Origin of the sequence: Actinophytocola sp. NPDC049390 (assembly GCF_044466355.1) — a bacterium.
Lineage (GTDB): Bacteria > Actinomycetota > Actinomycetes > Mycobacteriales > Pseudonocardiaceae > Actinophytocola.
This window is the reverse complement of the sequence record NZ_JBITMQ010000008.1, coordinates 177521-233642: the sequence shown is the minus strand read 5'-3', so window position 1 is coordinate 233642 and position 56122 is coordinate 177521. Positions and strand designations below refer to the sequence as shown.

At 70.8% G+C, this 56122-nt stretch carries 59 protein-coding genes (1 of these 59 only partly in view); 17 read left to right on the top strand and 42 right to left on the bottom strand.

Annotated features, from left to right (window positions below):
- The 4 genes from ACIBVP_RS23615 to ACIBVP_RS23600 all read right to left on the bottom strand — a co-directional run.
- Positions 1-347, bottom strand: partial view of a PPE domain-containing protein gene (locus ACIBVP_RS23615; protein WP_396108416.1) — the 5' end (the start) only. The gene continues 886 nt to the left of window position 1, outside the view; the window shows 347 of its 1233 coding nt (coding positions 1-347); it begins with the start codon at positions 345-347; its stop codon lies off the left edge, out of view.
- Positions 347-856, bottom strand: a complete 510-nt coding sequence (locus tag ACIBVP_RS23610; protein ID WP_396108585.1) for a DUF3558 domain-containing protein — start codon at positions 854-856, stop codon at positions 347-349. The genes ACIBVP_RS23615 and ACIBVP_RS23610 overlap by 1 nt, the downstream gene beginning before the upstream one ends.
- Positions 857-882: 26 nt before the next feature.
- Entirely contained in the window at positions 883-1242 is a 360-nt protein-coding gene (locus ACIBVP_RS23605) for a PE domain-containing protein (protein ID WP_396108415.1), read from the bottom strand.
- A gap of 146 nt (positions 1243-1388) precedes the next feature.
- Positions 1389-1838, bottom strand: a complete 450-nt coding sequence (locus tag ACIBVP_RS23600) for a hypothetical protein (protein ID WP_396108414.1) — start codon at positions 1836-1838, stop codon at positions 1389-1391.
- A 306-nt stretch (positions 1839-2144) separates the two neighbouring features.
- Between ACIBVP_RS23600 and ACIBVP_RS23595 the strand changes: the two genes are divergently transcribed.
- Positions 2145-2981 carry a helix-turn-helix domain-containing protein gene (locus ACIBVP_RS23595; RefSeq protein ID WP_396108413.1) on the top strand — a complete coding sequence of 279 codons (837 nt, stop codon included), beginning with the start codon at positions 2145-2147 and terminating at the stop codon, positions 2979-2981.
- Positions 2982-3008: 27 nt separating this feature from the next.
- The gene (locus ACIBVP_RS23590; protein WP_396108412.1) at positions 3009-3188 is read left to right on the top strand and encodes a DUF397 domain-containing protein; all 180 of its coding nucleotides are present in this window, start codon (positions 3009-3011) and stop codon (positions 3186-3188) included.
- On the opposite strand, the gene ACIBVP_RS23585 is transcribed toward ACIBVP_RS23590, so the two are convergent.
- Together ACIBVP_RS23585 and ACIBVP_RS23580 are read right to left on the bottom strand one after the other, a co-directional pair.
- The gene (locus tag ACIBVP_RS23585) at positions 3145-4416 is read right to left on the bottom strand and encodes a DNA polymerase IV (RefSeq protein ID WP_396108411.1); all 1272 of its coding nucleotides are present in this window, start codon (positions 4414-4416) and stop codon (positions 3145-3147) included. The two genes, ACIBVP_RS23590 and ACIBVP_RS23585, sit on opposite strands and share 44 nt — an antisense overlap.
- Positions 4417-4503: 87 nt before the next feature.
- Entirely contained in the window at positions 4504-5226 is a 723-nt protein-coding gene (locus ACIBVP_RS23580; protein WP_396108410.1) for a class I SAM-dependent methyltransferase, read from the bottom strand.
- Positions 5227-5260: 34 nt separating this feature from the next.
- Between ACIBVP_RS23580 and ACIBVP_RS23575 the strand changes: the two genes are divergently transcribed.
- Positions 5261-6142, top strand: coding sequence for a ParA family protein (locus ACIBVP_RS23575; protein ID WP_396108409.1), 882 nt, complete (start codon positions 5261-5263; stop codon positions 6140-6142).
- Between the two features lie 21 nt (positions 6143-6163).
- The gene (locus ACIBVP_RS23570; RefSeq protein ID WP_396108408.1) at positions 6164-6523 is read left to right on the top strand and encodes a hypothetical protein; all 360 of its coding nucleotides are present in this window, start codon (positions 6164-6166) and stop codon (positions 6521-6523) included.
- Between the two features lie 463 nt (positions 6524-6986).
- Here ACIBVP_RS23570 and ACIBVP_RS23565 read toward each other — a convergent pair whose 3' ends face one another.
- A complete protein-coding gene (locus ACIBVP_RS23565; RefSeq protein ID WP_396108407.1) occupies positions 6987-7859 on the bottom strand; it encodes a hypothetical protein in 873 nt (290 codons plus the stop codon).
- 42 nt (positions 7860-7901) lie between these two features.
- On the opposite strand from ACIBVP_RS23565, the gene ACIBVP_RS23560 reads away from it, so the two are divergent.
- Positions 7902-8909, top strand: a complete 1008-nt coding sequence (locus ACIBVP_RS23560; RefSeq protein ID WP_396108406.1) for a quinone-dependent dihydroorotate dehydrogenase — start codon at positions 7902-7904, stop codon at positions 8907-8909.
- A gap of 131 nt (positions 8910-9040) precedes the next feature.
- Here ACIBVP_RS23560 and ACIBVP_RS23555 read toward each other — a convergent pair whose 3' ends face one another.
- The 7 genes from ACIBVP_RS23555 to rimO all read right to left on the bottom strand — a co-directional run bounded on the left by ACIBVP_RS23555 (position 9041) and on the right by rimO (position 14863).
- Positions 9041-9913, bottom strand: coding sequence for a hypothetical protein (locus tag ACIBVP_RS23555; RefSeq protein WP_396108405.1), 873 nt, complete (start codon positions 9911-9913; stop codon positions 9041-9043).
- A 39-nt stretch (positions 9914-9952) separates the two neighbouring features.
- Positions 9953-10792 (bottom strand): PspA/IM30 family protein, encoded by an 840-nt coding sequence (locus ACIBVP_RS23550; RefSeq protein WP_396108404.1) that lies wholly within the window; start codon positions 10790-10792, stop codon positions 9953-9955.
- Between the two features lie 171 nt (positions 10793-10963).
- Positions 10964-11635 carry a hypothetical protein gene (locus tag ACIBVP_RS23545; protein ID WP_396108403.1) on the bottom strand — a complete coding sequence of 224 codons (672 nt, stop codon included), beginning with the start codon at positions 11633-11635 and terminating at the stop codon, positions 10964-10966.
- A gap of 75 nt (positions 11636-11710) precedes the next feature.
- The gene (locus ACIBVP_RS23540; protein ID WP_396108402.1) at positions 11711-12160 is read right to left on the bottom strand and encodes a helix-turn-helix domain-containing protein; all 450 of its coding nucleotides are present in this window, start codon (positions 12158-12160) and stop codon (positions 11711-11713) included.
- Between the two features lie 171 nt (positions 12161-12331).
- Positions 12332-12844, bottom strand: a complete 513-nt coding sequence (locus ACIBVP_RS23535; protein WP_396108401.1) for a CinA family protein — start codon at positions 12842-12844, stop codon at positions 12332-12334.
- On the bottom strand, positions 12837-13457 hold the full coding sequence (pgsA, locus tag ACIBVP_RS23530) for a CDP-diacylglycerol--glycerol-3-phosphate 3-phosphatidyltransferase (RefSeq protein ID WP_396108400.1): 621 nt from the start codon (positions 13455-13457) through the stop codon (positions 12837-12839). Before pgsA ends, ACIBVP_RS23535 begins: the two co-directional genes overlap by 8 nt.
- On the bottom strand, positions 13454-14863 hold the full coding sequence (gene rimO, locus ACIBVP_RS23525; RefSeq protein WP_396108399.1) for a 30S ribosomal protein S12 methylthiotransferase RimO: 1410 nt from the start codon (positions 14861-14863) through the stop codon (positions 13454-13456). The genes pgsA and rimO overlap by 4 nt, the downstream gene beginning before the upstream one ends.
- Positions 14864-14924: 61 nt before the next feature.
- Between rimO and ACIBVP_RS23520 the strand changes: the two genes are divergently transcribed.
- Together ACIBVP_RS23520 and ACIBVP_RS23515 are read left to right on the top strand one after the other, a co-directional pair.
- The gene (locus ACIBVP_RS23520) at positions 14925-15461 is read left to right on the top strand and encodes an amino-acid N-acetyltransferase (RefSeq protein WP_396108398.1); all 537 of its coding nucleotides are present in this window, start codon (positions 14925-14927) and stop codon (positions 15459-15461) included.
- 109 nt (positions 15462-15570) lie between these two features.
- Positions 15571-16023, top strand: a complete 453-nt coding sequence (locus ACIBVP_RS23515) for a phospholipase (RefSeq protein ID WP_396108584.1) — start codon at positions 15571-15573, stop codon at positions 16021-16023.
- A gap of 45 nt (positions 16024-16068) precedes the next feature.
- Here ACIBVP_RS23515 and ACIBVP_RS23510 read toward each other — a convergent pair whose 3' ends face one another.
- Entirely contained in the window at positions 16069-17193 is a 1125-nt protein-coding gene (locus ACIBVP_RS23510; RefSeq protein WP_396108397.1) for a lipase family protein, read from the bottom strand.
- A gap of 138 nt (positions 17194-17331) precedes the next feature.
- On the opposite strand from ACIBVP_RS23510, the gene ACIBVP_RS23505 reads away from it, so the two are divergent.
- Complete coding sequence (locus ACIBVP_RS23505; protein WP_396108396.1) at positions 17332-18243, top strand: carcinine hydrolase/isopenicillin-N N-acyltransferase family protein; 912 nt, start codon at positions 17332-17334, stop codon at positions 18241-18243.
- Between the two features lie 4 nt (positions 18244-18247).
- Here ACIBVP_RS23505 and ACIBVP_RS23500 read toward each other — a convergent pair whose 3' ends face one another.
- The 3 genes from ACIBVP_RS23500 to ACIBVP_RS23490 all read right to left on the bottom strand — a co-directional run bounded on the left by ACIBVP_RS23500 (position 18248) and on the right by ACIBVP_RS23490 (position 22734).
- On the bottom strand, positions 18248-18736 hold the full coding sequence (locus tag ACIBVP_RS23500; protein WP_396108395.1) for an RloB family protein: 489 nt from the start codon (positions 18734-18736) through the stop codon (positions 18248-18250).
- A gap of 77 nt (positions 18737-18813) precedes the next feature.
- Positions 18814-20058, bottom strand: a complete 1245-nt coding sequence (locus ACIBVP_RS23495) for an ATP/GTP-binding protein (protein ID WP_396108393.1) — start codon at positions 20056-20058, stop codon at positions 18814-18816.
- 96 nt (positions 20059-20154) lie between these two features.
- Positions 20155-22734, bottom strand: coding sequence for a DNA translocase FtsK 4TM domain-containing protein (locus ACIBVP_RS23490; RefSeq protein ID WP_396108392.1), 2580 nt, complete (start codon positions 22732-22734; stop codon positions 20155-20157).
- 98 nt (positions 22735-22832) lie between these two features.
- Between ACIBVP_RS23490 and ACIBVP_RS23485 the strand changes: the two genes are divergently transcribed.
- Positions 22833-23702 carry a lysophospholipid acyltransferase family protein gene (locus tag ACIBVP_RS23485; RefSeq protein WP_396108390.1) on the top strand — a complete coding sequence of 290 codons (870 nt, stop codon included), beginning with the start codon at positions 22833-22835 and terminating at the stop codon, positions 23700-23702.
- A gap of 4 nt (positions 23703-23706) precedes the next feature.
- Here ACIBVP_RS23485 and ACIBVP_RS23480 read toward each other — a convergent pair whose 3' ends face one another.
- Complete coding sequence (locus ACIBVP_RS23480; RefSeq protein ID WP_396108389.1) at positions 23707-24180, bottom strand: Lrp/AsnC family transcriptional regulator; 474 nt, start codon at positions 24178-24180, stop codon at positions 23707-23709.
- A gap of 95 nt (positions 24181-24275) precedes the next feature.
- Between ACIBVP_RS23480 and ACIBVP_RS23475 the strand changes: the two genes are divergently transcribed.
- The gene (locus ACIBVP_RS23475; protein WP_396108388.1) at positions 24276-25274 is read left to right on the top strand and encodes an EamA family transporter; all 999 of its coding nucleotides are present in this window, start codon (positions 24276-24278) and stop codon (positions 25272-25274) included.
- 129 nt (positions 25275-25403) lie between these two features.
- Here ACIBVP_RS23475 and ACIBVP_RS23470 read toward each other — a convergent pair whose 3' ends face one another.
- The 7 genes from ACIBVP_RS23470 to ACIBVP_RS23440 all read right to left on the bottom strand — a co-directional run bounded on the left by ACIBVP_RS23470 (position 25404) and on the right by ACIBVP_RS23440 (position 34091).
- A complete protein-coding gene (locus ACIBVP_RS23470; RefSeq protein WP_396108387.1) occupies positions 25404-26543 on the bottom strand; it encodes an FAD-binding oxidoreductase in 1140 nt (379 codons plus the stop codon).
- Positions 26540-27685, bottom strand: a complete 1146-nt coding sequence (locus ACIBVP_RS23465) for an FAD-binding oxidoreductase (RefSeq protein WP_396108386.1) — start codon at positions 27683-27685, stop codon at positions 26540-26542. Before ACIBVP_RS23465 ends, ACIBVP_RS23470 begins: the two co-directional genes overlap by 4 nt.
- 92 nt (positions 27686-27777) lie before the next feature.
- Positions 27778-29445 (bottom strand): ribonuclease J, encoded by a 1668-nt coding sequence (locus ACIBVP_RS23460; RefSeq protein ID WP_396108583.1) that lies wholly within the window; start codon positions 29443-29445, stop codon positions 27778-27780.
- Between the two features lie 5 nt (positions 29446-29450).
- Positions 29451-30464, bottom strand: coding sequence for a 4-hydroxy-tetrahydrodipicolinate synthase (dapA, locus tag ACIBVP_RS23455; RefSeq protein ID WP_396108385.1), 1014 nt, complete (start codon positions 30462-30464; stop codon positions 29451-29453).
- A gap of 10 nt (positions 30465-30474) precedes the next feature.
- Entirely contained in the window at positions 30475-31929 is a 1455-nt protein-coding gene (locus tag ACIBVP_RS23450; protein ID WP_396108384.1) for a serine/threonine-protein kinase, read from the bottom strand.
- Positions 31930-31992: 63 nt separating this feature from the next.
- Positions 31993-32619 (bottom strand): TIGR03085 family metal-binding protein, encoded by a 627-nt coding sequence (locus tag ACIBVP_RS23445; RefSeq protein ID WP_396108383.1) that lies wholly within the window; start codon positions 32617-32619, stop codon positions 31993-31995.
- Between the two features lie 35 nt (positions 32620-32654).
- A complete protein-coding gene (locus tag ACIBVP_RS23440) occupies positions 32655-34091 on the bottom strand; it encodes a serine/threonine-protein kinase (RefSeq protein ID WP_396108382.1) in 1437 nt (478 codons plus the stop codon).
- 22 nt (positions 34092-34113) lie between these two features.
- Here ACIBVP_RS23440 and ACIBVP_RS23435 point away from each other — a divergent pair, with 22 nt between their 5' ends.
- Positions 34114-35133 (top strand): DNA polymerase IV, encoded by a 1020-nt coding sequence (locus ACIBVP_RS23435; RefSeq protein ID WP_396108381.1) that lies wholly within the window; start codon positions 34114-34116, stop codon positions 35131-35133.
- A 160-nt stretch (positions 35134-35293) separates the two neighbouring features.
- On the opposite strand, the gene ACIBVP_RS23430 is transcribed toward ACIBVP_RS23435, so the two are convergent.
- Together ACIBVP_RS23430 and thyX are read right to left on the bottom strand one after the other, a co-directional pair.
- Positions 35294-35671: an ACT domain-containing protein gene (locus tag ACIBVP_RS23430; protein ID WP_396108380.1), complete on the bottom strand. Its 378-nt coding sequence runs from the start codon at positions 35669-35671 to the stop codon at positions 35294-35296.
- Positions 35672-35676: 5 nt separating this feature from the next.
- Positions 35677-36429 carry an FAD-dependent thymidylate synthase gene (gene thyX / locus ACIBVP_RS23425; RefSeq protein ID WP_396108379.1) on the bottom strand — a complete coding sequence of 251 codons (753 nt, stop codon included), beginning with the start codon at positions 36427-36429 and terminating at the stop codon, positions 35677-35679.
- A gap of 111 nt (positions 36430-36540) precedes the next feature.
- Here thyX and ACIBVP_RS23420 point away from each other — a divergent pair, with 111 nt between their 5' ends.
- Positions 36541-37074, top strand: a complete 534-nt coding sequence (locus ACIBVP_RS23420; RefSeq protein ID WP_396108378.1) for a toxin-antitoxin system HicB family antitoxin — start codon at positions 36541-36543, stop codon at positions 37072-37074.
- Positions 37075-37081: 7 nt separating this feature from the next.
- The gene (locus ACIBVP_RS23415; protein WP_396108377.1) at positions 37082-37999 is read left to right on the top strand and encodes a DUF4097 family beta strand repeat-containing protein; all 918 of its coding nucleotides are present in this window, start codon (positions 37082-37084) and stop codon (positions 37997-37999) included.
- An 85-nt stretch (positions 38000-38084) separates the two neighbouring features.
- On the opposite strand, the gene ACIBVP_RS23410 is transcribed toward ACIBVP_RS23415, so the two are convergent.
- Genes ACIBVP_RS23410 through ACIBVP_RS23400 form a run of 3 tightly spaced genes read right to left on the bottom strand, consistent with a single transcriptional unit; the run spans position 38085 to position 41841 of the window.
- Entirely contained in the window at positions 38085-39317 is a 1233-nt protein-coding gene (locus ACIBVP_RS23410; RefSeq protein ID WP_396108582.1) for a winged helix-turn-helix domain-containing protein, read from the bottom strand.
- Positions 39314-40264, bottom strand: coding sequence for an EamA family transporter (locus tag ACIBVP_RS23405; protein WP_396108376.1), 951 nt, complete (start codon positions 40262-40264; stop codon positions 39314-39316). The genes ACIBVP_RS23410 and ACIBVP_RS23405 overlap by 4 nt, the downstream gene beginning before the upstream one ends.
- A 35-nt stretch (positions 40265-40299) precedes the next feature.
- The gene (locus tag ACIBVP_RS23400; protein ID WP_396108375.1) at positions 40300-41841 is read right to left on the bottom strand and encodes a serine/threonine-protein kinase; all 1542 of its coding nucleotides are present in this window, start codon (positions 41839-41841) and stop codon (positions 40300-40302) included.
- 81 nt (positions 41842-41922) lie between these two features.
- Between ACIBVP_RS23400 and ACIBVP_RS23395 the strand changes: the two genes are divergently transcribed.
- Together ACIBVP_RS23395 and ACIBVP_RS23390 are read left to right on the top strand one after the other, a co-directional pair.
- Positions 41923-42495: a GNAT family N-acetyltransferase gene (locus ACIBVP_RS23395; protein ID WP_396108374.1), complete on the top strand. Its 573-nt coding sequence runs from the start codon at positions 41923-41925 to the stop codon at positions 42493-42495.
- Between the two features lie 148 nt (positions 42496-42643).
- Positions 42644-43153 carry a hypothetical protein gene (locus ACIBVP_RS23390; protein ID WP_396108373.1) on the top strand — a complete coding sequence of 170 codons (510 nt, stop codon included), beginning with the start codon at positions 42644-42646 and terminating at the stop codon, positions 43151-43153.
- Between the two features lie 43 nt (positions 43154-43196).
- On the opposite strand, the gene ACIBVP_RS23385 is transcribed toward ACIBVP_RS23390, so the two are convergent.
- The 10 genes from ACIBVP_RS23385 to ACIBVP_RS23340 form a co-directional block, all read right to left on the bottom strand.
- Positions 43197-44000, bottom strand: coding sequence for a MauE/DoxX family redox-associated membrane protein (locus tag ACIBVP_RS23385; RefSeq protein ID WP_396108372.1), 804 nt, complete (start codon positions 43998-44000; stop codon positions 43197-43199).
- A gap of 14 nt (positions 44001-44014) precedes the next feature.
- Positions 44015-44617: a cell wall protein gene (locus ACIBVP_RS23380; protein WP_396108371.1), complete on the bottom strand. Its 603-nt coding sequence runs from the start codon at positions 44615-44617 to the stop codon at positions 44015-44017.
- 2 nt (positions 44618-44619) lie between these two features.
- Positions 44620-45045 carry an RlpA-like double-psi beta-barrel domain-containing protein gene (locus ACIBVP_RS23375; RefSeq protein ID WP_396108369.1) on the bottom strand — a complete coding sequence of 142 codons (426 nt, stop codon included), beginning with the start codon at positions 45043-45045 and terminating at the stop codon, positions 44620-44622.
- 386 nt (positions 45046-45431) lie between these two features.
- A complete protein-coding gene (gene dapB, locus ACIBVP_RS23370) occupies positions 45432-46178 on the bottom strand; it encodes a 4-hydroxy-tetrahydrodipicolinate reductase (protein ID WP_396108367.1) in 747 nt (248 codons plus the stop codon).
- A gap of 4 nt (positions 46179-46182) precedes the next feature.
- Positions 46183-47505: a M16 family metallopeptidase gene (locus tag ACIBVP_RS23365; RefSeq protein WP_396108366.1), complete on the bottom strand. Its 1323-nt coding sequence runs from the start codon at positions 47503-47505 to the stop codon at positions 46183-46185.
- A gap of 5 nt (positions 47506-47510) precedes the next feature.
- Positions 47511-49757, bottom strand: a complete 2247-nt coding sequence (locus tag ACIBVP_RS23360; protein ID WP_396108364.1) for a polyribonucleotide nucleotidyltransferase — start codon at positions 49755-49757, stop codon at positions 47511-47513.
- A 240-nt stretch (positions 49758-49997) separates the two neighbouring features.
- Positions 49998-50267: a 30S ribosomal protein S15 gene (gene rpsO, locus ACIBVP_RS23355; RefSeq protein ID WP_396108362.1), complete on the bottom strand. Its 270-nt coding sequence runs from the start codon at positions 50265-50267 to the stop codon at positions 49998-50000.
- A gap of 121 nt (positions 50268-50388) precedes the next feature.
- Positions 50389-50946 (bottom strand): RNA 2',3'-cyclic phosphodiesterase, encoded by a 558-nt coding sequence (thpR, locus tag ACIBVP_RS23350; RefSeq protein ID WP_396108361.1) that lies wholly within the window; start codon positions 50944-50946, stop codon positions 50389-50391.
- A 2-nt stretch (positions 50947-50948) separates the two neighbouring features.
- Positions 50949-51428, bottom strand: a complete 480-nt coding sequence (locus ACIBVP_RS23345) for an XRE family transcriptional regulator (RefSeq protein WP_396108360.1) — start codon at positions 51426-51428, stop codon at positions 50949-50951.
- A 133-nt stretch (positions 51429-51561) separates the two neighbouring features.
- Positions 51562-52515: a bifunctional riboflavin kinase/FAD synthetase gene (locus ACIBVP_RS23340; RefSeq protein ID WP_396108359.1), complete on the bottom strand. Its 954-nt coding sequence runs from the start codon at positions 52513-52515 to the stop codon at positions 51562-51564.
- Between the two features lie 160 nt (positions 52516-52675).
- Between ACIBVP_RS23340 and ACIBVP_RS23335 the strand changes: the two genes are divergently transcribed.
- Positions 52676-54169: an amidohydrolase family protein gene (locus ACIBVP_RS23335; RefSeq protein ID WP_396108358.1), complete on the top strand. Its 1494-nt coding sequence runs from the start codon at positions 52676-52678 to the stop codon at positions 54167-54169.
- Positions 54170-54285: 116 nt separating this feature from the next.
- Here the strand turns inward: ACIBVP_RS23335 and truB are convergent, their stop codons facing one another.
- Positions 54286-55191 (bottom strand): tRNA pseudouridine(55) synthase TruB, encoded by a 906-nt coding sequence (gene truB, locus ACIBVP_RS23330; RefSeq protein ID WP_396108357.1) that lies wholly within the window; start codon positions 55189-55191, stop codon positions 54286-54288.
- Between the two features lie 67 nt (positions 55192-55258).
- Here truB and ACIBVP_RS23325 point away from each other — a divergent pair, with 67 nt between their 5' ends.
- A complete protein-coding gene (locus tag ACIBVP_RS23325) occupies positions 55259-55813 on the top strand; it encodes a GNAT family N-acetyltransferase (RefSeq protein ID WP_396108356.1) in 555 nt (184 codons plus the stop codon).
- Positions 55814-56122: the final 309 nt, after the last annotated feature.

Sequence of the window (56122 nt, the reverse complement as noted above, 5' to 3'; positions counted from 1 at the left end):
ACCGGCTCCGGCATTCCGTAGGAGGTGCTGCTGAACGCGTTGCCGACATCGCGGGCACTGGCAGCACTGGAATCGGCGGCGACGGCCGCGTCGCGCGCCCACTGGGCGAGTGGCGACACCCCGGCGTTCATCGACTCAGCGGCAAGCCCCTCCCAGCTCACGCCCGCCTCGGCCAGTGCCTGTTCGACGTCGTCGACGGATTCCTCCATCAGGGCACGGAACGTGACCATCTCCGCCTCGGTCGCCGCGGCGGCGGCGATGTCGGCGTCCGTCCGCACCATGGCGTAGAGACGTTCGTGCGAGTAGGACGCCCAGTTCTCCCCATGAGACCACCCGATGAACGTCATCACTCCCCCAGCCCGCTCACGGCCGACTCCGCCAACTCATGCGCCAGCTCACAACTCTCCGAGAACGCGACCTCGGGCAGATCGGGCAGCACCGTCGTCATCAGGTACTGACCATCCGCAACGTCCACCACAACATCGCAGCGATTCTGGGGGACATCCGCAGCCACCGTGAACGCAGCGAAGCCCTCCACAGGGTCATCCTCATCAACCTCGGCGTTGTACGTCCCGTCCAGCCACACGTAGATCCCGTTGTTCGTCACGAGCGTCACCCAGTACCCGTGATCATTCCCGCTGTAGTAGCACTCCGGACTGTCGAAGTCCTTGTTTCGATCTGGCTTACCTGTTTTGTCGATGTCGAACGCAGACAGGTCTGCCTCCGGCACCAAGGCGCACGGGTCCTTGCCGGTCAGATCGACATCACGCGGGCGGCTCGGCGACGACGACTCGACCGGCCGCGGCTGCCCCACCGACGTCTGAGTACATCCAGTCGCCGCAGCGGCCAAGACCACTACACCCAGCAAACCCCGCGCGGTCCTCACTTGGGGAACCCCTGACCAAACCTGTCCGTGTTGTCCCTCTCGACCAGCCCATAGGCCAGCGCCGAGGCGTTCAAACGATCGATGGTCTCGTTCAACGCCACGATGAACCCCGCCAGCGCCTCCGCAGCCGCCTCGCCGTTCGCCGTGAACACCTCCGCGTTGCGCTCGCTACACGGATCGGTCCCTGGAGCCCGCCCGGTAAACAACGCGTTGCCCTTACCTCGGTGGTAGCTACGGAGAATGTCGAGGCGGCCTTCCAGGCGTTGCTTCAGGCGCACGATGTTGTCCGGGTCGACGACCATCCGGGCCGCTGGTGGCGGCGGTGCGGCTTCGGCTCCCTCTTCCCAGAACGGCATGGCGTTTCCTCCCCTGCTTCACACCACAGGAAAGGTTAACGCAGGGATCTTACGCTCGGTGGCGGGTCGGTCAATCTGAGTGATCAGTGAAAGAATTCACTCCAACGGGCTATTTCGTCGACTCGGCGAGCAGTGTGAGGAGCCCGTTAGCGCGCCTCGGTCATCTCCTCGGTGGCCATGGCCAGGATGGCGGCGAGTTCGAGCAGGGCCGTGCGTCGGAAACGGATCTCGATCTGTGCGTCGGGAAGGTGGAGGTACAGCTCCATCGGACCGTGGATCGGCGGGGAGTCGGCCGGGCTCTCGTGCCACCGTGGCTCGCCCGGCAGGCTGACCGGGCGCAGGCCGAGCAGGCGTTCGCCGTGCACCGCGTGACGGGCGGGCACCGCGCACGCGTTGCCCGTCGCGATCGTGTCGAGCAGCGTCCGGACGGCGTCGCGGTCGAGCCGCAGCGAGTACACCGTGACGGCAGCCGGGTGGACGACGAGGTGCGTGGGGTCGTCGGCGGGCAGGTCGAACAGCGTCGTGCACTCCCAGTGGGCGATCGTCTGGCCGACCACCGTCCAGCGCTGCGCTATTCCGGGTGGCGCGAGTGGCATGGTTTTTGCTCCTTTGTGGATGGCCGGTTCGGCGCCACGCCACGACCGCGCGCCGGTCGTCGCGTGGCGCCACCGCCCGCCGACGGGGATGCGATGGCAGCGCGCGGGTTCCGGCGGCGGCACTACACCCTGAGGCCGCCGCCGGACTGCCACCGGTCGGCGAGTGTCGAGACGTCGGCGCCTCCGGGGCGCTAGCCTCACTCGTAATCTAACTTGCGTACGCGAATTTGAATACTCACACGATTTGGTGAACGCGGTCCTGCTACCGTCCGCGACATGTCTCGAAGTGGGCCCCTACCGCCGTTCGTGCACAAGGTGATCTGCGGCTGGAGACTGCGCCACCTACGCGAGCACGCATCGCTGACCCAGAAGGAGGTCGCGGAACGCACCGGCTGGTCACAAGGACGCATCACCAATATTGAGTCGGGCAAGTCGGGTATCCCGCCGCACCGCCTGGATGTGCTGCTCGATCTCTATGGTGCGGACGAGGCCAGTCGCAAGCAGTGTCACGAGCAGGCCTTGCTGGCCGAGGGACGCGCGCCCCGCGACACGTTGCGTACCCGGTTCCAGGGCGACATGCAGCTCGTCATCGACATGGAACTGTCCGCGCAGACCCGCTGGGAACACGCCAGCATGATCATCCCCGGGCTCCTGCAGACCGAGGCGTACATGTTCAATCTGTTCCGCGCCTACCGACCCTCACTCCCCCAGAACAAGATCGAGCAGGATGTGGCCGACCGGCTCGAACGCCAGACGGTGCTGGACAACGCGGACCAACGATTCTGGTTCGTCATCGACGAGGCCGCGCTCCAGCGCATGGAGAACACCGGAGGCAGCCGCGCCGTGCTTCGTGAGCAGATCGCGTACCTCGCCAACGCGGTCGACCGGCCGAACATCGAGATCCAGGTGGTGCCGTTCCGGCACGGCTACTACCTGGGCCAGGCAGCGAACTATGTGATCTTCGGATATGACACGAATCCGCCCGTTCACCTCGTCTACCTTGAGAGCTACGACGATCGCGACACCCTCCATGACGCCATCAAGGTCGGCAAGTACCTGACGCTCTGGGACCACCAGAAAGCGGCGGCCCTCGGGCCGGAACAGACCCGGTCGTTCCTGCGCGGCATGGCGCGGTCGTCCTGACTACACCCGGACGACGGACGGACGACGATGAACGACGACAGGAACCTCTGGCGCACGTCCAGCTACAGCGAGCCCAACGGCGGAAACTGCGTCGAGGTGGCCTACACCACCGAGACGGTCGGTGTGCGTGACAGTAAGAATCCCCGTGGCGGGCAGCTTCACATCACCCCCGATCAGTGGACTCGCGTGCTGGCCTGGGTCCGCTGAGCAGCGTCGCCGGGCGGATGGCGGCGCCGCCGAACTTGGCGCGGGCCAGGTCCGCTGCCTGGTCCGCGTCGCGCCAGCCGCGTTCCGGGGCGTCCAGGAGGAGTTGCTGACCGCCGGATGTCGTCTCCTCCAGTTGTTCCATGCGTACGCCGATCAGGCGGACCGCGCCCGGTGGGGTTTGTTCGTCGAGCAGGCGGCACGCGGTGCGGTAGATCTCCTGGGTCACGTCCGTGGACACCGGGAGGGTGCGGGACCTCGTGATGGTCGTGAAGTCGCCGAAGCGGACCTTGATCGACACCGTGCGGCCGCGTAGCTCGCGGCGGCGCAGGGCGGCCGCCGTGCGTTCGGACAGGCGTAACAGTTCCTGTTTGAGGACCTCGCGGTCGGTGTGGTCGACCTCGAACGTCTCCTCCGCGCCGACCGACTTGTCCACCGACTCCGGGACCACCGCTCGGTTGTCGTGACCGTTGGCCAGTGCGTGCAGGTGTTCGGCAGCCGCGACGCCGACGGTGCGTTTCAGGCGGGCAAGCGGCATCGCGGCCACGTCCGCGACCCGGTTCAGCCCGACCGACGACAGCCGTTCCGCCGTCTTCTTGCCGACGCCCCACAGCGCGGACACCGGCAGCGGGTGCAGGAAGTCGAGGATGTCGCTGCGCGGCACCACGAGCATCCCGTCCGGTTTCGCCAGGCCGGACGCGAGCTTGGCCACGAACTTCGTCGACGACACCCCGACCGAGCACGTGATGCCCCACTCGGCCACCACGCGGGCGCGGATCCGCTCGCCGATCTCCCCCGGTGTCATCCGCAGCCGCCGCAACGCTCCGGCCACGTCCAGGAACGCCTCGTCGAGGCTCAGCGGTTCCACCAGCGGCGTGATCTCCCGGAAGATCGCCATCACGCCCGCCGACGCCTCGGTGTACAGGGCGAAGGTCGGCGGTAGGAACACCGCGTGCGGGCAGAGCCTGCGCGCGTGGGCCGTCGGCATGGCCGACCGCACCCCGTACGTCCGCGCCAGGTAGTTGGCCGAGCTGACCACCCCGCGACCGCCCGTGCCGCCCACCACGACCGGCTTGTCCGCGAGCTCAGGCCGTTCCCTGATCTCCACGGACGCGAAGAACGCGTCCATGTCCACGTGCAGGACCGGGCACCCGGAGTCGTCCGGCCACCGCCCGTCCCGTGCCTTGTAGCGATCCACCAACCCGCGTGGCAGATCCCCGCTGCGTCCCATGGGTGCAGCTAAGCAGAGGGCACCGACAAATGACGACGGTGTGGCGAGGTGAGACCGGACGAATGTCCCATCCGTTCGGGTTTGTGGTCAGGACCGGCGGGCCACCACGTGCAGGCGGGCGGCGATGTCTCGCAGCGGCGCGGTCGGCGCCAGCTTCAGCTCCAGCGCGGCCAGCGCGTCCTGCGCCGAGGAGTCCTGCCGCAGCACCGAACCCGGCACCAGCTCGCTGAACACCCCGTGCCCCTGCACCAGCTCCACGGACAGTCCCGCGTCGGTCAGCAGCGCCACCAGGCCGTCGGTGTCGAAGCGGCGCAGCAGCGACTCCTCCGGCAGCCTGCCCGCCGGGTCGTCCGCGAGCGCGGCCGCGTCGGACAGCCTGCCCGCGATCGCGCGGTGCAGCAACGCGGCCGTCCGGTTGGCGGCCAGCACCGACACCACGCCGCCCGGCGCGACCGCCGCCGCCATCGCGGCGACGGTGTGCTTCGGGTCGTCGACGACCTCGAGGAGGCCGTGCGCGAGCACGACGTCCGCCGAGCCGGCGGGCACCACCTGCCCGAGGGCGTCGCTGTCGGCCTGGACCGCGGTGAGGCGGTCGTGCACGCCCGCGTCGGCGGCGCGCCGGGACAGCGTCGCGAGCGCGTTCGGGTTCGGCTCGACGACGGTCACGACGCAGCCCTCGGCCGCGAACGGGACCGCGAGAACGCCGCTACCTCCACCGACGTCGAGGACACGCGGTGGCTCGCCGGCACGGCGCCGCCGCGCGGCGGCCAGCTCGGCGTCGAGCGCGAGGCGTACTGCATCCGGTCGCATGAAGCGAAAGGGTAGGCCCCGTAGGGTGCATAGCGTGCAAACGGTGGCGGTGCTCAGCCTCAAAGGTGGTGTCGGCAAGACGACCATCGTGCTCGGCCTTGCCTCGGCGGCCCAGCGCCGAGGCGCGCGCACGCTGGTCGTGGACCTGGACCCGCAGTGCAACGCGACCGCGACGCTCGACCCGGACGACACCGAGGCGACACTCGCCGACGTGCTCGAAACGCCGCGGCCCGCGGTGCTCCGGGACGCGATCGCGCGCAGCGGCTGGGGCGAGGAGGTCGACGTCCTCGTCGGTTCGGAGGACCTCGAGCTGCTCAACGACCAGGACCCCGACCCGAGACGTCTGGAGAAGCTGGCCAGGGCGCTCGAGGAGCTGGCACACCTGCTGTCCGACGACGAGCTGCCCTACCAGCTGATCCTGCTCGACTGTCCCCCGTCGCTCGGACGGCTGACGAAGTCGGCGCTGATCGCCGCCGACGGTGCTCTGCTGGTCACCGAGCCGACCCTGTTCGCGGTGTCCGGCGCGCAGCGCGCGTTCGAGGCGGTCGAACAGGTCGCCGAGGCGCACAACTCGGACCTGGCGTTGCTGGGCGTGGTGGTCAACCGGGTGCGCCCGCAGTCCTACGAGCACCAGTACCGGATCCAGGAGCTGCGGGAACACTTCGGGACCATGGTCATGCCGGTCGCACTGCCCGACCGGCTCGCCGTGCAGCAGGCGCAGGGGGCGTGCATGCCGATCCACGCCTGGGGCACGCCGGGGTCACGTGAGGTGGCGCTGGCGCTGAACCTGCTGCTGGCACGGGTGTTGCGCGGCGTCAACCGGGGACGGCAACGGCCGGTCATCCGGACGGACGAGGGGAACGAGGCCGACGAGAACGAGGTCGACGAGGACGAGCGCGTCGTCCAGGACGGCTAGTCACCCACGCAGATCAGCGACGTGCACCTGCTGGTGGTGGTCGACGGTACCTGCGTCGTCGTGGTCGCGGTTGTCGCCTCGGTCGTCGTGGTGGTCTTCGGGCGGTCGGGCCGCGACTCGGTGGTCGTCGTGGTGGTGGTCGTCGTCGTGGTCGTCGTGGTCGTGGTGGTGCTGCTCTCGGACTCCGCCCCCGACGGCGGCGCTTCCCGCGACGTCGTCGTGGTGGGGCCGCCCGAGCGGGAGGCGGGCGGCACCGGCTCCACCGCACCCAGTTCCGACGGGTCCCGTCCCGGCGGGTCGCCATCGCCCGACAGCGCACCGAACGCGAAGAGCGTGCAGGTGATCGCCCCCACGACGGCTCCGACGGCCAGTCGACCGTGACCGCTTTGCAGAGTGGACGCCATGTGTGTCCTTTGGGTGAGCATCCAGCGACCACTGGTAGTTGGCTGCAGAATCTACCTCACCCGAACGGGGGAGCCACAGAGGCGTCACAGCGGCGTCACGGGCAGGCGTTGTTCCCGTGTACGCCGTGAGTTGAATCGCCCTAAATGACTTTGCCGGGCCGCTCGGACGGTCGTAATGTCGGCTGTACACGAGAGAGGAGGTGGTCCAACGGTGAATTCCCATAGGACTCGTGAGGTGGCTGTCCGCTAAGGACCACCCAAACGGACATGGTTTGGCCGGCCGCGCTACACGGCATTGACACCGGTTCGCCGGTGCCGGAGACGCGCGGTGTGGTCGGCGAATACCAGGCAGTCACCCAGCCCCCGGTGCTCTCAGGGAACTAGTCCGCCCCTGGGCCTGCGCGAGCAGGAGAAGGCCCGGGGGCTGTTTTATTTCCGGTTCATTTGCCCAGGTCTTCCAGCTTGTGCTCGGCCTGCTGCACGAGCCGCCACGCCTGCCCGGCTCTGCGCTCGGCGTCCTTCACCGACCGGCTCGCCGAACCGGCGCGGCGCCGCGCCTCCTTCTCCTCCGCCTCGGCGGCGTCCAGCTCCTCGTAGATCCGCCGCACCCGCTCGGTCGCCGCGTCCGCGGCCTTCTGCGTCTCGGCGAGGATCCGTTCCTCCTCCTTGCGGTCGGCCTCGGCCTCCTTGACCGCCGCACGCGCGTCGTCCAGCTCCTGCCGTGCCGTCGCCCGCTTGCGTTCCAGCTCGGCGTCCTCGCGGGCCGTGCGCTCCTTCTTGGGGGCCTTGGGCGCACGCTTGGGCACCACGCCGGTGGCCTTGGCCGGGTCCGCGGACGGCCACGCCGCGGCGGCCGCGTCCAGGTCCTTCGCGGAGGTCAGTCGCCCCGCGATCACCACCCGCGCCACCTCGGGGTCGGCGATCGCGGTCGTGAAGATCTCCTCCAGCTCGCGGGTGACGCCTTCGGTCAGCGGCGCGCCGTTGAGCTTTCCCGCCTGCTGGACCAGCGTGTTGACGAGCTTGGTGCGGCGCTGCGACAGCGAGCGCAGGTCGGCGCCCGCGAGGTTCGCGTGCGCCTCCCGGAACGCCTCGCCAAGGTCGGCGACCTCGTCGACGTCCGCGTCCGGGTCGCGGGCGAGCTGGTTCGCGAGGTACGCGGAGGTGGTCGGCTTCGCGAGCTTCTCGATGGCGGCGGCCAGCTTGGCGTCACCGTCGGCCTTGGCCTCCTTCGCCAGCTCCTTGCGACGCGGCGTGAAGTCCTCGCGGGCGGCGCCGTACAGCTCGTCGGCGGCGGCATCCAGGTCTGCTGGCACACCCCCATCCTGCCGCCTTCGAGGCGGTGAAACGATGTCCGGGTGGTCTACCAGCGAGTTCTTCGGCCGGTGTTGTTCCGGATGGGCGGCGGCGACGCCGAGGTGGCGCACGAGCGCACGGTGCGGATGACCGCACGGCTCGGTGCCGTGCGGCCCGCGGTGGCGGGGCTGCGGCGGTACTTCGGCGGGGCGACGCCGAGGACCGTGTTCGGCATCCCGTTCCCCGGCCCGGTCGGGCTCGCGGCGGGCGTGGACAAGGACGGGCGGGCGCTGAAGGCGTGGCCCGCGTTCGGGTTCGGCTTCGTCGAGGTGGGCACGGTGACGTGGCACCCGCAGCCGGGCAACGAGAAGCCGAGGCTGTTCCGGCTGCCCGCGAGCGAGGCCGTGATCAACCGGATGGGGTTCAACAACGGCGGCGCGGAGGCGCTCGCGGAACGGCTGAAAGCACTGGGCCCGCTGCCGGTGCCGCTGGGCGTGAGCATCGGCAAGTCGAAGATCACCCCCGTCGAGGAGGCCGTCGAGGACTACCGGCGGTCGCTGCGGGTGCTGGAGCCCCACGCCGACTACTTCGCGGTGAACGTCAGCTCCCCCAACACGCCCGGCCTGCGCGGCCTGCAGGACAAGGCGGCGCTGGACACGCTGCTCGGCGAGCTGCGGACGTCGGTGCCGCTGCTGGTGAAGATCGCCCCGGACCTGACCGACGAGGCGATCGGCGAGGTCCTCGAAGTCTGCTCCGCCCACCGGGTCGCGGGCCTGATCGCGACGAACACGACCCTGTCCCGCGACGGTCTGGCGCCCGAGGACCAGGCACGTGGCGCGGAGACAGGCGGGTTGAGCGGGCGGCCGCTGACCGCGCGTGCGCTGGAGGTGGTGACGTTCGTGGCGAAGGAGACGGGCGGTGACCTGCCGATCATCGGCGTCGGCGGCATCCACGACGCGGACGACGCGCTGCGGATGCTGGACGCGGGCGCGTCGCTGGTGCAGGTCTACACGGGCTTCATCTACCGGGGTCCCGGCCTGGTCCGGGAAATCAACCGCCGGGTGCGGTGAACCAAGGCGTGTCCTGTGGATCTTTGCACGCGAGTCTTGGCCTGATCAGCAGTTACCTCAGGGGAACGTGACGACACTCAGCCACTGACCGCCTGCGGTCCGCCGGTGGCGCTGCGTCGGGACCAACACGCTTAAACCCGGGGAGGCGGATCAGACAGCTCACGCAGTGCCACCGCCAGGCCCGCCAGGTGGTCGGTCGCCTCGGCCAGTTCCTGCTTCGGACCGGCCGACGAGCTGGCCGCGACGACCCGGCCCGCCGCCGCCACGAGGCTGCGGTAGCCGTTCAGTCCCTCGTCGAGCTGCTCACGCAACCGCCGCACGCCCTCGATGAGCGGGCCACGTTCCATGGGCGGTGCGTGGTCGCGGGCCAGCTCGACGGCCGCGAGCTGGGCTGCGACCGCACGCAGCGCCTGCGCCGCCTCCGCGCCGGTCTGCTCGGCGTGTGCCACCGAGTCGAACGGCACGGACGCGGGTGCGCCGTCGGTGCCCGCGAGCTGGCGGACGAGCTGCGTCAGCGCGTCCTCCGCCTCCGCGAGCCGCTGCATCGGCTCGTAGGCGGCGGACTCGCGGGGCGGCATCGCCGGGCGCGGGGCCGCCGCCACCCCGGCGGGCTTGTGCGTGCGGTCGAACTCGTCGCGGGCCCGCTTCAGCAGCACCATGCGGCGGGTGGACCGGATCGACAGCGCACCGGTGGCCGCCACCGCGGCCACACCGGCGGCGATCATCCCCGCGTCCGGGCCCTCGCCCACCATGCCGCTGACGCCCAGCGCCACGTACACGACGAGGAACAGGCAGATGATCGCCCAGGCGAGCGCCCACCGGGACGCCCACATCCGCTTGCGTTCCAGCCTGCGCCGCTGCCGCTCGATGCGGACGGTCTCGTCCTGTCGCCGCGCGAGTGCGTCCTGCACCTGCGCGACGACGGACGTCCTCATCTGGGTGTTGTTCAGGTACTTCCCGACCATCTGGGTCAGCTGGTAGATGTCCCGGCCGCGCGGCGCCATCCGCTGCCTCCCCTGTCAGTCGAGCGTGAACACGCGGGCTCAGTTGCCCTGCGGGTTCGCCTTCTGCTCCTGCGCCACACGCTGCGCGATCTCCGCCTGGATGCTCTGCGCCGCCGAGCTGTTCGACGACGAGCCGCTGGTGACCTGCGGTGTGGCACCGCCGCCCATCGACGCGCGGATCTGGTCGAGGCGCGACTTGCCCGCCATCTCCGTGGTCGAGGCCTGGACCTCCATCATGCGGCCCTGCACCGAGTTCTGTGCCAGCTCCGCGGACCCGAGCGCGGTGGTGTACCGCTTCTCGATCTTGTCCCGGACCTCCTCGAGCGACGGCGTGTTGCCCGGGGCGGCCAGCTCGCTCATCTGGTTGAGCGACTTGGAGACCTGCTCCTGCATCTTCGCCTGCTCGAGCTGGCTCAGCAGCTTCGTGCGCTCGGCCAGCTTGTTCTGCAGCATCATCGCGTTGCGCTCGACGGCCGTCTTGGCCTGCGTCGCGGCCTGCAGCGCCTGGTCGTGCAGCGTCTTCAGGTCCTCGATGTCCTGCTCGGCGGTGACCAGCTGCGTGGCGAAGGACTCGGCGGCCTGCTCGTACTGGCGGGCCTTCTCCTCGTCACCGTTCGCGCGGGCCTCGTCGGCCAGCACGAGCGCCTGGCGCGCGGAGGACTGCAGCTTCTCGACGTTGCCGAGCTGCCGGTTGAGCTTCATCTCCAGCTGGCGCTGGTTGCCGATCACGGCCGCGGCCTGCTGGGACAGCGCCTGGTGCTGCCGCTGGGCCTCCTCGATGGCCTGCTGGATCTGCACCTTGGGGTCGGCGTGCTCGTCGATCTTCGACGAGAAGGCCGCCATCAGGTACTTCCAGAACTTCACGAACGGGTTGGCCATCTCCTCCGCCTGCCTTACTCCGCGCTGGTCGCAGTTCGTAACTCGTGTCCCCGGTTGCCGCTCCCACCGACTGCCCGGTTGGTATGGCAACGCCCCGTCATCACTGTGGGTTCCATCGTGTCAGGTGCCCCGCGTTGTCCACCACTCAACCCGTCATAATTCAGGAACTGATCAGGGATGGCCCTGACCTGACGGCCCCACCTCGGGGTCGGTGGCCCGCCGCACCTCGACCAGACCCTCCCGCAGGCCGTCGAGCCTACTCGTGAGATCGGCCGCCGCGCCGGTGTTCGGCGACAACGCACTGGTCGTGCCCGTGATCAGCTCCGCCAGCTCGTCCCTGGCGCGCTCGAACTCCATGACCGTGGCCTGCATCTTCGCGAGCAGCGCGTCCCTCGTCTCACGCTGGCGGGCGGCCGCGGCCAGCCGTGCGGACACCGCGTCGTGCGCTCGCACCAGGTCGGCCTGCGCGGGCGCCCCGTCCGCCTCGGCGATGGCGGCGGCCAGCGCGGCCCGCTCGTCCTCCAGGTCCGGCACCGGGATCCGCGCGATCGTGTGGTCCAGCTCGGCCACCTGACGGGCGGTGACCCGCAACTCCATGACCACCTGCTCGGCGTCCGCCGACAGGGTGGTGAACCCGGGCTGGTCACGCAGCGACGCGGTCAGCTCCCGCAGCACCCGCTCGCCCCGGGACACCCACACCTGCGCGGTGCTCCCGAGCAGGGGCTTCCTGCCGCCCACGGCGGGCGGGATCTCCTGCTGCCTGCGCGTGCCGGCGATCATCAACGGCACCGTGACGAGCGCGAGCACGCCGATCACGACGAGCACGAACAGCAGGGCGGTCACGCAACGAAGCCTAGTGCCACGAAAGGCGCGCTCATGTCACCGAATGACACGAACGCGCCTTCCGCGGCACGACCATCAGGCAGCGAAGATCGCCCCCGCGTCCCGCAGCGAGGACTCCATCCGGTGGCTGAGCGCGGGCTGCAGCCGCAGGTCCGCGAGGCTGTCCCCGACCACCGCGGGCACGAGCCGTCCACCTTCCACCGAGCCGACCGACGCGCGCGGTCCGGAGCCCTCCGCTCCGACCTCGCCACGCTCGGCCCGCTCCGCGGCCTCCGGCAGCTCGACCGACTCGAGCGCCCCGATGTCGGTCGCCACGTTGGACAGCAGTACCGACAGCGGCAGGTCGAGCGCCTCGCAGATGGCGGCGAGCAGTTCGCTCGACGCCTCCTTGCGGCCGCGTTCGACCTCCGACAGGTATCCCAGGCTCACCCGGGCGGCTCGGGAGACCTCACGCAGCGTGCGTCGCTGGTTGGTGCGGGCGTGCCGGAGCCGATCACCGATCGCCTCGCGCAACAGCACGGTCATCGCGCGCCTCCCTTCAAGATCGATCCGCCGGACCGGGAGGTCCGGCATGGTGACCACGTTACCGAGACCTGGCGATCATCGGCAGCGCCATCACCGTCCGTACGCCAAGGGCGAACGAGTGAACCGCCCCTGGTGTTCCCTCAAGTATCTCGGCGCCGCTGGAGCCCGGCCCTAGTCCTGCTGGTCCACCAGCGTGCTGAGCAGGCGCAACGCCGCCGCGACGGCACCGGCGCGGACCTGGTGGCGGTTGCCGTCTATGCCGATCGTGTGCACCTCGGCGATCTCCGGGCCCGACACGCCGATGTGCACGACGCCGGGCTCGATCCCGTCCTGCGGGTCCGGTCCGGCCACCCCGGTGAGCCCGACCCCCCAGGCCGCGCGGCACGTGACGCGTGCCCCGTCGGCCAGCTGGGCCGCCACGTCCGGGTGCACCGCGCCGTGCTCGGCGAGCAGCTCGTCGTCCACACCGGCCAGCTCGTGCTTGAGCGGTGTGGCGTACACCACGATCCCGCCGCGGACCACGGCCGACGAGCCGGGCACGCTCGTCAGCACCGCGGCGACGAGACCACCGGTGAGGGACTCGGCGGTGGCCACCGTCTCGCCCTTCTCCTTCAACGCCCTGATCAGGTCCGCCAATTCCGCCGCGTCGACGCCGACGCTCTCGGCGAGGGGGTTCCTAGCCATTGGCGCCGTTGGCGCGGAGGCGCATGGCGCGGACGACGTAGTCGACGCCGGTGCCCACGGTCAGCACAAGCGCGATGCCCATGCCCACCCACAGCAGCGGGTCGAGCACCGCGGGCAGTGGCAGCAGGTACAGGCCGATGGCGATGATCTGCGCGAACGTCTTGACCTTGCCGCCGTAGCTCGCCGCGATCACGCCGTAGCGGATCACCCAGAACCGCAGCAGGGTCACCAGGATCTCCCGGCCCGCGATCGTCAGGGTCACCCACCAGGGCAGCTCGCCGAGGATCGACAGCCCGACCAGCGCGGCGCCGGTGAGCGCCTTGTCCGCGATCGGGTCCACGACCTTGCCGAAGTCGGTGACCAGGCCGTACTTGCGGGCCAGGTGACCGTCGATGAAGTCGGTGATCGAGCCGACGGCGAACACGAGGAACGCCGCCATCCGCCACCCGTCGGACACCCCGCCGTCGACGAACAGGGCGAACAGGAACACCGGCACCAGGACGAGCCGGGTGACGGTCAGGATGTTCGCGATGTTGACGAGCGGTACCTGCGCGACCGCGGGCGGGTTCAACGCCTCCGACGGAGTGGATCCGTCGGAGGGCGTGGCACTCATCGGAGCACCTCTAACGGCCGCACCACCAGATCGACGCCCTCGGAGTCGACCACCTTGCCGACCACGAAGTCACCGACCGCCACGTCGTGCACGTCGAGCAGCAGGCACTCGCCGTCCACCTCGGGGCCCTGGTGCGCGGCACGGCCCGCGACCCCGTCCTCGTCGTCGCGTTCGACCAGGACGCGCACCTCCTCCCCGATGCGGTCCTCCGCGCGCTGCGCGGTCAGCTGTTCGACCAGGTCGGAGACGCGCGCGACCCGCGCGGCGACCTCCTCGGCGGGCAGCTTGCCGGGCAGGTTCTCGGCCTCGGTGCCGTCTTCGTCGGAGTAGCCGAACACGCCAACCACGTCCATCCGTGCCTCGGTGAGGAAGTGCTCCAGCTCGGCCAGCTCCTCCTCGGTCTCGCCGGGGAACCCGACGATCACGTTGCTGCGGATGCCGGCGTCCGGGGCGAGCGCGCGGATCTGGTCGACCAGCGCGAGGAACGACTCGGTGCCGCCGAAGCGGCGCATCCTGCGCAGCACGGTCGAGCTGGCGTGCTGGAAGGACATGTCGAAGTAGTTCGCCACGCCGTCCGTGCCCGCGATGGCCTTGAGCAGGGCGGGACGGGTCTCGGCGGGCTGCAGGTAGGACACGCGTACCCGCTCGACGCCGGGCAGCGCGGCCAGGCGCGGCAGCAGCAGGGAGAGCGCGTCGGGGCCGCCGTGCTCGCGGCCCAGGTCCTTGCCGTAGGAGGTGGAGTTCTCGCTGACCAGGAACAGCTCGCGGACGCCCTGCTCGGCGAGCCACGCGCCCTCGGCGACGATCTCGTCGGGCGTGCGGGACACGAACGCGCCGCGGAACGACGGGATCGCGCAGAACGAGCAGCGCCGGTCGCAGCCGGACGCGATCTTCAGCGACGCGAACGGTGCGTCGTCGAGCCGCTTGCGCAGCACGCGCGGGCCCCAGCCGTGCCCGGGCACCGACAGGTCGGCGGGCTTGCGCTCGACCGGGGTGATCGGCAGCAGCGTGCGCCGGTCCACCGGGGTGTGGGACTCGACCGCGCGGCCCGCGACCACGTCGTCGAGCCGCTCCCCCAGGTTCGGGTAGTGGTCGAAGCCGAGCACAGCGGCCGCCTCGGGCAGGCTCTCGGCCAGCTCGGTGCCGTACCGCTCGGCCATGCAGCCGACGGCGACCACCTTCGCGCCGGACTCGGCGGCGTCGAGCAGCACGTCGACCGAGTCCTTCTTGGCCGACTCGACGAAGCCGCACGTGTTCACCACGACCACGTCGGCGCCCTCGCCGTCGTCGGTGATCTCCCAGCCACCCGCCGCGAGACGGCCCGCGAGTTCCTCGGAGTCGACCTCGTTGCGGGCGCACCCGAGGGTGAGCAGGGCGGCACGGCGCGACGGTGGTGGTGTTGGCACGTGCTTCAGGGTAACCGGCGCACCCGTCACCAGGGCCCGATGTGTGTCCGATGGGTCTGCCGTGGCAGGTTTGGTGTTTGTGAACGAGCAGGTGGTATCGGTGCGCAGGGCGCGGGTGAGCGACGTGCGCGGGATCAAGTCGATCATCGACACGTACGTGGGCAAGGTCCTGCTCGCCAAGGAGCTCGTCACCCTGTACGAGGACGTCCAGGAGTTCTGGGTGGCCGAGGTGGACGGCGAGCTGGTCGGCTGCGGGGGCCTGCACGTGCTGTGGGAGGACATCGCCGAGATCCGGTCGATCGCCGTGCTCCCGAACGTCGCGCGGCTGGGCATCGGCGGCCTCCTCGTCGACCGGCTGCTGGCCGTGGCGCGGGAGCTGGGCCTGCAGCGGGTGTTCGTGCTGACCTTCGAGACGAAGTTCTTCGCCCGGTTCGGGTTCGTCGAGATCGACGGCACGCCGGTGATCGCCGAGGTGTACGAGCAGATGCGCCGCTCCGCGGACGAGGGTGTCGCCGAGTTCCTCGACCTGCCGTACGTCAAGCCGAACACCCTCGGGAACACCAGGATGCTGCTCGAACTCCAGGACTTCCCCGTTTGATACCCCTAGTTGAACCGATCAGGGGTTTGCAGGCCACGCGGGAACGGGCGTAATTGATCAGACCCTGTTCCACAGATCGCGAGGGAGATCATCCGTGGCCACGTCAACCCTGCGCCGTGCCGCCCGGGCCGCTGTCACCAGCGTCGTCACCACCGTTGTCGCGGCGAGCGCCATGCTCGTCGGCAGCGGCACCGCGTCCGCCGCGCTCGACCCGGCCCAGCTGCGCCAGGTCACCGACAGCTACCTGTACTCGTACAGCCTCTCGAGCTTCCAGACCGTGCGGTCGCAGCGGCCGTACGCGAGCCAGCTCGACTGGAGCTCCGACGGCTGCTCCAACTCGCCGGACAACCCGTTCGGCTTCAACTTCGTGCGGGCCTGCTACCGGCACGACTTCGGGTACCGCAACTACAAGCGGCAGGGCCGGTTCACCGAGTCCACGCGGCTGACGCTCGACAACAAGTTCAAGAGCGACCTGTACACGATCTGCAACGGCAACTGGGCCTGCAACCGGACCGCGGACGTCTACTACGCGGCCGTCCGCCAGTTCGGCGGCGGCAGCTGACCTGATCTGGTGGAGGGTGCTTCCGCAAGCGCCCCCCACCACGGTTCAGCAGTTGCCGGCGGTCGAGCGGCCGGCGAGCCGGTCGCCGACCCAGCTCGTCACGCTCGGGCTCATGAGCGCCGCCGTGGCGAAGTGGCCGCCGGTGTAGGTGCGCTGGAACGTCACGTTGCCGCCACCCGCGCACCACGCGGACCGCAACGCCACGCTCACCTGGACGGGCAGGATCTCGTCACCGTTCGAGTGGTACAGCAGCACGGGCGCCCTGGGCGTGGTGCCACCGAGCTTCTGCTCGTCGACCCTGGCCGACCATTCGGGACGGCTGAGCACGTCCTCCGTGGTGTAGTCGGCCATCGACCTGCCCGAGTACTTCGTCTGCAGCTCGTCGGTGCAGTCGTCGCGGATGTCGGTGATCGCGGCGCGGCCCGTGTCGTTGAGGTACGGCGTGATGTCGAGGTCCGGGTACGTGACGTCGATGCCGTAGCCCGCGGCGAGCACGAGGCCCGCGTTGTCGCCGCCGTCGTTGTGGTCGGCGACCACCTTCAGGTCCGCGGGCGGGGCGCCGACCGCGTACGCGGCGATGTTCAGCGCGGGCGCGTACGTCGGCGCGAGCTGGGCGGCCCAGCCGGCGGCGTGCCCGCCCTGCGAGTACCCGACGATCGCGACCCTGGTGTTCGCGGACAGGCCGGTGCCGGACAGCCGCAACGCCGCGCGGACGGCGTCGAGCGTGGCGTGGCCCTCGGCGCGGCCCGCCATGTAGGTGTGCTCGCCCGGTGTGCCGATGCCCTCGTAGTCGGTCACCGCGACGGCGAAGCCGCGGGTGGCGTACTGGTGGATCAGCAGGCCCTCGGTCTCGTCGCCCGCCTCCAGGTGCCGCGACGGGGCGCACTGGTCACCGAGGCCGTGGGTGCCGGGCGCGTAGCCGACGACCGGTGTGTTCGCGTTCGCGCCCTTCGGCACGATCACGGTGCCGCTGACCGTGATCGGCGAGCCGGTGGCGGACGTGGACTGGTAGGTGATCGTCCAGACGTTGGCGTAGAAGAAGCCGGGCGCGTTGACGGCACGTGCGGACAGGACGTCGCCGGGGGCGGCGGCGGCCGCGGCGACTCCCGGCGGTGCCACGAGTGAGGCGGCCACGAGCAGGAACCCGGCCACGAGACGGCGTACGGACATGGGCCCTCCAACAAGAAGCAGGGACCCACAAGGTAACCAGTCGGTAACTGGCGGTGATAGTGGCTGGTGGACAACGCGTCACCGAGTCGTTGTCCACGAACCACAACGCCGGCGGCGGATCGGCCGTACGATGCGCTGATGCGGCTGCTGGCGGTGGTGTTGTTGCTGGTGTTGAGCGGATGCGTGACCGCGGAGTCGGCTCAGCCGCCCGGTCCGCCGCCGGACACCGGCTCGCTGCGGCAGCTCGACGACCACCCGCTGTGGACGATGCGGTACGAGGGCGACTACGACCGCATGAAGAACGTCTCCCAGCCCACGCCCACAACTCCGTTCGGCTGCTCGCTGTTCGCCACCAACGACGCGACCGATCCCCTGTTCGCCCGCAACTTCGACTGGGACCCCGCGCCCGCGATGTTGCTGTTCACCGATCCGTCCGACGGCTACGCGTCGGTGTCGATGGTCGACCTGTCGTACCTGGGCGTCACCGACCCGGAGGCCGAACCGGAGAAGCTGACCGACGCCCCGCTGCTGCCGTTCGACGGCATGAACGAGAAGGGCCTCGCGATCGGCCTCGCCGCCGTGGACGACGCGCAGCCGGGGTCCCGCCCGGACCGCCCGACCGTCGGCAGCGTGCGGATCATCCGGCTGGTGCTGGACAAGGCCGGGACGGTCGAGGAGGCCAAGCAGGTCTTCGAGGACCACAACATCAACTTCGACGGGGGCCCGCCGCTGCACTACCTGGTGGCCGACGCGACCGGCAGGTCGGCGGCCATCGAGTTCGTCGACGGCGAGGTCGTCGCACTGCCGACCCAGGCGGCGGTCAACTTCACCCTGTCCGGCACGGACGACGCCACCCGCGCCGCCGACAACCGCTACCGCACCGCCACCGAAGGCCTCTCCCCCGGCATGGACTGGCGCGCCGCGATGGACCTCCTTGGCGACGTGCAGCAGGGGCACACCCAGTGGTCAGTGGTGTACGGCCTGAAGACCGGCGAGGTCCACGTGGCCACGGACAAGAAGTTCGACCGCGTCCACGACTTCACGCTCTAGTCCGTCACACGACCTGCAGCACGAGCGCCCACACGCCCGTCGAGGGATTGCGGGTGTGCTCGGTGCCCACCACTTCGCACCTGCTCCGCGCACGGTCGATCGCGTCATCGACACCGGCAGCGAAGTCCGCGAAACAGAGTCCGCTCTTGGCGTACCGGGGCACGTGCTTCACCAGCTTCCGCCGAGCGTCGTCGTAGCACGTCAACGGAGCCGAGCACGATTCGAAATGCAGAAGGAGCCAGTACTCGAAGCACGGATTCGAGATCGCCAGGTGCACACCGTGTTTTCTGGCCTCGGCGACAGCCGCCGGAACGTCGAACTCGTCCACGTCGACAACACACCAGACCTCGTCGCACGCGAGAACATCCCGCTTCTGGGCAGCGAAGCGGACCAGCCTCACAGGATCGACGCCCTTGGCCTCCACGACCACCCTGACCGCGGGATTCCGCCGCTCCTTCTTCAGCCCACGGAAGTAGGCCGGTTCGGTGGCCATGCCTCCGCAGACGACGAGAACCTGCGTGCGCTCTTCACGAACCGGAGCAGACCGGGACCGCCGGTTCTCTCTGCGGGTCATCGATCCCGCACTGCGTGCACGAAGTCCTGGTGGTCGAGCACGGGAACCGCGCCGTAGCTGCCACCCAGATACCTCCGCTCGAGGTTCTGATCCTGCCGGGGCTTGAAGTCGGTAAGCGGGTAGAGCTCAGTGGCGCCCGCGTTGTTCTTCTGTACGAACCAGATCTGGTCGCGATCGAGCACCTTGTTGCCGATCATGGTGCCGAGCAGGCTGGTGTCGTGCGTGGTGAAGATGAGCTGCGCGTTCCTTGGATTTGTCTCCGTGTCTTGGAAGAGTTCCACGAGCTGAGCGGTGAGCAGCGGGTGCAGACTCGTGTCGATCTCGTCCACAGCGACGACCGATCCCTCGTCGAGCACGTCCAGCACGACCGGTAGCAGCTCCAGCCAGGAGAGCGTCCCGTCCGACTCGTCACCGAGCCCGAAGAGTTCACCCTCAACACCGTGCTCAAGCCGCAGTTCCAGGCTTGGCCTGTGCACTTGGTTGCGTCGCACCAACGCCCTGGAACGTCGCGGTACGTACCGTCCTTCCAGCTCGTCGGCTTCCTCGACGCTGACGTTGGTAATACCGACATCGGCCGCGGCCAGCAGCGAAACCAAACGGTCGTGGTTTCCCGGGTTCTTAGCGAGGAAGTCCTGGATGCGCTCCGCCAGCCCGAACGGCGACCTGTGACGAGCGCTCCTCAGTCGTATGCCAGCCCGAAACCACTGATAGACCGGGAGCAACGGATCCAGGTTGAGCTTGGCCGCGGCGCTCAGAAACAACGCGTTCGGCCGGGTGAGTTCCTCCAGCATCGCCAGCTTGGGCTTGAGCTCGCCGAGCGTGGTCCCGAAGTTGATGTCACCGCGCTGTCGGCTGAACAGCAGCCTTCGCCGCTTCTCCGGGTAGGAGTACAGCCACTCCTCGAGAACCTCGTTGTCGTCAACACTGAACCCGTACGTGTACGGCACACCGTCGACGACAAGTTCCGCCACGTAGAGAGACGGCTGAGTTCGGATGGCTGGGTTCAACCGGAACGGGTTCCGTGGCACCCCCTCGTCGATCTCCCACCTGGAGAACGACTGCAGCACCGCTGCCCTCATGAACTCCAGCCCGCTGATCACGTTCGACTTGCCTGATGCGTTGGCGCCGTAGATCGCGGTGACCGGTACCGCGAGCTGCTCCGACTGACGCGCCGGCATCAGCAGGAGCTCCTGCTCGTCCGCGATCGAGCGATGGTTGGCCAGACGGAAGCTGCGTAGCACGTCGCGCCTCCTTCCAGGCACCTTCACGCCGTTCTGTACCAGTAAACCGCACAAACAGCCGTCAAGGTTCCCCGAGGGGCGACTCTCACCACAGAATCACTCGTCGAAGTCGTCGTCTGACGGGGGTGGGCCGCCGCCGCGGATGGTGTACAGGACCGAGTCCAGTTCGTCGGGCTTGACCAGTACGTCGCGGGCCTTCGAGCCCTCCGACGGGCCCACCACGCCGCGGCTCTCCAGCAGGTCCATCAGGCGACCGGCCTTCGCGAAGCCGACCCGCAGCTTGCGCTGCAGCATCGACGTCGACCCGAACTGGGACGTCACGATGAGTTCCGCGGCCTGCAGGAGCACGTCGAGGTCGTCGCCGATCTCCTCGTCGATCTCCTTCTTGTCCGACGCCTTCGCGCTGGTCACGCCGTCGGTGTACTCCGGCTGCGCCTGCTCCTTCACGAACGAGACGATCGCGTTGATCTCCTCGTCGGTGATGAACGCACCCTGGATGCGGATGGGCTTCGACGCGCCCATGGGCAGGTAGAGCCCGTCGCCCATGCCGATCAGCTTCTCCGCGCCCGGCTGGTCGAGGATGACCCGCGAGTCCGTCAGCGACGACGTCGCGAACGCCAGCCTGGACGGCACGTTCGTCTTGATCAGACCGGTGACCACGTCGACCGACGGGCGCTGCGTCGCCAGCACCAGGTGGATGCCCGCGGCACGTGCCTTCTGCGTGATCCGGACGATCGCGTCCTCGACGTCGCGGGGGGCGGTCATCATCAGGTCGGCCAGCTCGTCGACGATCGCGAGGATGTACGGGTACGGCCGGTACTCGCGCTCGGACCCGGGCGGTGCGGTGATCTCGCCCGAGCGGACCTTCTTGTTGAAGTCGTCGACGTGCCGGACCCGGTTGGCCTGCATGTCCTGGTAGCGCTGCTCCATCTCCTCGACCAGCCACGTCAGCGCGGCCGCCGCCTTCTTCGGCTGCGTGATGATCGGGGTGATCAGGTGCGGGATGCCCTCGTACGGCGTCAGCTCCACCATCTTCGGGTCGATCAGGATCATCCTGACCTCGTCCGGCGTGGCCCGCGCCAGCAGCGACACCAGCATGGAGTTGACGAAGCTCGACTTACCGGAACCCGTGGACCCCGCGCACAGCAGGTGCGGCATCTTCGCGAGGTTCGCGGTGACCATGTGGCCCTCGATGTCCTTGCCGAGGCCGATCACCATCGGGTGCGCGTCCTTGACGGCGGTCGTCGACCGCAGCACGTCACCGAGCCGCACCATCTCGCGGTCGGAGTTCGGCACCTCGATGCCCACCGCGGACTTGCCGGGGATGGGCGCGAGCAGCCGGACGTTGTCGGTGGCGACCGCGTACGCGATGTTCTTGGTCAGCGCGGTGATCTTCTCGACCTTCACCGCCGGGCCCAGCTCGATCTCGTACCTGGTCACCGTCGGGCCCCGGGTGAAGCCGGTGACCTGCGCGTCGATGGAGAACTGGTCCAGCACGCCGGTGATCGCCTCGATCATGGCGTCGTTGGCGCGGCTGCGGGTCTTCGGCGCGTCGCCCGCTTCGAGGATGTTCGGGTCGGGCAGCGTGTAGTCACCGTCCACGACACGCGGCGCGAGGTCGAGCTGGCCCTGGGTGCCCGCGTCCTTGGCCGCAGTGTTCTCGGCGACCTCGACGGGCTTCTTGCGCTTGCGCGGCGGCGGTGCCGGAGGCTCGGGTGGCGGTGGGATCTCCTCGCCGGCACCGGTCTCGGCGAGCGGCGGGTCGGCGTCGGCGGACATGGCGGCCTGGCGGCGGCGCGACGGGCGGCGCAGCCGGACCGGCTCGGGCTCCGTCTCCTCGTCCTCCTGGCCGGGCAGGTCGAGGCCTTCGGCGTCGATGCCGTCCTCGCGGTCCTCCGGGTCCATGCCCAGCTCACGGAGCCGGGTCGGGATGTCGCGGAACCGGGTGCCGGTGAACACGAGCACACCGAAGCCGAGCACGAGCGCCAGCAGCGGCAGCGCGACCCACGCGGTGACGCCCTTGGCGAGCAGTCCGCCCGAGAGGTACCCGATCGCGCCGCCCGCGTACATGCGGCCGAGGTTGTCGTCGGGCTGGTCGGCGAAGATGTGCAGCACGCCGAGGATGGCGAGGACGAACAGCAGCGTGCCGATGACCAGCCGCGGCCGCTTCTCCGGCTGCGGGTCCGAGCGCATCATCGCGATGCCGATGACGAGCAGCGTCAGCGGCAACGCCATGGCGGCGGCGCCGACGACCGACCGCACCCCGACCTCGAGGTAGTGGCCGATCGGGCCGCCCGCCTGCCACCAGATGCCCGCGCCGGCGATGACGCCGACGGCGATGAGACCGAACGCGAGGCCGTCGCGCCGGTGCGCCGGGTCGAGGTCCTTGGTGCGGCCGACGGTCCGCGCGATGCCGCCCGCGCCCTTGGCCAGGAGGTTCCACCCGCCACGCAGGCCGCGGCCGAGCGCACGCGTGACCGAGCCCTTGCTCGCGGGCTTGCGGGCCGGCGGCCGCCGGGCCGGGGACCGGGACGACGACCTGGTCGACCTGGACGGTGTCTTGGCGGGTGGCCGGGACGACCGGCTCGATCCGCTCCTGGCGCGCGCACCGCTTCCGGAGCCGCCGCTCGAGCCGCGGCCCTTCGGGCTCTTGGAAGGTGCTGTCCGGTTCGCCACAACCCCCCACGGTAGTCGCATGAGCCACACGAGTCACTCTTGGCACACGGGCACCGGGATTGACTGATCCCCTGGCGGACCCCCACCTGGGTCGTGCGATGCTCCCGCCCATGGTCGCGCTGACACGCCGTTCTTCCGAGTCGACACGCCGGTGGCCCCGCCGCGGTCCGTTCGCCCGGCGACCGAAGCCGCAGAAGGTCTCGCCGATCTGGCGAGCCATGACGGCCTTCGACGTGGCCTTCGTGCGGCTGGTCGGGAAGCTGGAGATCACCGGGTCGATCCCGGCCGAGCTGCGGCACCAGCCGATGCTGATCGCCGCGAACCACATCGGGATGTTCGACCCGTTCGTGCTGACCGCGGCGCTGCGCAAGGCGGGCGTCAACCCGCGGTTCCTGCTGACCGGCGGCCTGCTGGACGCGCCGGTGATCGGGTGGGGGCTGCGACAGGGCGGCAGCCTCCGCGTCGACCGCGGCAAGGCCAACGTGATCGAGGCGTTCGACCGGGTGACGACCGCGCTGCGGGAGACCCCGGGCCCGGTGCTGGTCTACCCGGAGGGCCGCGTCAGCCGTGAGCCCGGGCTGTGGCCGGAACGCGGGAAGAGCGGGGTCGCGCGGATGGCGCTGACCGGTTCCGTGCCGGTGCTGACGATCAGCCAGTGGGGCGCGCACGAGGCCGTGTACTGGGGCACCGAGGTCGTGACCGGGTGGCGGGACTTCATGCCGCTGCTGACCTCGTGGCTGCGGGCGATCAGGAACCGGCCCACGTTCAAGGTGCACTTCGGGCCGGTGGTCGACCTGTCGGACCTGTCGGCCGCGAAGCCCGGCGACGCGATCCGCGCCCACAAGCGGATCATGCAGGCCATCACGGACAACCTCGTGCCGCTGCGCGCCGATGAGCTGGACGAGCCGAGGTTCCACGACCCGACCCGGCCGACGGACAGCACGAGCCCCTGGCGGCCCAAGTCGTAGCTGGCTACGGCTTCAGCACACGGGTCGGGATGGCCGAACCGGTGCGCACGGGGTCGAACACGAACAGCGTGGAGTACTTCCGGACGTTCGGCGCGTCGGTGAGCAGACGTTCGGCCACCTCGTTGTGGTGGGCCATGCCTGACGTGACCAGCACCACCACGTAGTCCCACTCGCCGTAGACCATGTACAGCTGCTGCACCTCCGGCGCGGCGAGGAGCCTGCGCTGGAACGCCTCGTGCAGCCGGGACGACTCCCGTTCCACCGCGACCAGGCAGACCGCGAACACCAGGTCGTGGCTGGCCTTCGGGTTCAGCACCGCCGTCGTGCGCGCGAGCAACCCGCTCGCCCGGTAGCGGTCCATCCGGCGCTGCACGGCACTGGGCGACAGGCCGACGACCTCACCCAGCTCGCGCAGGGTGCGGCCGGCGTCGGCCTGCAGCTCGTCCAGTAGCAGGTGATCGATCTCGTCGAGCTTCACGCAAAAATATTGCGTGAGCGCGGGAAAGAATTCAATTGCGGTTCGCGGCCTCTGACATAGCGTGAAGGCACTGCCAGGGAGAGGAAAACCCCGCGATGACCAACGCCGCCGCGACCGAGCCCGTCGCCATCTCAACCGGTGAACCCGCTACGACGGTTACTCGTGGCACGGTGCTCATCGTGCTGGCGTCGTTCTGCTTCGGCACGTCGGGCCCGCTGGTGAAACCGGCGATGGACGCGGGCCTCTCACCGCAGCAGGTGGCGAGCTTCCGCATCGGGCTCGCCGCGGCGCTGCTGCTGGCGTTCGTGGCGGTCACGCGGCCGCGCCTGCTGCGGTTGCGGCGCTCCGACCTGCCGCTGCTCGTCGGCTACGGGCTGGTCGGGGTCGCGGCCGTGCAGCTGCTGTACTTCGCGGCGGTCTCCCGCATCCCGATCGGTGTCGCGATGCTCCTGGAGTTCACGTCCCCCGTACTGGTCGCGCTGTGGGTGCGGTTCGTGCGGCGCGTGGTGCTGTCCGCCCGGATGTGGGTCGGTACGGCGCTCGCGCTCCTCGGCCTCGCGATGGTGGCGCAAGTGTGGGAAGGGCTGCGGCTGGACACGTTCGGCCTGTTGTTCGGGGTGGCGTCGGCGCTGTGCGCGGCCGCGTACTTCCTGATCGGCGAACGCGGGGTGAGCACGATCCCCCCGCTGGGCCTGGTCACCTGGGGCATGGTCGTCGGCGCGGTCGCGATCGCCGTGGTCACGCCGCCGTGGTCGCTCCCCGGCGAGACCATGACCGCCACCGCCGAGTTCGCCGGGCTGGCCGTGCCCGTGTGGACGCTGCTGGTCACGTGCGCGGTGGTCAGCACGGCCGCCGCCTACCTGCTGTCGATCAGCGCGATGCGGTACCTGCCCGCGAACGTGGTGAGCGTGCTCGCCGTGTGCGAGCCGATCGTCGCGACCGTGCTCACGTGGCTCGCGCTCGGACAGACGCTCGCGCCTGTTCAGGTCCTCGGCGCGGCGGTGCTGCTCGCGGGCGCAACCGTCGTTCAGCTGGCTTCACGTACTCCCAAGGTCGTACTCGTGGGTGACGCGGTTCAGCCGACAGTGGGATGACGTGGCACCCGTCACAGCGAGACCCTCTACGCGATACACGTGTCAGGCGAGCGTAGAAGCGGGTGAGCACCATGAGGCCGACGAGACGGGAACAGCGCAAGGCGCGACGGGCACTGCTGCGGCAGGTGATCACCGTCGGGTGTGCGCTGATCGTGGCGATGTCGAAGCGCTGATGGCCTTGAGCGGGGTGAACACGCCGTCCGGGTCGTAGGCGCGCTTGATCTCGCGCAACCGGGCGTAGGCCGCCGCGCTGTAGGCGGTGTCCGTGCGACCCGGGTCGGTCAGCCCGTTGAGGAAGGACCCACCAGTGGCGAGCGCGACGATGGGCGCCGCCGTCTCCGCGGGGCTGTCGACGATCACCGAGTACGGCACGTCGCGGTGCCCCATCGGGCCCGCGTCCGCACCCGGCCGGGCGATGGCGCCACCCCACGGCCGCACCTCGACCGCCGCCGCGCCCCCGTGCACGGCGTCCAGCGCGGCGGCGATCAGCGCGTCGGACAGGTCGGCCTGGAGCGTGTAGTTCTCCGGCGTGGTGCCACCGATCGTCCCGCTCTCGGTGTACGGGATGGTCCGCCAGCCGTCGGTGACCGGCTCGCCGGGGAACAGGGGGGCCAGCGCACGCCGGGCCTTGTCGGCGGGCCCGACGTACATGCCGCGGATGACCAGTTCGTCGCGGGTGAGCACGACGTTGGCGGTCAGCTCGTCCGGCAGGTCGAGGTCGCGGTAGACGGCGAGCACGTCGGCGGCGCGGTCGAGCGGGAAGGTCGCGGCGCCCGCGTGGACGTCGGTGACCGGGTACAGCCGGAACTCCAGCGCGGTCACGACGCCGAAGTTGCCGCCACCCCCGCGGATCGCCCAGAACAGGTCCGGTTCGCGGTCGGCCGACACGGTCCGCGACGCTCCGTCCGCGGTGACGATCTCGGCGGCCACCACGCTGTCGGCGGCGAAGCCGAACACGCGGGACAGCCAGCTCATCCCGCCGCCGAGGGTGTAGCCGACCACGCCGACGTCCGGCGAGGTGCCCGACAGCGGCGCGAGCCCGAACCGCGCGGCGGCCGCGATCACCGCACCCCAGCGCACCCCGGCGCCGACACGGGCGGTCCGCCGCTCCGGGTCGATCCGCACGCCGGTCATCCCGGCCGTGGCGATCACCTCGACGTCGCCGTCCGGCAGCTGTCCGCCGTGGCCCGTCGCGTACACCGTGACCGGCCGGTTCCTGTCGCGGGCGGCGAGCACCCTCGCACGCACGTCGTGGGCGTGCACGGTCACGCGCCCAGCAAGGCGGGCCGACGGACCGCGGGCGGGATGCTCTTGGCCGGGGTGAACACGCGCTCGGGGTCGCAGGCAGCCTTGACCTCGCGCAGCCGCGCCCAGTCGCTGGCGGTGTAGGCGGCCCGCGTGCGGGACGGGTCGTGCAGCCAGTTCAGGAACTCGCCGCCCGTGGCGTGCGCGACGACCGGTGCCGCGGCCTCGGCGGCACCGTCGACGACGACGGAGAACGGCACGTCACGGTGTCCGACCGGGCCGGCGTCGGCGGCGGGACGGGCGATGGCGCCACCCCAGCGCCGCACCTCGACGGTGGTCGCGCCCCGGCGGACGCTCTCCAGCACGGCCTCGACCGGCACGTCGTGCTGCAGCGTGAAGTTGTGTGGCGCGGTGCCGCCGACGGTGCCGCTCTCGGTGTACGACATGGTCCGCCAGCCGTCGGCGACCGGCTCGCCTGCCGCCCGGAACAGCGGTGCGAGCGCACGGCGGGCGTCCTGCGCCGATCCCGCGTACATGCCGCGGATCGACAGCGCGTCCGCGGTGAGCACGATGTTGGCGGTCAGCTCGTCCGGCACGTCGAGGTCGCGGTAGACCGACAGCACGTCGGCGGCCCGGGCCGGGTCGAACGTGGCGGTGCCCGCGTACACCGACGCGACCGGGTGCAGCCGGAACTCGAGCGCGGTGACCACGCCGAAGTTGGCGCCGCCACCGCGGATCGCCCAGAACAGGTCCGGCTCGCGGTCGGCCGACACGGTGCGGAACTCGCCGTCCGCGGTGACGATGTCGGCCCGCAGCACGCTGTCCGCGGCATACCCGAAGCGGCGCGACAGCCAGCCCATGCCGCCGCCGAGCGTGTAGCCGACCACGCCCACGGTCGGCGAGGTGCCGGACAGCGGCGCGAGCCCGAAGGGCGCGGCGGCCGCGATCACCTCACCCCACCGCACCCCGGCGCCGACCCGCGCGACCCGCCGCCGCGGGTCGACCAGCACCCCGCCCATCCCCGCGGTGGTGATCACCGCGACGTCCTCGCCCTCCGGCATGGGGCCGCCGTGCCCGGTCGCGAAGACCGACACCGGCAGGCACTGCTTCCGTGCGACCAGCACGGCGTTGCGCACGTCGGCCGGGGTGGTGGCGTCCACGATCATCTCTGGCTCCTCGGGTCTGATCCGTCGTTCTTACCCACAGGTCGGATGGGGAACGCGCGGATCGACACGCGAGCCAGAGAATTTTCCGGAAGCTAGACGGGGATCACCGTCGGGACGATCATGGGGCGGCGGCGGTAGGTGTCGGCGACCCAGCGGCCGACGACCCGGCGCACGGCCTGCGCGATGCGGTGCGTGTCGGTGATGCCCTCGGCCTCCGTGCGCGACAGCTCCATCTCCACCAGCGACACGACCTCGTCGAGCGCCTTCGGGTCGTCGGAGAAGCCGCGGCCGGAGACGGTCGGTGACCCGAGCGCCCGGCCCGTGGCCGACTCGACGGCCACCGTGATCGCGATGAAGCCGCCCTCGCCCAGGATGAGCCGGTCGGACAGGGTGGACTCGCCGACGTCGCCGACCGACAGGCCGTCGACGTACACGTGCCCCACCTCGACCCGTCCGCTGATCTTCGCCCGGCCGTCCACCAGGTCGACGACCACGCCGTCCTCGGCGATCACCACGTGGTCGGCGGGCACCCCGGTCGCCACGGCCAGTGCCGCGTTGGCCCGCAGGTGCCGCCACTCGCCGTGCACCGGCATGACGTTCGACGGGCGGACCGCGTTGTAGAGGAACAGCAGCTCCCCCGCCGACGCGTGCCCGGACACGTGCACCTTCGCGTTGCCCTGGTGGACCACGTTCGCGCCGAGCCGCGCGAGCCCGTTGACCACGCCGAACACGGCGGTCTCGTTGCCGGGGATCAGCGAGCTGGCCAGCACGACGGTGTCACCGGCGAGGATCCGGATCTGCCGGTGCTCGCCACGGGCCATCCGCGACAGCGCCGACAGCGGCTCGCCCTGCGAGCCCGTCGACACGAACAGCACCTCGTGCTCGGGCAGCTCCAGCGCCTCGTTGAGATCGATGAGCAGGCCTTCCGGCACGTGCAGCAGACCGAGGTCGACGGCGATGCCCATGTTGCGCACCATCGACCGGCCGACGAGCGCGACCCGCCGCCCGTTCTGCACGGCCACGTCGAACACCTGCTGCACGCGGTGCACGTGGCTCGCGAAGCACGCCACGATCACCCGCTGCTTCGCCCGCGAGATCACGCCCTCGAGCACCGGGCCGATCTCGCGCTCGGCCATCACGAACCCGGGCACCTCGGCGTTCGTCGAGTCCACGAGGAACAGGTCGACGCCCTCGTCGCCGAGGCGGGAGAACCCCGCGAGGTCGGTGAGCCGCCCGTCGAGCGGCAGCTGGTCCAGCTTGATGTCACCGGTGTGCAGCACCAGCCCGGCCGGCGTGCGGACGGCGACCGCGAGCGCGTCCGGGATGGAGTGGTTGACCGCGAAGAACTCGCACTCGAAGTCGCCCGCCGTGTGGTGCCCGCCCTCGGCGACCTCGACGAGGTGCGGGGTGAGTCGGTGCTCCTTGCACTTCGCGGCGACCAGGGCGAGCGTGAACCGCGAGCCGACGACCGGCAGGTCCGGGCGGTGGCGCAGCAGGAAGGGCACGGCGCCGATGTGGTCCTCGTGGCCGTGCGTGAGCACCACCGCGTCGATGTCGTCCATGCGGGACTCGATCGCGCGGAAGTCCGGCAGGATCAGGTCGACGCCGGGCTGCTGGTCCTCCGGGAAGAGCACCCCGCAGTCCACGACGAGCAGGCGTCCGCCGTACTCGAAGACCGTCATGTTGCGGCCGACCTCGCCGATCCCGCCCAGCGCGACGACGCGCAGCCCTCCGTCGGCCAGTGGTCCTGGCGCGGCCATCTGCGTCACTTATGAACCTGCCCGGCGCTGGTGTGGGTGGTGGTGGCGATGTACGCGGCGGCGGCGTCGGCCTGGGCCACCCGCGCGGCGGCCACATCGGACGGTGCGGCGTCGGCCAGCGGCACGCCCGCGTCACCGAGGTCGGACGCGATCAACGCGACCTGCTCCCTGGTCGCCGGTGGCAGCGGCAGCCGGGGATCGCCGGCCTGGTGGCCGCGCAGCCGCAGCGCGGCCTTCGAGAAGATCACGCCGCCGACCCGGCCCATGGCCCGGTACACCGGCAACAGTCCGCGGTGGACGGTGCGGGCGGTGCTCACGTCGCCGTTCTCGTACGTCTCGACCATGCGGCGCAGCCTGCCCGCCACCACGTGCCCGATGACGGAGACGAACCCGACGGCGCCGACCGACAGCCACGGCAGGTTCAGCGCGTCGTCGCCGGAGTAGTAGGCGAGGTCGGTGCTCGCGATGACCTCACTGCCGGCCAGCAGGTCGCCCTTGGCGTCCTTCACGGCCTGGATCCTGGGGTGTTCGGCCAGCCTGCGCAGCGTGTCGACCTCGATCGGCACGACCGAGCGCGGCGGGATGTCGTAGAGCATGTTCGGCAGGCCGGACGCCTCGGCGACGGCCGTGAAGTGCGCGACCAGCCCGGCCTGCGGCGGCCGCGAGTAGTACGGGGTGACCACGAGGAGCCCGTGCGCGCCAGCCTGCTCGGCCTGCTGCGCCAGGTGCACGGAGTGCGCGGTGTCGTAGGTGCCGACCGACGCCACCACCGTGGCCCGCTCGCCCACCGCCTCGACGACCGCCCGCACCAGGTCGGCCTTCTCCGTGTCGGAGGTCGTCGGCGACTCACCGGTCGTCCCGCTGACCACCAGGCCGTCGTTACCGAGGTCGACGAGGTGGTTCGCGAGGCTCTGCGCGGCCCCGAGGTCGAGCTTGCCGCTCGCGTCGAAGGGGGTCACCATCGCGGTGAGCACCTGGCCGAACGGCCGTCCTGGCTTGGCGGTCGGACACGTGTTCATGCCGGAGACGCTACTCCACGACCCGGTACGACTTCGTCAACTGGTCACCGTCCGCCGCGTACAACACACAATAGGAGGCGCGGTGCTCGCCCCACGCTTCCTCGGTGGGCACCACGGCCCGGTGGCGCAGTCCGTCCTTTGTGGTCTCCGGGATCATCGCGTTCGACTCGAAGATCATCCGGCAGATCGCCTCGGTGTACTGGACCAGGTCCTCGTGCCCCGGGTGGGGGATGTCCGGCCAGGTCTCGTGATCCTCCGGCGGGGTGTAGAAGGTGCGGGACTGGTACACCTCGAACACGTGCGGCTGATCGCACTCGACGTGCGCACTCTGTGTGATCTGCCTGCCGTCCGTGAGGTCGCTCGTCATGCACCGCCCCTCGGGGTAGTCCTCCCACCAGAACTCCGGGAGGTAGCCGCCTTCGCCGTAGGTGAGGGCCGTGTCCATGTTCGCCGGCCTGCCGCCGTCCGGTCCCGGCTCGGTGAGCACCCGGACGGTGTACCCGCCCGCGAACAGGGCGGCCGCGAGCACGGCACCGACCGTGGCGAGCACGCCCCACCGCCTGCTGGGCCGCTGGTGCGCCACGTACCGCGCGGCCGACGGTGGCGTCAGGTGCGCGGTCTGCGCGGCGAACCCGTCCGGCGGGGTCATCGTGACCTGGGAGAGCAGGCCGCTGACCTGGTCTCCGGACGGCCTGGCCTCGGGGTGCGTGTTGAGCAGGCCCATGATCGCCGACGCGAGCGGGCCCTGGCAGCGGGTGAGGTACGGGACCTCGTTGAGGATCGCGTGCATGGTGGCGGCCGTGGAGGTGCGCTCGTGCGCCGCGTACCCCTCGACCGCGAAGAACAGGACCGCGCCCAGCGCCCACAGGTCCGACCCGGCGTCGGCGTCCTGGCCGCGCAGGCGTTCCGGTGCCATGTAGACCGGTGAGCCTACGAGGATGCCGCTCGTGGTCAGGTGCGGGTCGTCGCTGGACTGCGCGATGCCGAAGTCGGTGAGCTTCACCCGGCCGCTCGGCAGCACCATGATGTTCGACGGCTTCACGTCCCGGTGCACCACGCCCGCCGCGTGCGCCGCCCGCAGCGCGGACAGCAGTTGCTCGGCGAGCCGCGCCACGACGTCCTGCGGCAGCGGGCCGCGCTCGCGGACCAGGTCGGTCAGTGTGGGGGCCTCGATCAGCTCCATCACGATGAACGTGGTGCCCTGCTCGCGGACCACGTCGTAGACCGTGACCACGCCGGGGTCGTTCAGCCGTCCCGCCGACCGGGCCTCGCGCAGCACCCGCTCCTCGAACACCTCGCGCTCGACCGGGCCGACCCCGTCGGGCAGGTGCAACTCCTTGATGGCGACCTGCCTGCCGATCGTGCGGTCCTCGGAGCGCCACACGATGCCCATGCCGCCGCGGCCGATCTCGCGCAGCAGGGCGTACCGGCCCGCGACAACCCGTTGGTCGACCTGCTCCGTCACCGTCCGGCCTCCTCCCGTCCGTCACTCGGACCGGTGAAGAGGATGTCAGGTTCCCTGTTTTGGCTAGAGGCCGCGGTGGAGGCCCCGCACCGCCGCGATCGCGTGCTGGTCGCCGTCGAACTCGACCCGCGCCGCGTCCCGTCCGAACGCGAAGAGCAGCAGCTCGCCGGGCTCGCCGGTGACCGTCACGGTGTTCGGGCCACGCCTGATCACCACCGAGTCGCCGTCCCCGCGGTGCAGGATCAGCCCGACCGGGGTCTTGCGCAGCGTCAGCTTCCCGGCCCGCTTCAGCCCGGCCCACAGGGCGGCGTCCCGTCGTGCGTCGGGCTCCCGCGGTGTCCAGCCCTCCTGGCCGCGGCGCACGTCCTCGTGGTGGATGAACAGCTCGACGCTGTTGACCAGCTTGTCCACGGCCGGGATCCGGGTCGGCCACCACGCGGGCGGGCCGCCGCGGACCAGGTCCACCAGCTCACGCCACGGCCTGCGCGCGTAGCCGTCCTGCACGCGTTTGGTGTACCCGGCCAACGCGGGGAGCAGGATGCCGGGTGCGGCGTCCGGCCGGTGCTCGCGCACGACGAGGTGCGCGGCCATGTCCCTGGTCTGCCAGCCCGCACAGAGCGTCGGCTGGTCGGGACCCAGTTCGTCGAGCAGGTCGCACAGCGCGGCACGCTCGTCCGTGGCAACAGACATGCCGCTGAGCCTACCGATTCCTACCGGCGGGTAACTCACTCCTGCGGGCTCACCGACACGTCGAGCTGCTTCCGGTCGCGGGTGCGGACCGCGCACAACACGGACTGCTCCGGCTGCTCGGAGTCGGTCCACGTGTCGCGGGTCGGCACCAGCGTGACGTAGGCCAGGTCGCCGCGCTTGTCGGACAGCACGTAGGCGTCGTCGTTGAACACGACCGCGCACACGCTCTCGCCGACCGCCTTGACCCGGTCGTCGCCCGGGTGGCCCATCTCGTCCGCCTGGTAGAGCTCGGTGCCGTAGACGACCTCGAAGTCGTGCAGCTCGTCGCAGCCGACGCTCGACTGGATGCCCCGCCCGTGCTGGAGCGGCGCGCCGCCGCAGCTGCCGGGCGCGACCCCGAACTCCGGGATGTTGCCGCCGGTGCCGTAGGTGAACGTCTCCCCCTTCGCGGGGTCGGACACCGGCTCGACCATGCCCGCGCGGCCGCTGAACCAGCCACCCGCGAACGCACCGGCGACCAGCGCAACGACCACGGCCAGCACGGGCCACAGCCTGCGCTTGGGGCGGTGCGGGCCGGGCGCGACCTGGGTCGCGTGCGGGCCCGGGTACATGGCGGTCGCGGCGTGCGCCACCGTGTGCTCCCCGGTCGGGGTGCCGACCTGCGCCAGCAGCCCGCGCACCTGCTGCGCGGACAGCCTGGCCTGCGGCGTCGCGTTCAGCAGGCCCATGATCACCGACGCCAGTGGGCCGTGGCCGCGGGTCAGGTACGGCACCTCGCTGACGATCGCGTGCATGGTGGCGGCGGTGGTCGGCCGTTCGAACGCGGCGGTGCCCTCGACCGCGAAGTACAGCGACGCGCCCAGCGCCCACAGGTCGGAGCCCGCGGTGGCCTGCTCGCCGCGGATCACCTCCGGCGCGAGGTAGGTCGGCGAGCCGATCAGGATGCCGCTCGTGGTCAGGCGGGGGTCGTCGGTGGACTGCGCGATGCCGAAGTCGGTCAGCTTCACCCGCCCGCTCGGCAGCACCATGACGTTCGACGGCTTCACGTCCCGGTGCACCACACCCGCGGCGTGCGCGGCCTCCAGCGCCGACAGCAGCTGCTCGGCGATCCGGGCCACCGCCTCCTGCGGCAGCGGTCCCTGGCGGGCCACGACGTCCGACAGCGTCGGCGCCTGGATCAGCTCCATCACGATGAACGTCGCGCCCGCCTCCTGCAGCACGTCGAACACCGTGACCACGCTCGGGTCGTTGAGCCGTCCCGCGGCCCGCGCCTCCCGGAGCACGCGCTGCTCCAGGACCTGCCGCTCCTCCGTCGGCACGCCGGCGGGCAGGTGCAGCTCCTTGATCGCGACCCGCCTGCCGATGGTCCGGTCCTCGGCGAGCCACACGATGCCCATGCCGCCCCGGCCGATCTCCTCGAGGATCGTGTACCGGCCGGCGATCACCCGCTGCTGGGTGGGCTGCTGTGTCACGCGCAGGATGTTAGATGGCGGTATGGCGGCCTGGGTGCTCCACGTCGACCTCGACCAGTTCATCGCGGCGGTCGAGGTGCTGCGGAACCCGTCGCTCGCCGGGAAGCCCGTGGTCGTGGGCGGGCGCGGCGACCCGGCGGAACGCGCGGTGGTGGCGACCGCGTCGTACGAGGCGCGGGAGTTCGGCGTGCACTCGGGCATCCCGCTGCGGCTCGCGGCGAAGCGCTGCCCCGACGCGATCTTCCTGCCGCACGACCCACCCGCGTACGACGCGGCGTCGGCCGAGGTCTACGCGGTGCTGCGGTCGTTCGACGGGGTCGTGGTGGAGGCGCTCGGCTGGGACGAGGCGTTCCTGGGCGTGACCACGGACGACCCGGTCGCGTTCGCCCGCTCGGTGCAGGCGGCGGTCCTGTCGCGGACGCGGTTGTCGTGCTCGGTCGGCATCGGGGACAACAAGCTGCGGGCCAAGCTCGCGACGGGCTTCGCCAAGCCCGCCGGCGTGTACACCCTGACCAGGGACAACTGGTTCGCGGTGATGGCCGACCGGCCGACGACCGCGCTGTGGGGCATCGGCACGAAGACCGGCCGCAAGCTCGCCGAGCTGGGCTTCACGACCGTCGCGGACCTGGCCCGCGCCGACCCGGAGGTGCTGGCCGCGCGACTGGGCCCGCGCATGGGCCCGTGGTACCGGGGGCTGGCACGAGGAGCGGGCAGCGCGGAGGTCACCGCGACCCCGTGGCAGGCGAAGTCACGCAGCCGCGAGACCACGTTCCAGTCCGACCTGACCGACAGCCGGTCGATCGAGACGGAGGTCGTGTCGCTGGCCCGCCGCGTCGCCGCCGACGTGGCCGAGGAGGGCAGGCTCGCCGCGCGGGTGGCTGTGAAGGTGCGGTTCGTGCCGTTCTTCACCCACACCCGCAGCATGACGCTGCCGTCGCCGACCGACGACGTCACCCGGCTGACGGAGGCCGCGCTCGCCGTGCTGGCGAAGTTCGACCTGGACCGCCCGATCCGCCTGCTCGGGGTGCGCGCCGAGTTCTAGTGTCCCGCGCCGGAAATCAGGCAACTAATTCGGCGGCCCAGCTTCCTGCTGGCGGCGTTGCCGGTCCGCCCAAGTACGATCCAGTACGAGGACGAACCGGCGCCTTGCCAGCAGAAACCTGGATCCACCGACTTAGTCACCGCATTTCCGGCGCGGGACACTAGTTGACCTCGTGCCCCGCCTCGCTCAGCGCCTTCACCGCGCGGGCGAGGTCGGTGGCCTTCACCAGCACGTGGTCGGTGTCGTAGGTGGAGACGGCGAACAGGCTGACCCCGGCCGCCGCCAGCTCGCCTGCGAGGGCGGCCATGACACCGGTCAGGTCGAACTCCAGCGGGCCACGCACGGTGAGGAGCCGCCAGCCGGGGTGGGAGTGCTCGCTGTCCGGAGCGGCCTCGGTCGGGCAGACGACCGACACCTCGGTCGGCGTGCTGGTGACCGACACCAGCCCGGAGGCCTCGATCCGGGGCGGTGCGCTGCCCGCGGGCAGGCGGCAGACGGTGTAGTCGCCTGGCGCGATGTCGACGGTGAGTCGCTTCACCGGCGTCAGCCCTCGGTGACGAACGGGCTGGAGGCGACCTCGGTGCCGTCCGGCAGCGCGGAGATCACGAAGTCGTCGAAGGCGTTGGCCGCGACCTTCTGCAGCTGCCGCAGGCACTCGACGGCCAGCGCGCGGATCTCGACGTCGGCGTGCTCGCTCGCCCGCATCGCGATGAAGTGGCGCCAGGCGCGGTAGTTGCCGGTGACCACGATCTTGGTCTCGATCGCGTTCGGCAGGACGGCCCGCGCCGCCTGCCGCGCCTGCTTGCGGCGCAGGGTCGCGTTGGGCACGTCCGAGAAGTGCTCCTCGAGCCCCTGCAGCAGCTCGGTGTAGGCGGCGACGCCGGCCTCGGTGGCCTTGACGAACTTCTCGTGGAGCACCGGGTCGCTCGCGATCACGTCCGGCTCCACCATCGCCGCGTTCCGCTCGGGCACGTACCGCTGCGAGAGCTGCGAGTAGGAGAAGTGGCGGTGGCGGATCAGCTCGTGGGTGAGCGAGCGGGAGATGCCGGTGATGTAGAAGGTGACGGTGCCGTGTTCGAGGACGGACAGGTGGCCGACCTCGAGGATGTGACGCAGGTAGCCCGCGTTGGTCGCGGTGGCGGGGTTGGGCTTCTTCCAGGACTGGTAGCAGGCCCGGCCCGCGAACTCGGCGAGTGCCGCACCGCCCTCGGCGTCGGTCGACCACGGGACGTCCTCCGGCGGGAAGAACTCCGTTTTCGCGATGAGCTGGACCTTCGGCGACACGGTCTCCGTCATGGTCGAAAGCCTAACCGCCTGGGATGACGCAGCCCCGGTTTCGCCGCGTGCCGTCACCCCGCTGTCACCTCGACACTTGCCTGATGTCAATCGTGGTGTCATAGTGACATCATGGATCTCACACCGTACATCGCCGCACTGCGGGAGGACCTCGCCCGGGCCGCGTCGGCCGGCGACGAGAACACCCGCCGCACGGCGGAGGTGCTGGCGGCGGCGTTGGAGCCTGCCGCGCGCCTCGCGATCATGAACGCACTGTCCGACCTGGCCGCGGAGGTGACCGCCGCGCAGGAGGACCACGTCGTGGACGTCCGCCTGTCCGGCCGGGACGTGCAGGTGGTCGTCACCCCCAGGGCGACCCAGCACGACTCCCGCGGCGACGACGTCCCGCCGGTGGACGACACCGCGGGTGGTGACATGAGCCGGATGACGCTGCGGCTGTTCGAGCAGCTGAAGGCGAAGGCCGAGCAGGCGGCGGCGGCGCAGGGGGTGTCGCTGAACACGTTCGTGCAGCAGGCGGTGCAGGGCGCGCTGCACGGCAGGGGCAAGGGTTTCGGCGGCAAGGAGTGGGGCCCCCAGCGTGGCTGGGGCGGCCCCGAGCGCGGGCAGGGCGGCGGCTCCCGCGTACACGGCTGGTACGAGGGGTGACGCGGCGATGACCGACGACAACGTGGTGCGCAGACAGAGTTTCGAGACCGACGGCCCGGCCGAGCTGGACCTGGGCACCGGTGGCGGCGCGATCACCGTGCGCCTGGTCGACGAGCCCGGCGTGCACGTCGAGATCCGGCACGACCCGGACGCGGCGAGCCCGTGGGCCCAGGGCGTCACGAACCTCATGAGCTGGGTCAGCAACCAGTTCGGCAGCCAGCTGGGTGGTCAGTTCGGCGAGACCGTGCCCGAAGGCTCGAGCGCCGAGGCGGAGGCCGTGCGCCAGACGCGGGTCGACTTCACGGCGGGCAGGCTGGTCGTGCGGACCCCGAAGGAAATCCAGCTCCGCAACGTCCCGGTGGTCGTGTCGGTCCAGGCACCGGTCGGCTCCCACGTGGAGGCCCGCACCGGCTCGGGCGACGTCACCGTCAACGGCGGCGCGGGCCGCCTGAACCTGCACACGGGTTCGGGTCGCATCAGCGCCGACCAGGCCGAGGGCAAGGTGCAGGTCGACAGCGGCTCCGGCACGGTCCGGCTCGGCCCCGTGGCGGCGGGCCTGCGGGCCAAGACCGGCAGCGGCGACGTCGAGGTGACCGCCATCGGTGCCGCCAGCTCGGTCGTGACCGGCAGCGGCGACGTCTGGCTGGGCGCGGTGACCGGCGACGTCCTGGCCCGCACCGGCAGCGGCCGCGTGACCGTCGCCAACGCCGCGTCGGGTGAGCTGGAACTCCACACCGGCTCGGGCGCCATCCACGTCGGCGTCCGCAAGGGCAGCGCGGCGGAGATCGACCTGTCCTCGGGTTCGGGCGAGGCCCGCAGCGACCTGGACCTGACCACCAACCCGCCGGAGTCGAAGCCCACGCTGCGCGTCCGCGCCCGCACGGGCTCGGGTGCGGCACTGGTCAGCCAGGCCGTGTCCGAATAAGCCACCGCCCTCAGAGGGGGAAACCCTGAGCGGCGCCTCCGCTCCCCAGCACGAGAGGCGCCGTTCAGGCCCGTCCGCGGCCGGTTCAGGCCTTCAGCGCCCTGGCCAACGCCGTCGCCAGGTTCCCCTTGCTCCCCACGGTGACCCCGTCCAGACCGAGCCACCCCGCCATCGTCCGCAGCTCGGCCGCCATCTCGTTCGCGACCCGCGCCGGATCGACGGCCGGTTCGGCGAACGCACCCCGTGCCTGCAGGAGGCCCGTCGCGCGGTCGGTCTTCAGGTCCACCCGCCCGACCAGCTCCCCGTCCAGCAGGAACGGGAACACGTAGTAGCCGTACACCCGCTTCGGCTCCGGGACGTAGATCTCGATCCGGTAGTGGAACCCGAAGATCCGTTCCGTGCGCTCGCGGCGCCAGATCAGCGGGTCGAACGGGCTGAGCAGTGCCCGGCCCGCGACCTTGCGGGGGGTCTTCGCGTCGACGTGCCGGTACGCGGGCTGCGCCCACCCGTGCACCTCGACCTGCTCGACGGCACCCTCGGCGACCAGTTCCGCCAGCGCCACCTGGCTGCGGGCCGGTTTGAGGCGGTAGTAGTCGCGTAGGTCGGGTTCCGTGCCGATGCCGTGGGCCCCGGCCGCGCGGAGCATGAGCTCGCGGGCCGCGTCCTCGTCCGAGACCGGTGGCGCGGCCAGCACGTCGGACGGCAGCACCCGTTCGGGCAGGTCGTACAGGCGCTGGAAACCGCGCCTGGTGCCCGTGGTCAGCTCGCCGGTCGCGAACAGCCACTCGCACGCGTGCTTCACCGCCGAACGGTTCCACCAGCCACCCGGGGCCTTCTTCGCCCGGCCCTCGGCCAGGCCCAGTTCGTCCTCGAGCGGGCCGGCGCCGATGGGGCCCAGCTCCTTCACGGCCGCCAGCACGTCGTCGAACAGGCCCGGTGCGTCCTTGAGCAGCGACGCGTACCGGTGGGCGTACTTCGCCTCGTACTCCCGCATGCGCCACCGGAACAGCGGCCAGTCCGCGACCGGTAACAGGCTCGCCTCGTGCGCCCAGTACTCCACCAGCAGGCGCGGCCGACGCGCGCGGTGCGTCCACGCCGCGTCGTCGACGAGGTCCGTCGGGTACGGACCGAGCCGGGAGAACAGCGGCATGTAGTGCGCGCGCACGGCGACGTTCACCGAGTCGAGCTGGATCAGCCGCACCCGGTCCAGCACCCGTTTCAGATGCCGTCGCGACACGTCACCACCGGCACGTGGCTCGGTGAAACCCTGCGCTCCCAACGCGATCCGCCGCGCGGCGTCCGCACCGAGCACCGTCATCGTGGACATCCCTCCGTCACGCTCGCCGTCTCCTCCTTCGCACGTTGCTCGCCGCGCACCACGAGCACGACCGCGCACAGCACCACCAGGCCGCCCACGAACTGCGCCGACCCGAACCGCTCGGCCGCGAACAGCACCCCCAGCAGCACGGCGATCACCGGGTTCACGTAGGCGTACGTGGCCACCGTGGACACCGGCAGCCTGCCCAGCGCGTACACATACGCACTGAACGCGAGCGCCCCGAACAGCACCAGGTACGCCCACGCGAGCCACGACCCCGTCGACACCTCGGCGAAGGCCACGTGCTCACCGCGGACCGCACCGCCCGCGGTCAGCAACGCGCCGCCGACGATCATGCCCACCGCCGAGAACGTCACCGGGTTCGCCGGCGTCGGGAGCCGCGACCCGGCCACCGTCCCGGCCGCCCAGCCCAGCGCCGCGAGCACCACCAGCCACGGCCCCCACCAGGCCGTGCCGTGCGCACCCGCGACCGGACCACCGAGCAGCAGCACCGCCAGCCCGGCCAGGCCGATCGCCACCCCCGCGACCGTCACGAGCGGCGGCCGCTGCCCGCTCAGTCGCCGGAACAGCACGACGAACAGCGGCACGCACGCGACCAGCAGCGCCGCGAGACCCGACGCCACCTGCTGCTCGGCGACGACCACGAGCCCGTTCCCCCACCCGGGCAACAGCACTCCCACCAGCGCCGCCGTGCCGAACTGCGGCCAGGTCATCCGGAACGCGCCCGGGCCCGCGACCGCCAGCACCGCGAGACACAGCAGCGCGCCGGACATCAGGAACCGCGCGCCCGCGGACAGCAGCGGCGGCATGGTCTCGACGCTGACCCGGATCGCCAGGTAGGTCGAGCCCCACACCACGTAGACCACGCCGAGCGCAGCCCAGGCGAACCAGGCCGGGGCGCGGGTCGGAGCCGCTGTCACAGTCACGGCGACACCATGACACGGACCACCGACAAATCCGGCTACCTGGGTCGGAACACCGAGCCCGTGATCCCGCCGGCGTCGGAGATCTTGCCGACGCACCGGTAGACGCCCAGGTCACGGGACACGTCGTCGGTCGAGGGCGGCAGAACCTCGAACTCCCAGCGTTCCGGGCCGTAGTCCAGGGCCTCCCCGTACCGCGACGCCAGCAGGTTCTCCTCCGAGCACACCTTCCTGACGATCGGGTGCTGGGCCAGCACGTCCTGGTACGGGTCCGAGATGTCCCCCGGCACGACCGCGATCGCGAAGACCTCCCAGATGTGTCCCTGCTCACACGGGATCTTCCGGATGCTGTTGATCTCGCCGTTGATCATCACGTATCCGGACCAGCACTCGGCCTTGCGCACGCACTGGGCCTGCCCGTCCGGCACCGCGGCCGCCGGGCAGTCGTCGGTCACGGCCGCCACGCCGTAGATGTCCGTGGACGACCGGGTCGTGGTGGTGGTCTGGCCCCCGTCGTCGCCCGCCCGCGGCTCGCCCTCGGCCGTGTCCCGCAGCGCGAAGTACCAGACACCGGCCAGCACCAGCACGGCCGCGAGCGCCGCGCCGAGCCAGATCGCCGCGCGGCTGCGCTTCGGTGGCGCCGTCGGCTGCTGGAACGGCGGCGGGCCGCTCGGCGCCGCGGCGGACGCCGGGGGCGGTGGCGTCGGTGGCGTCGACGGGCGGGCGACCGGCACCGTGACGACCGGCGAGGTCAGCACGTGCCGCGGCCCGCTGAAGTCGCCGACGGTCAGCTGCGACAGGTCCGCGCGCAGCGCCGCGGCCTCCGGGTACCGGTGCGCCGGGTCCTTCGCGAGCCCGCGCCGCAGCACGCTCATGAACTCCCGGGGCACCCCGGGGATGTCCTCGACCGGCAGGTCATGGCGCCGCACGATCTCCGGCACGGACAGCTCGCCCTCGTCCGGGTACCTCGGCGGCCGCCCGGCCAGCAGCGTGTAGAGCGTCGCCGTGAGCGCATAGACGTCCGACTGCGGCGTCGGGGGCGCGAGGTGGAACTGCTCGGGCGCCGCGTAGGCCGGGGTCAGCGCGGCGAGGGTGACGGAGGTGTCGCGGCCGGTCTCCATGAGCGCCGCGAGCCCGAAGTCGGCCAGTCCGACCGTGCCGTACCGCTTGACCAGGATGTTCGCCGGCTTGATGTCGCGGTGCAGCACGCCGAGGTCGTGAGCGGCGGCGAGCGCGTCGGCGATCTTCTGCCCGATCTCGGCGACCTCGCGCGGTGGCAGCGGGTCACGCCGGTCCGCGAGCGACCCACCCGGGCACAGCTCCATGACGATGTAGGGCCGGTGGTCGGGCAGCACGCCCGCGTCGTAGATCTCGACGACGTGCGGGTGCCCGGAAAGCCTGCCCGCCGCCCGCACCTCGCGCAGGAAGCGGCGCTGGTCGCGGTCGTCGAGGATGACGCGCGTGTCGACCTTGATGGCGACCTCGCGGTCGATCGTGACCTGCCGGGCGCGGTAGACCACGCCGAACCCGCCGCGCCCCAGCGCGTCGACGATCTCGTACCCGGGCACGGAGACAGTCACGGTGGAGGAGCGTAGCTGAGAGATCTTCGGGAACGGTGCCTGATGGGTGACCTCGCGGGACGACCGTCTAGTTTCGTTGCCATGGCCGAAGCCACCGTCCGCCCAGCGGAGCCGTCCGGCGCGGCGGAGATCGCCCGCATCCAGCTCGCCACGTGGCGTGCCGCCTACACCGACCTGCTGCCCGCCGAGATCCTCGACGCCCTGGACAGCGACGAGGCGGCCGACGAGGCGACCGCGACCTGGCAGCACACCATCGAACAGGGCCCGGCCAGGGTGTTCGTCGCGTTCGAGGGCCAGTGGTGTGTGGGCTTCTGCGCGGCCGGACCGTCGCCGCAGGACGACTCGGCCGACGCGAACGGCGAACCGGCGCCCGACGCGGAGCGGGTCGCGCTGGTCAGCACGCTGCTGGTGGAACCGAGGTGGGGCCGTCGCGGCCACGGCGGGCGGCTGCTCGCCGCCGCGGGCGAGGCCATGCTGGCGGCCGGGCTGGCACGCGGCATCGCGTGGGTCGCCGAGGCGGACAAGGCGTCACTCGCGTTCTGGGAGCGCGCGGGCTGGGTGACCGACGGCACGGTGCGTACGCTCGACGCGGGCGGCAAACCGCTGCGCGAGGTGCGCATGACGGGCACGCTCCGCTTCGAACTGGAGGACTGAGCGTTATCCGGCGGGCAAACTCGACACAACCGTTCGGGTTCCCGCGACGTCTCAGTGGTGGGCAGGCATTCGTTTCGAGTTGGCCCGAGCCCACAGGTGGCTCAGGTACGCTGCATGCCGTTCCCGACCCACGGCTGGAGGTTTGCTGGTGATCGCGTGGCTCGGACTGGCGCTCGGTGTCGCCTTCGGGTCTGCGCTCATACCGCTCATCAGCATCGAGATCTTCCTGGTCGGGCTCGCTCTCCAGCAGCCGCACATCCCGTGGCTGTGCCTCGGCGCGACCGTCGCGGTCGGCCAGGTGGCGGGCAAGTTGCTGTACTACTACGCGGCCAAGGGCTCGCTGCGGCTGCCCGCGTTCATGCACCGCAAGGAGAAGGTCGAGACCCCGCGCGGAGCCGCGTGGCGGCGGCGCACGAAGCGGATCCGCATGTGGGTCGAGTTCCTGCGGGAGAAGTGCCACCGGCACCCGAAGTGGATGGTCGGCACCTACGGGCTCAGTTCCGTGGTGGGCCTGCCGCCGTTCATGGCGACCTCGGTGCTGGCGGGGATGGTGCGGATGAGCCTGTCCGCGTTCCTCGGCGCGGGCCTGATCGGCCGGTTCATCCGGTTCAGCGTCGTCGCGGCGTCACCGGCCGTGTTCGCGAACTGGATCCTCTAGCGATGGGGGTGGGGCGACGAGGTTGTCCCCGCCGCCCCACCGGTCACACCAGCGCGTCCTGCTCCTCGGGCACCATCGCCACCCGCACGTCGTCGGGCCGGTAGGCGAGGCGTGGCACCGCGAACACCGCGGTCGCCGGGCCGGACGGGGTCCGTGCGGCGTACGCGAGGAGCCGCCACTCACCCTCGTCCCAGTGGTCGAGCAGGTCCGAGGTGAGCTGCGTGACCACCGACTGGTAGACGGTGCTCTTCCACAGCTGCTGCACGGTCGACTCCAGCGGCACCACGACCTCGGTGCCCGCCAGCGGGTGACTCATCCGCACCCGCCAGCGCCGCAACGGGAGCAGCCACCGGTGGTCCAGTTCCGGTGACAGCACGGCGAAGACGGCCAGTTCGACGACGACCAACCCGACCGTCGCGAAGGGACGTTCCGTCGGCCACCACGCCGAACCCGCCACCGCCAGCAGGGAAAGCGCCGCCAGCAGTCCCGCGCGGACGAAGCCGCGGGCCTGGATCGGCGCCTCCTTCTCCCCGAGGCAACCGCACGACGCGTCGGGTGCCTTCAGCTTGCCGTAGGCCAGATACCCAACCATGGCAACCGAAAGCGCCGCCGCCGCGTACGCCTCGACGACCAGCACGGGCGGAGTGAGCAGGAGCAGGCCGACGACGGCCTCCACCACGCCGACCGCGCGGTACGCGCCGACCGCCCGTTCCTTGCCGGTGATCCGCGCCAGCACCGACCGCCGCGCGGCGACGGATGCGTTGCGGTGCACCAGTTTGAACGCGCTCGCCCACAACAGCACACCGCCGACGACGGCCTGCTGTGAGCTCGCCAACCACTCGATCACGATGACGGTCCTCCCTAGGCGGCCGCGTAGACCGTGGCCAGGTCGACCTCGTTCGTGTCGGGTCGCCAAGCGCCGATCACCTGCGCGTGCCTGCCCACCTGCAGCATCGAGAGGTCGCTGACCGCGGGCGTGTTGTTGTAGACCGCGGCGGTGGTGCCGGGCACGACGTGCCCGACGATCCGGTCGCCGCGGTGGTCCATGTGCATCATCTTCCGGCCGATGGAGGTGATGTGGACCTGCAGGTTCACGATGTTCAGCCAGAGCGCGTCCGCCGCGAGGGTGCCGTCGGGCATCCGCACGCCGCGTGCGTAGAGGCCGTCGCCGACCTTGGCCGCGTCGGCCGTGGTCGGGCGTAACTTCCACACGCTGGTGGCCTTGGTCAGGTGGATCTGGTTGATCGTGCGGTCGGAGCCCGTCACGATCAGCAGGCCACCCGCGATGCCGGTGATGCGGCCCTCGACGAAGTTCGGGTCGGGGGCACCGGCCTCGACGTCCAGCGTGGGATCGGCGACGGCCTCGGGGGCGACCGAGCCGATCGTCGTCGCGGTGATCACCGTCGCGGTGGTGCCGAGCACGGCGCTGGACAGGAAACGCCTACGTCCCAGGATGTCGGTCACTGTCAGCTCCGGATGTTCACGGGCATGATGCCGCTGGACAGGTTGCCGATCGCGCTGTAGGCCGACGGCGTCAGGTCGATGAGGCGGTTGGTCGCGCAGTTGCCGTTGCAGCACGAGCGTTCGCCGCACCACAGGTCGGTCTGCGGACCGCAGTCGGCGATCCGCACCGCGATCTCCGTCGTGCGACACAGGTTCTTGACGTAGAACGTGTGCCCGCACGTTCTACGGAGGAGTGTGTCGCCGCACTTGTCGGGCCGGGTGATGGCGAAGCAGTTGTCGGACGTGTTCGGCCACGCGCAGTGGCGGCTACCGGACTGGCAGTTCCCGCAGGCGCCGCCACCGGCGGAGCCGCAGGGGCCCCAGGCAGCGCCGCAGCAGAACCACGACGCTTCGGCGGTCGTGGGCGCCCTCAGATCTGGTTGTGCCATGGGTCATTCCCTTCGGGGGTGCCCTGGCTTCCCCAGCGATCCGCGTGCGGGGTCGGACCAATGACGAGCAGGGGTGAGCCCGCGCGGGGACGCGAGCTCACCCATGTCCTCTCGTCTGGCCCTCATCGCACGACGTCCCGGCAGGGATTGCAGGGTGGGACTTTCGCACGAACAGACAAGAGTTGGTTAGCTACTGACAGTCCCCGACGCTACTGCGTGGTTCCTTGATCGTGCGCCCACCAACCGGAGTAGCCGGGCGGGGCAAGTGGACCAATTCCGTCACAGTTGACGTGTACAAGCCTGTTATCAGCGCTTATATCCGGGCGTGGAACCGCTTCCGGCGAGATTGGTATTGATCTTGGCGAGGTCGGCCGGCTTTCGAGCCACTACAGCGACAGCACGTTCTCCAGGCCGACGGTGAGTCCCGTCCGGCCGACGATCTCCCGCACCCCGAGCAGCACCCCGGGCATGAACGACTTCCGGTCCAGCGAGTCGTGCCGGATCGTCAGCGTCTCGCCGTCGCCGCCGAACAGCACCTCCTGGTGCGCCACCAGGCCCACCAGCCGCACCGAGTGCACCGGCACGTCGTCGACCAGCGCTCCACGCGCGCCCTCCAGCGCCGACGTGGTCGCGTCCGGCGCCGTGCCGAGCCCCGCCGACGCGCGTGCCTCGGCGATCAGCGACGCCGTGTGCGCCGCGGTCCCCGACGGGGCGTCCGCCTTGCCCGCGTGGTGCAGCTCGATGATCTCCGCCGACGGGTAGTACCGCGCCGCGAGCTGCGCGAACTTCATCGACAGCACCGCCCCGAGCGCGAAGTTCGGCGCGATCAGCACGCCGAGCGACGGCTTGTCCGAGAGCCACCCGCGCACCGTCTCCTGCCGCTCCGGCGTGAAGCCGGACGTGCCGACCACGACACGGATGTCGTGGTCGACACAGAACCGCAGGTTGTCCATCACCACGTCGGGGTGGGTGAAGTCCACGACCACCTCGGCGCCGACGTCCGCCAGGTCGCGCATCGAGTCGTCGGCGTCGATCCGCGCGACGACCTCCATGTCCGGCGCCGCCTCGACGGCACGGCACACCTCGGCGCCCATGCGCCCGTGCGCACCCAGCACCCCGACCCGGATCGTCACAAGATCACCCCAACACTTCCGCGGGCACGTCGTCGACGTGCGCGTAGGGCCCGACCAACGCGGTCGCGGTGGGCCGGTCCAGCAGCACGGCCGCGAGCGAAGCGACGTCCTCGGCGGTCACCGAGTCGATCTTCTCCAGCGTCTGCTCGACGGTCAGGTACTCGCCGTAGCTCAACTCGCCCTTGCCGATCCGCGACATGCGCGAACTGGTGTCCTCCAGGCCCAGCACGAGACTCCCCCGCAGCTGGCCCTTGGCCCGCGCCACCTCGCCGTCGGAGAACCCGTCGCGGACCACGTCGGACACCACCGAGTGCACGACGCCGGCTACCGAACCCAGCCGGTCCGGCTGGCAGCCCGCGTAGATCGACAGGTGCCCGGTGTCCGCGTAGGACGCGACCGACGAGTACACCTGGTAGGCCAGGCCGCGCCGCTCCCGCACCTCCTGGAACAGCCGCGAGCTCATCCCGCCGCCCAGCGCGGTGTTCAGCACACCCAGCGTCCACCGGCGGGGGTCGTGCCGGTCCAGCGCACGGACGCCGAGCATCAGGTGCGCCTGCTCGGTGTCGTCCGTGTGCAGCGCCAGCTTCTGCGGCGCCGCCACCCGCGCACGCCCGGAACGGGGCGGCACCGGCGGGCGGTCACCGGTCAGCCGGTCCTTCAGCAGCCTGCGCGCGTGCCGCAGCACGGTCGCGTGGTCGATGTTGCCCGCCGCGGCCAGCACCATCTTCGGCATCGCGTACCGGCGCTTGTAGAACCCGTTCAGCGCCGTGCGGCTCATGCCGGTGATCGACTCCTCGGTGCCGAGGACCGGCCGTCCGAGCGGGTGGCCGGTCAGCAGCGCCGAGCAGAAGTTGTCGTGCAGCAGGTCCTCGGGGTCGTCGTCGCGCATGGCGATCTCCTCGAGGACCACACTGCGCTCGATCTCCATGTCCCGCTCGGCGAGCAGGGCGTCGAAGACCACGTCGCACACCAGGTCCATGGCCAGCGGCAGGTCGCTGTCCAGGACGTGCGCGTAGTAGCAGGTGTGCTCCTTGGCGGTGAACGCGTTGAGCTCACCGCCGACCGCGTCGATCTCCTCGGCGATCGTCACCGCGGAACGCTTCGCGGTGCCCTTGAACAGCAGGTGTTCGAGGTAGTGGGCGGCCCCCGCGACGGACTGCTGTTCGTCGCGGGAACCCACGCCCACCCAGATGCCGACCGAGGCCGACCGCACACCCGGCACGTGCTCGGTGATCACCCGGAGGCCACCCGGCAGCACGGTGCGCTTGACCTCGCACCCGCTGTCGGTCCGCTCGAGAACCCGGGTGCCGTTGCCGCTACGTGCCAACGTGCTTACGCCTCGGCGGGCGCGTCGGCCGCGGGCGCGTCGGCCGGCTTCTCCGGCGCGTCCTCCTTGACCGGCACCAGGCTGATCTTGCCGCGCTGGTCGATGTCGGCGATCTCCACGCGGAGCTTGTCACCGACCTTGACGACGTCCTCGACCTTGCCGATGCGCTTGCCGTTGCCCAGCTTCGAGATGTGGACGAGGCCGTCCTTGCCCGGCAGCAGCGAGACGAACGCGCCGAACGCGGCCGTCTTCACCACGGTGCCGAGGAAGCGCTCGCCGACCTTCGGCAGCTGCGGGTTGGCGATGGCGTTGATCTTGGAGATCGCGGCCTCCGCGGACGGGCCGTCCGCCGCACCGACGTAGATCGTGCCGTCGTCCTCGATGGAGATGTCGGCGCCGGTCTCCTCGGTGATCGAGTTGATCATCTTGCCCTTCGGGCCGATGACCTCGCCGATCTTGTCGACCGGGATCTTCACGCTGGTGACGCGCGGCGCGTACGGGCTCATCTCGTCCGGGCGGTCGATGGCCTCGGCCATGACCTCGAGGATCGTGTAGCGCGCGTCGCGGGCCTGCGACAGCGCACCGGCGAGCACGTCGGACGGGATGCCGTCGAGCTTCGTGTCCAGCTGCAGCGCGGTCACGAACTCCTTGGTGCCCGCGACCTTGAAGTCCATGTCGCCGAACGCGTCCTCGGCGCCGAGGATGTCGGTCAGCGCGACGTAGCGGGTCTCGCCGTCGACCTCGTCGGACACCAGGCCCATGGCGATGCCGGACACCGGTGCCTTCAGCGGCACACCGGCGTTGAGCAGCGACATCGTGGACGCGCAGACCGAGCCCATCGAGGTCGAGCCGTTGGAGCCCAGCGCCTCGGAGACCTGGCGGATCGCGTACGGGAACTCGTCGCGCTTCGGCAGCACCGGCACCAGGGCCCGCTCGGCGAGCGCGCCGTGGCCGATCTCGCGCCGCTTCGGCGAGCCGACACGGCCGGTCTCACCGGTGGAGAACGGCGGGAAGTTGTAGTGGTGCAGGTAGCGCTTGTGCGTCTCCGGCGACAGCGAGTCGATCTGCTGCTCCATGCGCAGCATGTTCAGCGTGGTGACACCCAGGATCTGGGTCTCGCCGCGCTCGAACAGCGCCGAGCCGTGCGCCCTCGGGATCAGGGCGACCTCGGCGGACAGCTGCCGGATGTCGGTGATGCCACGGCCGTCGATGCGGACCTTGTCGCGGAGGATGCGCTGGCGGACCAGCTTCTTGTTCAGCGCGCGGAACGCGGCGCCGACCTCCTTCTCGCGGCCCTCGAACGCGCCGCCCTCGGTCGCGCCCACCTTCTCCAGGGTGGCGGCCTTGAGCTCGTCGATCTTCGACTCGCGCTCCTGCTTGCCCGCGATGGTCAGCGCCTGGGCCAGCTCGTCGGACACGGCGGCCGTGACGGCCTCCAGGGCGTCCGGCTGGTAGGCGGGGTAGGTCGGGTAGTCGGCGGTCTCCTTCGCGGCGACCTCCGCCAGGCGCGCCTGCGCCTCGCACAGCACCTTGATGAACGGCTTCGCGGCCTCCAGACCGGACGCGACGACCTCCTCGGTCGGCGCCTTCTGGCCCTCGGCGATCAGGTCGAGCACGTTCTCGGTCGCCTCGGCCTCGACCATCATGATCGCGACGTCGCCGGACTCGACCACGCGGCCCGCGACGACCATGTCGAACGCGGCCTTCTCGAGCTGCTCGTGGGTCGGGAACGCGACCCACTGCTCACCGATCAGCGCCACCCGGACGCCACCGACCGGGCCGGAGAACGGCAGGCCGGCGAGCTGCGTGGACGCGGACGCGGCGTTGATCGCCACCACGTCGTACAGGTCCTGCGGGTTGAGCGACTGGACCGTGATGACGACCTGGACCTCGTTGCGCAGACCGTCCACGAACGACGGGCGCAGCGGCCGGTCGATCAGGCGGCAGGTCAGGATCGCGTCGGTCGACGGACGGCCTTCGCGGCGGAAGAACGAGCCGGGGATGCGGCCCGCGGCGTACATGCGCTCCTCGACGTCCACGGTCAGCGGGAAGAAGTCGAAGTGCTCCTTGGGCTGCTTGGACGCCGTGGTGGCGGACAGCAGCATGGTCTCCTCGTCGAGGTAGGCCACGACGCTGCCGGCGGCCTGCCGGGCGAACCGGCCGGTCTCGAAGCGGATGCTCCGCTTGCCGAAGCCGCCGTTGTCGATCACGGCTGTCGTTTCGTGCACTCCAGCTTGGCTGAAGTCGGTCATGTAGTTGACTCCTCGTTGTTCACGGGCGCGCGCACACCCCATACGGGGCAACAGGGCACGGAATCGCAATCCGAACGAGGCCGGTCTTCGATCGAAGCCCCCGGGGTTCGTGTCACCCGGGAACCACTACCGAGGACCGGCTATCTGGTCCCCGCACGTGGCGAGCGTCCGCCCTCTTTGTTGTCTGGGTGTCCGAATAGACGCGGGGGGAGCGGTCCGGCGACCACTCCCCCTCGGGTCCTATCGGCGCAGGCCGAGTCGCTGGATCAGCGACCGGTAGCGTTCGATGTCCACCTTCGTCAGGTAGTTGAGCAGCCGGCGGCGACGGCCGACCAGCAGCAGCAGGCCACGACGAGAGTGGTGGTCGTGCTTGTGCACCTTGAGGTGCTCGGTCAGGTCGCTGATGCGCTTGGTCAGCATCGCGACCTGGGCCTCCGGCGAGCCGGTGTCCTTCTCGTGGACGCCGTACTCGGCCAGGATGGTCTTCTTCTGCTCGGTGGACAGCGCCACGCGTGGTTCTCCTCGGTGTTGAGATGTGCCGTGTTCAGGGGGTGCCCCGGTGAACGGGACTTGGGTACCAGCCACCACGGACCGCAGCCGGACCCAAAGGGCGAGGTTATCAGGTGGTCGGTCAACGCTGCTGACCGGGCGCACCCGTCAGCGCCACCCGGTCCAGGGCCGTGTACACCGGCCCGTCGGGGGTGGGGTCACTCCGGAACAGCACCACCTCGCTGGTCAGCCACCACTGACCACGATACCCGTCCAGCGCGGCGGCGGCCCGCGTCGCGACCTCGTTGCCCACGCGCCCCCGCCGCCACCGCGCGACGGTGACGTGCGGGACGAACGCGAGCTGGTCGAGGTTCTGGTCACCCAGGATGCCGGCGAGCCTGCGCAGTGCCGCCGCGTTGTCGCCGTCGAGCGCGTTGACGCCGACCCACAGGACGCCCGGGAACCGGCCCGCCGCCCGCAGGCGCACCCGCGCCGGTCGCAGCGACCGGGCGCGTTCGCGGAACCAGGCACTCCGCCGGTCGGCGTGCTCGCGGTCGCCGTAGAAGCCGAGCGTGATGTGCCACTGTTCGGGTGGGATCCAGCGCAGGTCCGGCGAGGCCGAGCGGACGGCGGCGAGCCGGTCCACCAGCTCGTCGCGGACCGGGGCGGGCAGTTCGACCGCCGAGAACAGCCGCGCCATGTCTACTGCGGCTGTCCCGCCCTCCGCAGCAGGTCGGCGAGTTCGGGGAACCTGCCGTTGAGCAGGCTCGCCGCCGCCGTCAGGTCGTTCGCCTCGGCGACGCGGCGCAGCGCGGCCACCGCCACCCGGTCGTTGCGCCCGATGTCCACGGGCAGGTTGTCCCTGGTCACGGACGGGCGGGAGGCGCGGACCTCCTCGAGCGCCCGCATGAGGGCTTCCTTCTTGCCCGCGGCGACGTCCGGCACGAGGATCTTGCGCTCGAGCATGATCAGCCGCGCGAGGACCGCGGGGTTGCCGATCTTGGCCCGGCGACCGCTCATGACCTGGCTCAACATGGGCGCGCTGATGCCGAGCACGTCGGCCAGGAACGCCTGCGAGATGTCGAACGCCACGACGAGACGGCGGACCCGGTCGCCGAGCGGCTCCCCGTACCACTCGCGCTGCAGCGCGAGATTGCGCTGGACGATCTTGTGGTCCTCCACTTTGGCACTCCCCGTGTCCCGCTCACCCTGACGCACTGTGTTCGATCCCGATCCCAGAGCATCTTGCCAGGCAAAGTTCGCGCAGCGCGGCAAATCCGGACAGCTGTTCGCATCTGCACGGATCGCCGACGGGTCACGCGAGCAGATCGCGGGTTCTCGTCACGTCCCGGTGCATTTCCTCGACCAGCGCGTCGGAGCTCTCGAACCGCTCCATGTCCCGCAGCTTCGCGACGAAGTCGATCGCGACCCGCTGGCCGTAGAAGTCCTCGTCGACGTCCAGGACGAACGCCTCGACGCGCCGTTCCCGGCCGGAGAAGGTGGGGTTGGTACCCACGCTGACCGCCGCACCGAGCGGTCCCCTGGCAGGCGCGTTGAGCAGCGAGAACCGAGCCGCGTACACACCGTCGGCGGGGATGGCCGCGTACCTGGGGGTCGACAGGTTCGCCGTCGGGAAGCCCAGTTCGTGCCCACGCCGGTCGCCGCGCACGACGATGCCCTCGAGCCGGTGCGGCCTGCCGAGCGCGGCCTCGGCGGCCGCCACGTCCCCGGCGTTGATGCAGGCCCGGATGTAGGTCGAGGAGAATGTGATCTCCTCGCCAGCCGCGTGGTTGGGGACGGTGACGAGCTTGGCCCCCTCCACGGAGAAGCCGAACCGCTGCCCGAGGTGGTGCAGCGTCTCGACCTTGCCGGTGGCCTTGTGCCCGAACCGGAAGTTCTCCCCCACGACCACCGCGGCGACGTGCAGCTTCTCCACCAGGATCTCGTGCACGAACTCGTCGGCGGGCACCTTCGACAGGTCCAGCGTGAACGGCAGCACGCAGAACACGTCGACGCCCAGCTCCTCCACCAGCTCGGCCTTGCGCCGGAGGGTGGTCAGCTGGGCCGGGTGGCTCCCGGGCCGCAACACCTCGGACGGGTGCGGGTCGAAGGTGACGAGCACACTCCTGACCCCGCGTTCCTCGGCGAGCGCCACCGCACGCCGGATGAGTTCCTGATGACCGAGATGCACCCCGTCGAACGTCCCGATGGTGGCGACGCAGCGCCCCCAGCCACCCGGTAGGTCCTCCAGCCCACGCCAGCGTTGCACGGCACCACCCTACGCAGTCGCTCGCGCCGACCTCCGGCAACTCACCCAAGCGGACTCTCCGTAGTCACGACCGCCCCGATCGAGGGTATGGATATCCACAGCTGAACTGTGTGGTTTTCCCCAGTGCGCGCACCCGCCCCGGCTCGGGAACATCGTGGCCATGACGAGCAACCTCACCCGACGCACCATGATCGTCGCCGGCGCGGTCACCGGCCTCACGGGCGCCGTGTTCCGCGGTGCCGCCACCGCGGAACCGCGCGGCGGCGGCACCGCGTTCACCGACGCGACCGTGATCGACCCGGCGTCGGGTCGCGTCCTGCCGGACGTGACGGTCCTGGTCCGCGGCGACACGATCGTCGACGTCGGCAGGCACGTCCGGCCGGACGGCGCCAGGCGGGTGGACCTGCGGGGCCGGTTCGTCATCCCGGGACTGGCCGACATGCACACGCACGCACAGGCGGAGGGCATCGACAACGGCCTGTACGTGGCGAACGGCGTGACGACCGTCCGGGAGATGGCGGGCTCACCGCTGGCCAGGGACTGGCGGGACCGCATCGAAGCGGGCACACTGCTCGGCCCGAGGTACACCGTCGGCAGCAGGTTGATCGACGGCGCTCCGTCCATCTGGGATCCGGCCTGGCTCGACGTCGTGCAGGTGAGCGACGCGGCGACGGCCCGCGCGGCGGTGCGCGAGGAGATCGCCCGCGGCGCCGACTTCATCAAGGTGTACTCCCGCGTGCCCAGGGACGCCTACCGCGCGCTGGCGGCGGAGGCACAGCGCCACGGCGTGCCCTTCGCAGGCCACTGCCCCGACGTCGTACCGCTGGCGGAGGCGGCCGACCTGGGCCAGGCAAGCATCGAGCACATGTTCTGGACGCCGTTCGAGTCGTCGACGAAGGAGGCGTGGATCCGCCGGGAGATCCAGCGGATCCGGTTGGAGCGGGGCGACTACTCGGGCTGGTTCGCGGCACTGCACCCGCTGGAATGGACCGCCGCGCACACCTACAGCCCGGTGAAGGCCCGCCACCTGCACGCCAAGCTGGCCCGCAGGCGAGTCCGCCAGGTCCCGACGCTCGCCATGCACCGAGGCCTGGACTTCGCCCGCACGCTCGACACGAACCACCCGCGCAGCAAGTACCTGCCCGCGTCGTCGCTGGCGAGTCAGGAGATCGCGCTGCGGGAGTTCTACCTGAAGGACCGGGCCCCGTCCGAGGACGCGGAGTGGGCGGCGATGTTCGACCACCGCCTGCGCACGGTCCGCCGACTGCACGAGGCTGGCGTCCCGCTCATGACCGGCACGGACACCGGCACGGTCGCGGTGTGGCCGGGCTTCTCCGTCCACGACGAACTGGAACTGTTCGTGTCGGCGGGTATCCCACCGATGGCCGCGCTGTACGCCGCCACCGCGGAACCGGCCGACTTCCTGGGCACCCGCACGGGCCGCATCGCCCCGGACCACGCCGCCGACCTGGCCATCCTCGACGCCAACCCGCTGGTCGACATCCGCAACACCCAGAAACTGTCCGGCGTCGTGGTCCGCGGCCACTACCTCGACGAGGCAGCCCGCCTGCAGGTCCTCGCGGACGTCGAACGGACAGCAGCCGCCTCGTCCGGTGCGGCCTTATCGCCGGGCTGCCCGTGCCACACCGGCTGATCACGACGTGGCGCGGCGCAGCCCGTGACTCGACGACCCGACCACCTGGACACGGCTCCAGTCGCAGCTTGACAACTACACAGAGACACACCCGAAAGCCCGCGCACGCGCCATTGTCAGGCCGTGATCAGGACGACGACGGAGCGCGATGCCGGCCCCTCGTCGACGGCGAGCGCGATGGCGCGGCCCTCCGGGTCGAAGACGCCGTAGGTGCCGTCGATGCCCGCCGCGGGCAGCCGCTGCCCCATCAGCAGGGACTTCGCCTGCCGGTAGGGCACGTCGTGGCGCGGGAACGCGGCGGCGACCGCGTCGTCGAGCGGCATCGACAGTCCGGGGTTCTCGGCGAGCTTTTCCAGGGTGGTCACCACGCGCAGGTCGAACGGGCCAACGCGAGTCCGGCGCAGCGCCGCCAGGTGGCCGCCCACACCGAGGTCCGCGCCCAGGTCCCTGGCGAGGGCGCGGACGTAGGTGCCGGAACTGCACTCGACCATGACGTCCAACTCCAGGCCACCGTCGTCGCGGCGGGTGGACAGCAGGTCGAAGCGCATCACCTCGACCGGGCGCGCGGGGAGTTCCACCCGCTCACCCGCGCGCACCCGGGCGTAGGCGCGCTTGCCGTCGACCTTCACGGCGCTGACCGCGCTCGGCACCTGCTGGATGTGGCCGGTGAGCTTCGCGATGCCCGCCCGCACCGCGTCGTCGGTCACCCCGGAGGCGTCCGAAGTGGACAGCGTCTCGCCCTGCGCGTCGTCGGTGGTCGTCGCGGAGCCGAGGCGGATGGTCGCGAGGTAGGCCTTGGTGTCCAGTGCCAGGTGCCCGAGCAGCTTCGTGGCGCGCTCGATGCCGAGCACGAGCACGCCCGTCGCCATCGGGTCGAGGGTGCCCGCGTGACCGACCTTCCTCGTGCCCATGATCCGCCGCACCTTCGCGACGACGTCATGGGAGGTCATCCCGTCCGGCTTGTCGACGACGACAAGCCCAGGCGGAACAGCGACACGTTGTTTGGCGGCTGCGGGTGGCACGGTCAACTATCCTGACACGCCCGCGACCGCCGATCACCGCCCACCCGGCAATGTTTCCTTGGCAACCATGACAACCGACCTCGCCTGTCCGGGCGACCTCCCCGACGGCACCGTCCGGCTGCGCCCGTGGACGCCGGACGACGTGGCGTGCGTCGAAGAGGCGGCCACGGACCGGCGGATCGTCGAGGCCACCACGGTGCCCGGGCAGTACACGCCCGCGGAGGGGCTCGCGTTCATCCACCGTCAGCACGGGCGCCTCGTCTCCGGCCAGGGCGTGTCACTGGCCATCGCGGACCACCGCACCGGTGAGGCGCGCGGCCTGGTGATCCTCCAGCTCCGTCCACAACCGGGAGTGGCGGGTCTCGGCTACGGGCTCGTGCCCTCGGCACGGCGGCACGGACTCGCCCGCCGCGCCGTCGGACTCATGACGGAGTGGGGGCTGGGCACCTTCGCCCGCATCGAGGCGTGGGTCGAACCGGACAACGAGGCCTCGCAGCGGGTGCTGGCCGCCAACGGATTCCAGCAGGAGGGGCTGCTGCGCAGCTTCTTGGCGTTCGGCTCACGACGCGCCGACGTGCTGGTCTACGCGCGAATCCGGGACGCCCCTGGACTCCGCGAATAGGCCGTGTCGCCAAAGGAAGCTGGCGGGTGTCCACCTCGCTGCATAACCTGTTGACTCGTGTAGCTGTCTGTGACGTCAACGCGCAGGTGTCATCGCCGTCGCGCCAGGCGAAGCAGACGAGTTGATCACCAACGAGCAGAAGACCGCGCTGGACGCCCTTCACCTGCGCAAGATCGAGCAGGGAGATCGCATATGCCCACGCCTCCGGCAAGCCGATCTCGTTCACCGATCCCGTCTGACCAGTAGACGCTTCGTGGTGCGCGTGGACGACGAGTCTCGGTCAGCCTCGGAACGTGGTGCTAGAGGGTC

Bases quoted from the DNA above. Each gene is read 5' to 3' on its own strand.
- ACIBVP_RS23605 (WP_396108415.1), bottom strand. From the start codon at position 1,242: ATGCCGTTCTGGGAAGAGGGAGCCGAAGCCGCACCGCCGCCACCAGCG.
- ACIBVP_RS23600 (WP_396108414.1), bottom strand. From the start codon at position 1,838: ATGCCACTCGCGCCACCCGGAATAGCGCAGCGCTGGACGGTGGTCGGC.
- ACIBVP_RS23590 (WP_396108412.1), top strand. From the start codon at position 3,009: ATGAACGACGACAGGAACCTCTGGCGCACGTCCAGCTACAGCGAGCCC.
- ACIBVP_RS23585 (WP_396108411.1), bottom strand. From the start codon at position 4,416: ATGGGACGCAGCGGGGATCTGCCACGCGGGTTGGTGGATCGCTACAAG.
- ACIBVP_RS23580 (WP_396108410.1), bottom strand. From the start codon at position 5,226: ATGCGACCGGATGCAGTACGCCTCGCGCTCGACGCCGAGCTGGCCGCC.
- ACIBVP_RS23555 (WP_396108405.1), bottom strand. From the start codon at position 9,913: ATGGCGCCGCGCGGCCGGGACATCTACCAGCTGACCCAGATGGTCGGG.
- ACIBVP_RS23550 (WP_396108404.1), bottom strand. From the start codon at position 10,792: ATGGCCAACCCGTTCGTGAAGTTCTGGAAGTACCTGATGGCGGCCTTC.
- ACIBVP_RS23540 (WP_396108402.1), bottom strand. From the start codon at position 12,160: ATGACCGTGCTGTTGCGCGAGGCGATCGGTGATCGGCTCCGGCACGCC.
- ACIBVP_RS23535 (WP_396108401.1), bottom strand. From the start codon at position 12,844: ATGGCTAGGAACCCCCTCGCCGAGAGCGTCGGCGTCGACGCGGCGGAA.
- pgsA (WP_396108400.1), bottom strand. From the start codon at position 13,457: ATGAGTGCCACGCCCTCCGACGGATCCACTCCGTCGGAGGCGTTGAAC.
- ACIBVP_RS23510 (WP_396108397.1), bottom strand. From the start codon at position 17,193: ATGTCCGTACGCCGTCTCGTGGCCGGGTTCCTGCTCGTGGCCGCCTCA.
- ACIBVP_RS23505 (WP_396108396.1), top strand. From the start codon at position 17,332: ATGCGGCTGCTGGCGGTGGTGTTGTTGCTGGTGTTGAGCGGATGCGTG.
- ACIBVP_RS23500 (WP_396108395.1), bottom strand. From the start codon at position 18,736: ATGGCCACCGAACCGGCCTACTTCCGTGGGCTGAAGAAGGAGCGGCGG.
- ACIBVP_RS23485 (WP_396108390.1), top strand. From the start codon at position 22,833: ATGCTCCCGCCCATGGTCGCGCTGACACGCCGTTCTTCCGAGTCGACA.
- ACIBVP_RS23475 (WP_396108388.1), top strand. From the start codon at position 24,276: ATGACCAACGCCGCCGCGACCGAGCCCGTCGCCATCTCAACCGGTGAA.
- ACIBVP_RS23465 (WP_396108386.1), bottom strand. From the start codon at position 27,685: ATGATCGTGGACGCCACCACCCCGGCCGACGTGCGCAACGCCGTGCTG.
- ACIBVP_RS23460 (WP_396108583.1), bottom strand. From the start codon at position 29,445: ATGGCCGCGCCAGGACCACTGGCCGACGGAGGGCTGCGCGTCGTCGCG.
- dapA (WP_396108385.1), bottom strand. From the start codon at position 30,464: ATGAACACGTGTCCGACCGCCAAGCCAGGACGGCCGTTCGGCCAGGTG.
- ACIBVP_RS23445 (WP_396108383.1), bottom strand. From the start codon at position 32,619: ATGTCTGTTGCCACGGACGAGCGTGCCGCGCTGTGCGACCTGCTCGAC.
- ACIBVP_RS23435 (WP_396108381.1), top strand. From the start codon at position 34,114: ATGGCGGCCTGGGTGCTCCACGTCGACCTCGACCAGTTCATCGCGGCG.
- thyX (WP_396108379.1), bottom strand. From the start codon at position 36,429: ATGACGGAGACCGTGTCGCCGAAGGTCCAGCTCATCGCGAAAACGGAG.
- ACIBVP_RS23420 (WP_396108378.1), top strand. From the start codon at position 36,541: ATGGATCTCACACCGTACATCGCCGCACTGCGGGAGGACCTCGCCCGG.
- ACIBVP_RS23415 (WP_396108377.1), top strand. From the start codon at position 37,082: ATGACCGACGACAACGTGGTGCGCAGACAGAGTTTCGAGACCGACGGC.
- ACIBVP_RS23410 (WP_396108582.1), bottom strand. From the start codon at position 39,317: ATGACGGTGCTCGGTGCGGACGCCGCGCGGCGGATCGCGTTGGGAGCG.
- ACIBVP_RS23395 (WP_396108374.1), top strand. From the start codon at position 41,923: ATGGCCGAAGCCACCGTCCGCCCAGCGGAGCCGTCCGGCGCGGCGGAG.
- ACIBVP_RS23375 (WP_396108369.1), bottom strand. From the start codon at position 45,045: ATGGCACAACCAGATCTGAGGGCGCCCACGACCGCCGAAGCGTCGTGG.
- ACIBVP_RS23360 (WP_396108364.1), bottom strand. From the start codon at position 49,757: ATGACCGACTTCAGCCAAGCTGGAGTGCACGAAACGACAGCCGTGATC.
- thpR (WP_396108361.1), bottom strand. From the start codon at position 50,946: ATGGCGCGGCTGTTCTCGGCGGTCGAACTGCCCGCCCCGGTCCGCGAC.
- ACIBVP_RS23335 (WP_396108358.1), top strand. From the start codon at position 52,676: ATGACGAGCAACCTCACCCGACGCACCATGATCGTCGCCGGCGCGGTC.
- ACIBVP_RS23325 (WP_396108356.1), top strand. From the start codon at position 55,259: ATGACAACCGACCTCGCCTGTCCGGGCGACCTCCCCGACGGCACCGTC.